Raw genomic sequence first — 57,671 nt, 5'->3', positions numbered from 1 at the left:
CAAAAACAATGGAATCAGCTTCATTTTCAAATTTCTTCTCGAATAGACCATCAAAATATTGATGTGAAGCGTGCAAGTATTAATCCTGATGCAAAAAACTTTGAAGGGACTGCATATTCGATTGCAGGCTCAACAGATTGGGAATTTATTCCAAACTATAAATTGTCTTTAACAGCATCGCATCAAGAGCGTTTACCTATGGCACAAGAGTTATACTCTAATGGTAAACATATGGCGACCAATACCTATGAGCTAGGTAGTGATAATTTAGATACAGAAAAATCAAATAATGTTGAGCTAGGTTTTCACTTTGACAATGACCGTTTAAAATATAATGTAAGTGTATTCCATAATTGGTTCGATAACTTTATTTATGCCAATACGTTAGATCGTTATCAAGATTTTCGCTTAATTCAATATACACAGTCACAAGCACGCTTCTATGGTGTAGATGGTGATATTAGTTATATGCTTTCACCTCGTTATACTGTTGGTCTGTTTGGTGACTATGTACGTGGTAAGTTAGATGATGCAGGCAATGCACCACGTATACCTGGTGGTCGTTTGGGTGCGCGTGTAAATGCAGACTTTGGCGATGGATATACAGGTTCGGCAGAGTACTACCATGTGTTTAAGCAAGATGATATTGCAAGTTATGAAACAGATGGGCAAAGCTATAATATGCTTAATTTAGGTTTTGCATACAGTGGTGCGTTACCAAAAAATACAGGGTATCGCTTATATGCTAAAGCAAACAACTTGTTAGATAGCAAAATTTACCAACATGAGTCATTTATTGCAAATGTACCTCAAATTGGCCGCAACTTTACAGTTGGTGTGGATTTTAGCTTCTAAAATTTCACGAAAATAAGCTTGAAAAAAATGATTAGAAAACCTAGCCTAAAAACATAAGGTTAGGTTTTTTAATATGCGTATTTTACAAAGAATTCATCATAAACTTCATTTTTCTAAAAAGCAGTATACATTATTGATTGCAGGTATTTTATTGGTGGGTTATGTCTCATCTGCTGTTTATCATACTGTAAAACCGATGCCTAATGGACTAGATTATACAGGGGCTTTACACCATACCGATGTACAGTTCTTATCTGATCAGACATATATAAATGAACAGGGGCAGCAAGAACAAAAGCATCAAATTTTTGATGAAATGCTAAAAATGATTAATAGTGCAAAAACAACAATTGTTCTTGATATGTTTTTGTTGAATGATGAGGTTGGTGAGTCTAAAGAGAAGCAACGAGCGCTTACGCAGGAACTGGTTGATGCTTTAGTAAGGAAACGAGCTTTACAACCAAATAGTTCAATTACGGTACTGACAGATCCGATTAACTCGATGTATGGCGGTTTTTTACCAGAACAATATGTAAAGTTACGCCGTGTAGGAGTCGATTTAATTGAAACGAATTTGATCCCGTTACGGGCTTCTAATCCTGCTTGGTCGGGGCTTTGGTATCTATGCTGTCAGAATTTAGGAAATAATAATCAAAAAGGGTGGTTGTCTAGTCCCTTTGGTCAAGAAAAGGTGACTGTACGTAGTTACCTCGATCTATTTAATTTTAAGGCAAATCATCGCAAAACCTTAGTTGTAGATACGCCAGAAGGATGGCAGGCTTTGGTAACATCGCAAAATATTCATGCGGGAAGTTCAAGACATGATAATGTTGCACTTGTTGTTAAAGGAGCTAGTGCTGTTGATGTATTAAATACAGAGCAGCCAGTTGCACAAATGTCTGGAGGCACTTTACCTGCTGTGCTTATCGGTGGTGAGAATAACAACTCTAATTTACCTCAGGTACAAGTACTGACAGAAAAAGCAATCTACGATGCAGTTCTTCATCTCATTAATAAAAGCCAAAGTGGTGATACGATTCAAATGGCAATGTTTTATTTATCTGAGCGTCAGATAATTGATGCATTGAAGGCAGCATATCAACGTGGTGTTCATTTAAATATTTTATTAGATCCGAATAAAGATGCTTTTGGACATCAAAAAGCGGGAATGCCAAACCGTCAAGTTGCAATGGAATTGCATGATGCAGGTATTAATGTACGGTGGTGTGATACGCATGGTGAGCAGTGCCATAGTAAACTCATTATTAGACAAGGTGCGACACAAAGTGAAATGATTTTAGGGTCGGCAAATTTCACAGCACGTAATTTAAAGAACTATAATTTAGAAACTGATTTAAGGGTGATTGGTTCTAATAAACTCCAAGTTTTTAAAGATGCGGAAAACTACTTTAATACTGAGTGGTCAAACCTAAATGGTCAAAAAATGAGTGTGGGCTATGAAACCTATCAAGACTCATCTAAGTTGAGGTATTGGCTATATCGTTTCTTAGAGTGGTCAGGTATTTCGACATTTTAAAGTATAAAAAAGCGGTATTTTTACCGCTTTTTTGTTGGTCTGATTTTATGCAAGTTCATCATCTTCAGGGTTTAAATGGCGTGGTGCAGAGTTTTTCTCTTTAATGATAGAAGGGTAGTGCCAAGATGCGTAGCGCACAATAAATATGGCAATTGCCAAAATGAGAATTGCACCTGAAACGATGAGCAATCCGAAATCTGCCTGATGGTCATGTTGAATAACGGAAATGAGTAATCGAGTGAGTGCGGTAATTGCAATATAAATAAGAAAACGTACTGGCATATGGTTTGTTTTAAAATAAATCCCCACCATTGCGCCAAGCTCTAAATATATGAAAAGTAATAAAATATCATCAATCGATGCATATGGTTTTTCTGTAAATATATTAATGGTTGTATGTACGGCTGACCATGCGATTAGGCAACCTATAATAAATAACGCAAGATAGTGAAATAACTCAACTGCAAAATTTCCGATTTTATCTAACTTGGTTTCTATACGATGCCGATTAGATATCTGATCGCTCATGGGTGAATTCTCTCATTTTCATCTTTCTAGCTATAGAATAAGTAAGTTTTTTAAACTTACCTAATATTAATTTAGCTATTATCTTAATGAAATCAAATATAGGCTTCATATTAAGCGCAATTTTATAAGTTATAATTAAAGAATTAATAAGATAAAAACTGTTGATGTGGATGTTAGTGTGTAGTCATGGCAAAGAAAGAAAATACCAAAAAATCATTAAGGAATAGTCGTATTCCTATTGCTTTACGTTTGTTTTTAACCGTACTGCTAACAACATTAATTATTACTACTGTCAGTTTAGGTGTCTTTCAGTGGACAATGAAACAGAACTTTGCAAAATACGTTGCTGATGTGGAAATGCAAAAGTTAGATCATTTAATTGAAAATTTAGCAGGTATTTATAGTGTTTATCATGATTGGGGTAATGCAATACAAGCACAAATTTTACAAGTTGAAGGGCATCCGGCACCAGATGACTTTGATCGGTTATCACGTACATGGCTAAGAAGACAATATGATATTGCTTTTCAGCAACGTTATTTTAAAGAAAATACAATTTTAAATATACCAACAGGACTAGAACAAAAAGCTCCGCATATAAAAAAACAGGCACTAACGGAAAATGAAATTCGACAAATGCAAGAAAATCTTCCATCGGAGTATCAGCCTTTTGAAGGATTGAAATTTCCTCTGCAGGATAACTTTATATTGTTTGGTCGCCCTAAAGATGGACCGCCCAATTTAGACGATAGTGGTGATCGAAGTATTCAAGACCAAGCCCCAAATGAGAAACAGGATTTAGTTAATAGTGAGCCATTGACTAAAAAGTTCATTCCAATGCCCGATCGATTAGGTTTGAGTTCTCGATTATCTTTATATGATGCTAAAAAAAGGTTTTTGGTTGGACAACCACCACAAGGTTCTGTGTCATATCGACCAATTTATGTAAATGATGTCATTGTTGGTTATCTTGGACTAAGACCTGTTCTCGATCAGGATGATATTTTAAGTTTAAGTTTCTTTAGTACCCAAAAAAGAGTTCTTCTTCTAATTTATGCGGTAACTTTCTTTGCTAGTTTGTTGTTGGCTTTATTGCTTGCGACTTATTTTAAAAAACCAATTCAACAGCTTTTACAAGCGACAAAAGAACTTACAAAAGGGAATTATCAGCATAAAGTAAAAGTGCAAAGAAATGATGAACTCGGTGATTTATCAAATCAAATTAATCGTTTAGCATCTATTCTAAATCAGCATGAGAATTCAAGAAGACAGTGGGTTGCAGATACTTCACACGAGCTAAAAACCCCCCTTGCAGTATTACAAGCTCAAATTGAAGCAATCCAAGACGGTATTCGTCAAGCTACGCCAACCCATTTAACAGCAATGATGAGCCAAGTTTCAAGTTTAAAAAAACTTACTCAAGATCTATCAGATTTAGCGCAAGTTGAGGCACAGCAGTTGAAGTGCTATTTTTCAGCAGTTGATCCGTGGAAAATTATTTTACAAGAGGTAGAAAACTTTTGGCCTAAGTTTGAACAGGCAAATCTACAGATTCGTACTGAGGGAATGCATACAACTTTAATGCTCGATCATGATCGTTTTAAGCAAGTGATTGTAAATTTATTAAGTAATAGTGTGCGTTATACTGAAGAATATGGAGAAATATATATACATGCTCATCAGACAGATACATATTGGAGTGTGATTGTAGATGATAGCCCATTAGGATTGACAGATGCTCAATTAAAAAGGTTAGGGGAGCGATTTTATCGTGTAGATGATTCGCGAACTCGGGCAACAGGTGGAACAGGTTTAGGACTAGCACTTTCTGCAAAAATTATACAAGCGCTTGGGGGGGAACTTTCATTTGATCACTCTCCTCTGGGTGGATTACGTTGCACTTTAACCTTTTTGAAGAAACAGTTGGATTAGGAAAAGTATAAATGAGACATATTTTTTTAGTTGAAGATGAAGTAGAACTCGCAAGTTTAGTAAAAGATTATTTAGAAGCAGCAGGTTTCGAAGTAAGTGTTTTTCATGATGGGCAAGAGGCTTATAATAGCTTCCTACACAGAAAACCTAGTTTAATGATTCTAGATTTAATGGTACCTAAAATGGATGGTTTAACCATTTGTCGTAAGGTACGTGAGCAATCAGATTTACCAATTATTATGGTAACTGCACGCACAGAAGAGATTGATCGTGTTTTAGGTTTAAATATGGGGGCTGATGATTATGTATGTAAACCATTTAGTCCTAAAGAGTTGGTTGCACGTGTTCAAGCAGTACTTCGTCGTTTAGCGCGTAAAGATGAGCCAGAAGATACTAATTTTTTTACAATTGATGCTTCACAGCAACGTATTTGGTATAAGCAAAAAGCACTTAATTTAACGCCGACAGAGTTTAGATTATTTGAACTATTTTTAGAGCATATTGGACAAGTATATTCTCGATCTCAATTGTTAGATCATCTTAATCCAGATAGTTTTGATGTTGCAGACCGAGTGATTGATAGTCATATTAAAAACTTACGCCGTAAAATTACTGACGTAACACAAGTAGATACACAGCATGAGTGGATTCAAGCTGTGTATGGTGTTGGCTACCGTTTTGAATACCCTGAACAAATGTAATTTAAGATGAACAACTGATTGAAATTTCAGGTTCGTCACTTGCAGGTGGTACTAAATCTGATTGTTTCTCAAGATGAGGCTGCTTTGTAAAAGGTTTTGCAAGCAGCTTAAATAAACGATCTACCTCTGAAAAATCATTACATTCTGCGGCTTTAATTGCATGTTGTGCCATATGGTTGCGTAAGATGTAATGAGGGTTATTTTGTTGCATCGTTTGATCAAGTAGCTCTGTATCCTGATGCTCACGAATCTGATGGTATTTATTTAAGAATTGGTCAAAACTTGTAATATCTATGCATTCATCACGGATATCTCTATATCTGTGTTCCTGTAATGCAATAAAGCTCTGTGTGTAATCGAGTTGTGCTTGTTGTAATATTCTTAAAAAATCTAAACTACACTCAAAACTGTCTTTATGAAATGTAGGTAAGCCCATCTTTTGTGCTAAGCCTTTTTTATATGCCTCTAAAAATGTTGGTTCAAATATTTCTAGACATTCTGCTAACTCGGCTTTAAATTTTTCTTTATTTCCCTCAGGGGCAAGAGGAATTAGCTGATTGAGCCATACCCATAAATTCCAATGTGCAATACTTGGTTGTTTTTCATAAGTATAGCGTCCTTGATGATCTGAATGGTTGTTAATCCAATTAGGGCGGAATCTTTCTAAGAAACCATAAGGGCCAAAATCTAATGTAGAGCCCGTAATATTTAGGTTGTCGGTATTCATCACGCCATGTGCAAATCCAACCAGTTGCCAATGTGCAACAAGGGTTGCAGTTTTTTGAATGACTGCTTTTGCAAATGAGAGAATAGGAGAGCTTTCCTTTAAACACTCAGGATAATGCCAAGAAATACAGTGTTGAGTAAAGTCTGAAAGTAAATCAGGTGCATATTGACTAATCCATTCAAAGTGGCCAAAGCGAATGTGGCTATCGGCACTGCGTAGTAACATTGCACCTGGCTCTAATTTTTCACGTTGTACGCCTTGCAGTGAGCTTGTAAAACCAACAGCATTGCTAGAGGGAACACCTAAAGCATTGAGTGCATGTCCTGCTAAATATTCTCGAATAACAGAGCGTAATACTGCGCGACCATCTCCCATACGTGAGTAAGGTGTTTCTCCTGCACCTTTTAAATGTAGGTCTATTGTTTGCCTTTTTTTATTAGATACTTGTGCAATAAGTAATCCACGTCCATCGCCAAGAGCACCTGCCCAATGCCCAAATTGGTGTCCTGCATATGCCATAGCAAGGGGTTGGAATAATGGTAATGTTTGCTGTCCACTACATAGTGCAACCCAATTTTGTTTTTCTTCGTTACTCCACTGTAATTCATCTGCGAGAGCCTCATTAAAATGACCTGCTTTTGCACCTTTTAAAGGGGCTGGCATTTGGTAGTGATACAGCTTGCTATTAAGCTGTGGGTAACGTGGATTTAGATGCATGGAGTTATCCTCTAGGTCATTTTATTACTATAACAAAAGTGTCACATTCATGCGATTTCTTGAGTTTTATACTGAATAAAAGAAAGTATATTTTCTAATGTATTTTTATAATAATCGATTAATATAGCCTTCACGTTTGTAGTGAAGAGATTGTGCGTGAGACTGAGTGAAAATATGCTAGGCTTGACATGTATAGGCATCGCATATATATTGTATATACGTTTTTTATTGGCTTTAGGGGTAAATACGCGATGACTGATCAACCCCAACGAAAAAAAGCCAGTAAAAAAGACAGTCAGCTTTTAATTCGTATTAATAGTGCTGAACGAGATCAATTTATTGATTTATGCGATGAGTTAGATACAAGTGCGGCACGCGAATTGAGAAAATTTATCCGTAGTTTTATTAAAAAACATCAGTCAACGGGTATGCATAACGAGGAGTAACTTATGTCTAAACAAGTTAAAACTTTGAAAAAAGAACTTAAAGCACGTCTTGCAAAAATTGCTAAACACGAAAGCAAAGTAAAAAAATTGCAAAAAGAACTTAAAAAACAAAAATAATTTAAATTATTTTTGTTAAGCATATAAATATATTTATATGCTGATGTAAAAAGGCTGAACTTATGAAAAGTTCAGCCTTTTTATTTATAAGAAACTATGTTGCTGAAGGTGGAGTAGTTTTGGGTAAGCTCTTTACCATAATTTCTAAACGTGCTCTATGATGTTGTAAGCGTTGCTCGATGAGCTGAAATTCAAGTTTTAACTTATCATCCATCTGATGTAGTTTTTCAGTCATACGTTGCTTTTTAGCAAGCATTTCTTGCTCTTTTAGCTTTGCCATATCATTGAGTGTATGTGTAAATGCTTCGTACTCTTGTGCAATACGGTCTTTCATATTATGAAAGTCTTCACTGACATCATGCCCATAAATAGCAAGATTTTGTTCTGCATACTTAAACTTCATGGCAAGCTCAGCTTTTTTAATATTTAAGCTTGGAATTCTTCTAAGATTTTTTGCGAGTCCAAATCTTGAACATGTCCAAATGAGCCATTTTGTTGGGTCATATTGCCACCATTTTACGCCGTTTCGATAGTCATACTGGAAAATATGATGATAGTTATGGTATCCCTCACCCCATGTAGCAATCGCCAACCAAAAGTTATCGCGTGCTGTATTTTCATCGGTATAAGGACGTTTACCAAACATATGACATAGTGAGTTAATGAAAAAGGTAACATGATGGCTAAGAACAAGACGCAATAAACCACCAAGTAGAATGACGCCCCAAATGTCACCAACCGCCCAGCCAACACCTAGTAAAATGACACTGTGTACAGCAATTACCAGTGGAACATAATATTTATGCTGAAACATCACCAGTTTGTCATTCATCAGATCTGGCGCATTTTTATAGTTGGCTTCTGCTGCTGGATAATCACGAATCATCCAACCTAAGTGTGCGTACCAAAAACCTTTTTTAATAGAGTAGGGGTCTTTTTCAATATCATCTACGTGACGATGGTGTGTTCTATGTCCTGATGCCCAATATAAAATACTATTTTGAATGGCAAATGTACCGCCAATCATTAAAATAATTTTTAATGGTAATGATGCCTCATAAGCACGATGTGCCCATAAGCGGTGATAACCTGCTGTAATACTTAAACTGCTAAAAGCCAATAAGAAGAAAAGGCTAATCCATGCTGACAATGAAAAATTATGATGGTACGCATAAAGCGGTATGGCAATCATAGACAGAATCGGTGTGCCGAGCAATGTAATTGCTGCTGTCCAATTGATCGGAGCTTTAAGCGTTTGGGACGAAGGAGTCATAAGAGACGCTCCCAAAGTAATAAGGTGGTAAGTTTCAAAGTTTACCTTTGAAAATACTGTGCGTAAAAGTTAAACGCCAAATATGAGTATATATAATAGAATACACTTGTATATTAGGGCAAATATAAATATAAAAATCTTTTAATTTAAATATTTATATTCCAAATACTATAGCGCATTTTTCATTCGTATTGGAATATCTGTAATAAGACCGTCTACACCAAATTGTTTCAATTCTTGTGCACGTTGAATATTATTAACTGTCCAAACACTCACATTTAGCCCAGCTTTATGGGTTTGAGTAATGATGTCTTGAGTTGCAAGAGTATCCATCCATCCAATGCGGTCACATTCTAAAGATAGTGCTTTTTCAATCGCTTCTTGTTGGATATTTTCTTCGATGAGCAATCCACGTTTAAAATGACATTTTTCTTGTTGTAGTACTTGAAGAATTTTTTCATCAAAACTGGTAATAGTGGCTTGTTGTTCAAAACCATTGAGTAGTTTAAGTAGGCTTTGGCACAGTCGTTTTGCTTCATTAATAGAAGTAACTGCTTTGACTTCAACTTCAATATGAGTAAAGTTTTGAATAATTTTGAGTGTTTCAGTAAGCGTTGGCGTGGGTTCAGCCTGTTGCCAATCTTTCCATTTTAAACGATGGTCATGCGATTTTAAATCAGCCAAAGTCGATGTATAAATAGACTGGGGTTGACCTGAAGTTCGTTCTAAACTTTCATCATGAATGACAACCAATGTCCCATCGTTAAGTTGTCTAACATCAAATTCAACAGCCGTAATACCAATTTCTTTTAAGTACTGAAATCCACCAAGTGTATTTTCAGGTGCTTCGTTTCTTGCACCACGATGACCAATAATTTGCATTGTTAGAGTCGTCTAAAAACAAAGATAAAAAGATTATATGAGCTTGAGATGTCAAAAAGTTTGCAATTCAGCATTGTTTTGCTAAAAATAATGATAAGGAAACTTATATATTATGCTTGATCAAGCATCATTTGGGGCAAGAAGAACTTATGCGAACTCGTGCTAAGATTTGTGGAATTACGCGTTTAGAAGATGCTCAAGCAGTAGTAAATGCAGGTGCAGATGCAATTGGCTTGGTATTTTACGAGCTAAGTCCACGATATGTTGCTATACCTCAAGCTGAAAAAATTGCAAAAATGATTCCACCTTATGTACAAATTGTGGGATTATTTGTAAATGCAGAAATTGATGAAATAAAAAATATACTTAATCATGTTACTTTAGATGTTTTGCAGTTTCATGGTCACGAAACCCCAGAGCAATGTATGTTTATTGCTCAACAATTTGGTAAGCGTTGGTATAAGGCGATTCAAGTTAAGCCTGAGCTAGACTTAATTGCTGAAATAAAGCGTTATCAAAAAGCAGGCGCAAGTGCTATTTTACTTGATGCTTGGCATCCTGAACTCAAAGGGGGGACAGGATTGCAATTTGACTGGTCTCAATTTCCTCGCTTAGATATTCCGCTGATATTGGCAGGTGGTTTAGCGCCTGATAATGTTACAGAGGCAATTGAAACTACCCAAACATTTGCAGTCGATGTAAGTGGTGGGGTAGAGCTAAGTAAAGGAATAAAAGACCATCAACTGATAGAAAAATTTATGCAAGGAGTCCATTGTGGATCAGCAAAATAAGATTGACTACACACAATATCCAGATGCAAAAGGGCATTTTGGTATTCATGGCGGACGATTTGTGTCAGAAACATTAATGGCAGCATTGGAAGATTTAGAATCTCTCTATGAGAGAATGAAAAATGATGCCCAGTTTCTTGCAGAATTCGATCGTGATTTGGCCTATTATGTTGGCCGTCCAAGTCCTCTTTATTATGCTGAGCGATGGTCGAAACATCTTGGTGGCGCACAAATTTACTTAAAGCGTGAAGACTTAAACCATACAGGTTCGCATAAAGTAAATAATACAATTGGGCAAGCACTGTTGGCCAAACTTTCAGGCAAAAAACGTATTATTGCTGAAACAGGTGCTGGGCAGCATGGTGTGGCAACAGCAACAATTGCAGCACGTTTGGGTATTGAATGCGTTGTATATATGGGTGCAGATGATGTAAAGCGTCAGGCAATGAATGTATACCGTATGCGATTACTCGGTGCAAAAGTCGTACCTGTGACCAGTGGTTCTCGTACGCTAAAAGATGCTATGAATGAAGCAATGCGTGACTGGGTAAGTAATGTAGATAGTACTTACTATGTGATTGGGACGGTTGCAGGTCCACATCCATACCCACAGTTGGTACGTGACTTCCAGTCAATTATTGGACGTGAAGCCCGTCAGCAAATTCAAGACCAAGCAGGTCGTTTACCTGATGCGTTAGTGGCATGTGTGGGTGGTGGATCAAATGCAATGGGCTTGTTTTATCCATTTTTAAACGATACCGATGTTGCAATGTACGGTGTTGAAGCCGCAGGTTTAGGTGTTGAAACGGGTAAACACTCGGCACCGCTTAATGCAGGTCATGTGGGTGTTCTACATGGTAATAGAACTTATTTAATGAGTGATGCTCAAGGACAGATTATTGAAACACATAGTATCTCTGCTGGATTAGATTATCCGGGTGTGGGCCCTGAGCATAGTTTCTTAAAAGATATGAAACGTGTTCAATATGTTCCAATTACAGATGATGAAGCATTACAAGGTTTTCGTGATTTGACGAAGATTGAAGGGATTATTCCTGCGTTAGAAAGTGCACATGCGATGGCATATGTTTCTAAACTTGCGCCAACCATGTCTAAAGATCAAATACTTATTGCAACGGTTTCAGGTCGTGGCGATAAAGATTTAATGACCGTTGCGCGTTTAGATGGTATAGAAATGGTTGATATGTAAAATATAGATTTATAAAAAAGGCGCATAATATGCGCCTTTTTTTGCTTAGTCTTTGAAGTTATTAAATTGCAATGGAATACCAAATTGCTCTTCACGTAAGAAAGTCATTAATTTTTGTAGAGTATCGCGTTTTTTGTCGCTTACACGAATTTTATCCCCTTGAATAGAGGATTGAACTTTAATGCCACTTTCTTTAATGGCTTTATTTACTTTTTTAGCAGTGTCGGAATCCAAACCATCTTTCAGTTTAATGACTTGAACAAAGTATTTACCTGAAGCAGATGCCTTTTGTGGATCCATTGCTTGAATATCAATTTTACGTTTAAAAAAATGGTTTTCGAGCATGCTATAAACTTGTTCACATTGAAAGTCATTTTCTGTAGAGATTTTAATCTCTTTTGACTTCTCATTGAGTTCTACAGTTACATCTTGACCACGAAAATCAAAACGTGTTGCGATCTCTTTCTGTGTATTTTGTACAGCGTGGTTGACTTCAAAAGTCTCAAGTTCGGAAACAATATCAAAAGAAGGCATATCTAGCACCTTTACAAGTGGATGAAATATCTGAGATGCTAAGAGGGTTTTCGTGATTTGCCAAGTGTTGTTTATATAAAAGGAGTACACAATGATCCGTAAACAAGAAATTACAACATTTGAGTTCCCAGATAACGCTGTTATTTGGGATGTTAGAGATGAAAATGCTTATGCAGAAGCACATCTAAAAGGTGCAATCAATCAACCGATTGACCATATCAATGAAAGTGCATTGGCAGAAGTTGCATCAGATCAACCGATTTATATTTTATGTGGTGGTGGTAGTAAAGCGCCCAGAGCTGCTGAGAAGCTAGAAGGCTTTGATAGTGGCAGAGAATACGTAGTGCTCATGGGTGGTACACGTGCAGCAAAAGCAGCGGGATTACCTATAGAATAAAAAAGCGCCTTAGGGCGCTTTTTTATTCTGATAGTAAGGTTTTTTAGGTTTAACTTTTTTTATGAATCTCTGGGGATTGAGTTTGTCTAAAATACTGATGGGCACAGGGCAAAGCTCATTAAGCACTTGAGCTGCTACAATTTCACTACATAGAGGTGCAAACAAGAAACCCTTAGAGCCTAATCCTGAACAGGTATATATATTTGTTTCTGCTTTACATTTTCCAAGGAGCGGAAAGTAATCGGCACTTTGCGCACGTATAGATGCTCGACCCTCCCAATTTTCTATATTTTCTAATGTGCTGGCATATTCAGGATAAATTTTTTGTATGAGTGCAAGGTTATGCGCATGATCTTCTAGAAGAACATCATTATCATCTCTTTGTGGATGAAAAGATGCACCTAAGATAAGCTGCTTTGCATTAAGTTGCATGGCATAGCCACCATAGCTAAATGCAAGGTTATGTGGCAATGGACGACTCTCATTCTTAAGCCAACTGACTTGTCCACGAATAGGTTTAAGTTTTGGTAAGTTCGAAATAAGCAGGTGGCTATCTTTAGCTGTGCATACAATGATGAGGTCGGCAGAAAATTTTTGTTGTGATATGTCTGTAAGGTAAGTCTGTTCTGCATCTTCTTCAATATGTGTGATTTCAGTCTTGATAAGCTGAATAAGAGGATGGCTTAAGATTTCTTCTGCTAGTACTTGGGGATTAACAACACCTGCATTCTTTAATTGTATAGATGTATATTCCGATTTCAGAAAAGAAGAAGTAGTATGACTGATTTCACTTTCAGGGTAATCGTTTACAAGTTTTTCAAGTTCCCCATTTTTTTTAATATCGGTTTGTTGGACAGTAATACTATTGAATGCTTTGAACTGTCGATAATATGAGCATGCATATTGCCAACTTAGACTCATTAAATGTTCATGGTTTTGTGTGGCAGGACACAGTTTGGGATTGAGTAATGCAAGTGGATTGCCTGAAGCCCCTGAAATTGCATCTGTACGGTCATAAATTTTAATATGGTGTCCACGCTTTGCAAATGCCCAAGCATGGCTTAAACCCGCAATTCCTGCGCCAATAATAGCAATATTAAGTGGCGTGCTAAGGTGTTTTGTATGATCAGCTTCTAAAGTTGGCCAAATTGCTTTGAGCATTTCTCGTTTATGGCCAAAACCCTTTGGTCTTGAAATTTCGATGCCATGTGCTTTAAGCCCACGTTTAATCATTCCTGCGACACTAAATGATGCAAAAGTTGTGCTAGGTGCAGAGAGCCTAACAATATGTTCAAGGACATTTTTTTGCCATAGCTCAGGGTTACAAAATGGCGCAAACCCATCTAAAAACCAAGCATTTACAACGCCTGTTTTAGGAATGATAGGAAAAACATCTTCAGCATCACCTAGCCATAAATCTATACTAAAGCGTGCATTCGGAAAATTCAGCCTATGACAACCTGAAATGGGTGTAGGGTATTGTGAAATTAACTGTTCTGCCAAAGGTTTAAGCTCAGGCCATGCTTTTAAGGCACGCACTAAATCTTCTTTTGAAAGAGGAAATTTCTCAACGGTCACAACATGCAAGTGGCTTTGATTGTGGGGTTGTACATCTTGCCAAAGTTGCCACAATGCTAAAATATTTAAGCCCGTACCAAAGCCTGTTTCACCTACACAAAAGTATTCATAACTATTGAGCTGTGAGAGTCTAGTTGATAAATCATTTCCGTTTAAAAAGACATGGCGTGTTTCTAGTAAGCCATTGTCTTTAGAAAAGTAGACATCTCCAAACTGTGTTGAAACTGGAATATCAATACCATCGACCTGTTGCCATGTAAGCTCGGCCGTTTGAATTTTACCAAACAATCTTTAACCCTTTATTTACCACTGACGACGACGTTTTGTATAAATGTATCCAGCAAGTACAAATCCTAAAATGACACCAATTGCAAGTGTTGCTGCACCGTACATAAATAGTTGTGCTGTGCGTTCACTTTGAAGAACTTGTACTTGAACGCCCAAATTATCATTTTTAAGTTGTAGTGCTTGGTTCTGTGATAAAGCATCTAAATTCGCTTTTTCGAGTTGTTGCATTCGAACTTCTTGGTTTTTTACCAATGCTTTCATTTTTAAATCATCTTCTGCTTTTTGTTGTGCAAGCTGAGCAGGCGAGTTTGGTTCGACCAACGGCGCACTTCCATTTGTTTTTATTACTTGCGGTGTTGGCGTTGTTGAACTATTGGGGGCAGGTTTAGTTGAATTTGCAACAGGCTGTGTCTGAGGTATTGGCGTTGTTTGTGAAGTTGGTTCAACTGCCCATGCAGATGCTGATAACAGCATAAGTAAGCCAAGTATACGAGATACAACACGTTGCATAATCTTCTATCCTTTAGGAAAAGCTTTAATAAATGGCTTCACATCAATATGACTATATACACCTGCTGCAAGATAAGGCTCATCTGATAGCCATTCATCTAAGGCTGCTCGTGTATCAAAGTCAGCAATTATGATACTTCCATAAAAACCTGCTTCTGGATTTCCTTGTTCTTTTGGCATAGGGCCTGCAGTAATTAAACGACCTTCAGCATCTAGTTGCTCAAGGCGTGCCAAATGAGCAGGACGAGCAGCAAGTCTTGCCGCTAAAGTTCCTTCTTTATCTGTGCAAGTAATAATAAATAAAGCCATAGTTTACTCTTGTTTTATATAAAAAAATATTCTTGTTATTCAGAAGCTTTAAAATGTTTTCTTAGAATAACAAATTGGATAATAATAAATGAGAACATGATGATCATGTCACCAAATAATGTAAATTCTCCCCAGTATTTTCCATGCATAAATAAAAATGCAAAGAATACATGTAGAAATGACATCAGCATGAACATACCTACCCATGCAATGTTTAAATTAAGCCAGCCTTTTGGAGTAAGTTCGAGTACTGTGCCAAACATTTTTTTAATAAGAGGGCTTTTATCTTTGGTAAAAATAGGTGAGAGCAAGAAAGCTATAGCAAAAAGAAAGTTTAAGAGAGCAGCTTTAAGTTTAATATAAAAGTCATCGTGTAGTAGTAGTGTAATACCACCAAAAACAACAGTCATAAATAAAATTAACCATTGTTGTTTGTCTAAACGAAACTTTTGAAAGACAAAGATAGCACCATAAACAACAATCATTGAAATAATAAGTGCTGCAGTTGCAACAAGAGTATTATTGTTATCTACACCGCCAGAAGAACCAATAAGGTTTAAGATCGGATGATGATTATTTGTAGGATCAACTGTTTTATAAAAATAGAAAAAGATGATAAGAGGGATAAAGTCCAAAAGTGCTTTCATGTTAAAGTGTTTAATCCTATCTCGCGAATGGTTCATTATAAAATATGCAGGGTATAGATTTACATACACATAGCAATATTTCTGATGGTGCGTTAACACCTGAGGATTTAGTGCAAAAAGCATTTGAGTCAGGTATCCATACTTTAGCATTAACTGACCATGATTCAATGGATGGCTTAAAAAGAGCTGAAATTGTTGCCAATGAAAAGCAGATAAGACTTATTTCTGGGGTGGAGATATCAAGCCAGTGGTCAAGACCATCGACAAAAAAAAGTTATGGTGTGCATATTGTTGGCTTAAACATGAAAGATCGTGACGGTTTAGAGCAAGTATTGGTTGAACAAAAGCAAGTGAGGGCACAACGTGCGATAGAAATTTGTCAGAAGCTTGAAAAGATACTCAAGCAGGATTTTTATCCTGATGTACTTGCAAAAGTAGATGGGGTAGCTGACAGAGTGACACGTAGCCATATTGCACAAGTCTTGCTTGAAAAACGTGTAGTAACCCGTTTACAGCAAGCTTTTGACCGCTTTTTAAAGACAGGCAAACCTGCGTTTGTTTCTTTTGAATGGTTATCTCTTGAAAAAACGATTCAAGCTATTCAAAATGCGCAAGGCATTGCTGTTCTTGCTCATCCGACGAAATATGATTTATCAGCGACAAATACGCGTTATTTAATTGAAATTTTTGCAAAATATGGTGGAGATGCAGTTGAGTTGCCACCGCCATCTGAGACTGCATCTACCCGTCAAATGATTGATCGTTTAATTGCGGAGCATGGGCTAAAAGTGTCTATTGGTAGTGATTTTCATGGTGAACATATGCCATGGTTACATTTAGGGCGTGTGCCTGCTGTAAAAGAAGGACAGCAGGGCGTATGGGAAAGCTTTATTTAGTAATTTTAAGATAAATTATGGTTCTTTATTGCAATTGCAGGTGGAAGCGGTTTACCAAGTGAGCTGAGAAGTTCACGCTCTATGAGACGTACAATAGAGTCGAGCGGTAAATCATTATTTTGTGTACCAAATGGTTCTTCAAGTTCAGCACTCAGTTTATCTAAGCCTAAAAACATATAGGCAATTAAGCCAACAAGAAAAGGTGTCCAAAGCCCAAGCGTAGAACCTAGACTAAAAGGCAGTAAAAAGCAAAAGCAATAGACAGCACGATTGAGTAAGACAGAATACGCATAAGGTAGTGGTGTGCTTGCAATACGGTCACAACCTGCTTGTACTGCGCCTAGCTCAATCGTATGGTTATTGACTTGAGTATATAAAATGTCTGTAATTTCTTTTTCTTTATATGCTTGTAGTAACTCCCATTGAATTAAACTGAGCATGTACTGTGGAGCATTGAGTTGATCATTTAAGTGCTGCACAGACTGCTCATCTAACTCGACAGTATCTATAAACTGTTCTAGGTTGGCAGTTTGATGGCGTAAGCGATCACGCAGTGTACTTGTAAACACCATAACATGGTTTAAGACTCGCTCACGGCGCGCATTTGAAAGGATTTTACTATCTCTATCAATATGTCTAGAGCTTGCAATAAGTGCACCCCATAATTTTCGACCCTCCCACCAACGCGCATAGCATGTATTATTTCTAAAACCTAAAAAAATAGAAAGAATAACGCCAAAAATGGTAAAGCCAATTGCAGGAACTTGGGGGATCGTAACAATTTGATGATAAGTAAGAAAACCAATCACTGTGGAAATGATTGTTAGTGCAATAAGCTCAGGCAAGACCCTAGGTAAAATTGTGCCTTGCCATGCGAATAAAATTTGAAAAATATTACTTTTATCACGAATAATCATAATTGCTATATCTTATTACTTTAATGAAGCCATAGATAATTAAGGGACTTCACAATTTATACAAAGTGGTTTTCTGCAAAAGAGAATGAACCTGTTGGAGAAATAATGCAATGATCAATGAGTTTAACTTCAATCAGTTCACAGGCCTGCTTAATTTTTTCGGTAAGGGTATGATCTGCTGATGAAGGTGTTGCTTGCCCAAAAGGATGTGTATGACAAATAATAATTTGAGAAGCGTGTTGTTGGATAATATGGCGTATCATTTGATTAATAGAAATAGTGCATGTATTTATTGAGCCAAAAAATAATTTTTTAAAATTAAGTTTACATAAATCTGTATCTAAGCATAGCACTGCGAAGACCTCTTGCTTCTCACCTTGTAATTGGTAGCGTAAGAAATCAATCACTTTCTTTGAACTGTCGAAAGCATTTTGCTGTTGCAGATAAGCATTGTCGACATAGCGCCTACCAAGTTCTTTTACTGCCATCAATTGTGCATATTTGGTTTCACCTATGCCATGAAAGGCCGTTAATTCATCAAGAGAACAGTCGAAAATAGGAGTAAGACCACCAAAGTGCAAAATTAGACGGCGTGATAGCTCGACAGCAGAATATTGTTTTGAACCTGATCTTAGAAAAATAGCTAGTAGTTCTGCATCTGATAGGCTTTTTGCACCTTGTTGAATGAGGCGTTCTCGTGGGCGTTCTTGAATAGGCCAAGACTTAATGGAAAAATGGTCTTCTTTCATGTAGAGATTTAAGTTTGGGAGAATATAGGTTTAGTGCTATTGTGAGCATCACTGCAAGGTAAAGAGTGTTCTATTTGTGAGTTCGAATGTCAATATAAATTTAAATAAAAACATTATCTTGGCGGTAACAGGAGGGATTGCAGCATATAAAAGTGCAGTTTTAGTCCGTCGCCTAAAAGACTATGGCTTTAATGTACGTGTTGTCATGACAAAAGGAGCGCAAGCTTTTATTACGCCGCTAACTTTTCAAGCCTTATCATCAAATCCTGTGCATACCACATTGTTAGACCCTGAAGCAGAAGCAGGTATGGGGCATATTGAGTTGGCACGCTGGGCAGACTTAATTTTAGTTGCACCTGCGAGTTGTGATGTCCTTGCAAAATTTGCGCAGGGTTTGGCAGACGATTTACTAAGTACACTATACCTTGCAACAAAATCACCTGTGTGGGTAGCACCTGCAATGAATCAGCAAATGTGGGCAGCAAAAGCAACTCAGCGCAATTTACAAACGCTGACAGCTGATGGTGTACATGTCATTATTCCAGACTCAGGTGAACAAGCATGCGGTGATGTTGGACGGGGGCGTATGCCTGAGCCTGAGGTATTGGCAGCGCAAGTATTTGAGTTTTTTAAAACACAAGAACGTATGCAAACGAAGCAGTTCGGTTTACTTGCAGGCAAAAAAGTCACGATTACCGCAGGGCCAACACGTGAGGCAATAGATCCTGTACGTTATATTTCTAACCACAGCACAGGAAAAATGGGCTTTGCTTTAGCAAGTGCATGCTATGCGGCTGGGGCTGATGTTACGCTCATTTCAGGGCCTGTAAGCCTTACTACGCCGTATGGCGTTGCACGCTGTAATGTAACTTCTGCCCAAGAAATGCTTGATGAAAGTATGCAAATGCTTGCAAATGGTTGTGATATTTTTATTGCAACAGCAGCGGTGGCAGATTATAGAGTGGCTGAAATTGCACCACATAAGATTAAGAAAACGGGTGATGAGTTAGAAATAGCACTAGTTAAAAATCCTGATATTGTGGCAACAATTGCACAGCAAGAAAAAAGACCCTTTATGGTCGGTTTTGCAGCTGAAACGCAAAATGTCGAAGAATATGCAAATGGAAAACTTATTGCTAAAAAATTAGATATGATTGCCTGTAATGATGTTTCAAGACAAGACATCGGTTTTGGGGCAGATGAAAATGCAATGACGGTATTTTTTGCCAAGAAATATGGGTTTGACCAACGTGATTTAGAAAAAGCATCAAAACTTAAAATTGGTGAACAGTTGGTTAAAGCAATATCTGATGCTTTAAATGCTAAAAATTAAAAAAGGGAGCATCTTCCCTTTTTTAATTTAATAGGAGCTTTTAGCGAGTCTTTTATTATTTAGATAAAGCCTAGAGAGCAATAAGGCACATGCAACACTCAGTCCAATAATTAAGCTAATCCAAATGGCTTGTGGTCCCATGGAAGCATAGCGTATCCAGTAAATACTTAGCGGAAGGGTAATAGCCCAATAGGCAAGCATTGTTGCCCACATTGGTGCTTGAGTGTCTTGCATGCCTCTTAAACAGCCTGCTGCGCTGACTTGCCATGCATCCATCAGTTGGTAAGCAATACAAAACTGTAATAGATAAGTTGCAATTTGAGCAACATGCGGATCTTGAGTATAAAACTCAATAATAGCATGACGAAATAGTGCAATAAATGCCATGGTTAAGCATGCCATTACAGTTGCAGTCATTAGACCAACTTTTTGAACTTTGTGCATCGCTTCCCAATTTTTTTCACCGTAATAGGTACCTACGCGTATGGTGAGTGCAATAGATAAAGACATTGGTAGCATAAAGAGCTGTGAAGTGATAGAAATCGCAATTTGATGTGCAGCAACCACGGTATCGCCTAAAGTACTTAAAATAATGGCTGCTGTTGAAAAAACACTTACTTCAAAGAAAATTGCTAAACCAATAGGAAAGCCTAAAAGTAGTAACTTTTTAGCAAGTTGAGTATTTAATTTTTCAAAACCTGAAAGTAACTGATCTTTCTTATAAATTTTGGCTTTAGATATATAAAAAATTAAACTAAAAAGCATGAGCCATTGTAGCGTTGCTGTGGCAAAGCCACATCCTGCACTTCCCATACGTGGAATAGGACCATAGCCATACATAAATAAGTAGTTTAGTGGAATGAGTACAAGTAAAGACAGTAAACTAATGACAGTAACAGGTCTGGGATTGCCAATCGCCTCAGAGTAACAGCGTAGAGAGGTATAAAGGCAAACTGCAGGCATACCTAGACCAATGGCATGTAAAAATAAAGCAGCTTTGGGTTGTAAGTCGGTAGGAACTTTAAAAATTGGCAGTAAATACGGCATAAACTGCAATAATATTAAAGCGAATACACCCAGTATAGCTGCCATCCATAATGACTGGCGTACAATGTGCCCAACCTGAGTACGGTTATGTGCACCAACTGCTTCAGCAACTAAAGGCGTTGTTGCAAGTAAAATACCTGTAAATAAAAGCATTATAGGTATCCAAATGCCGACACCTACAGCAATGGCAGCCAAATCTACAGCAGAAAATCGTCCAGCCATAATTGTATCTATGAGTCCTAAACCTGCTTGTGCAAATTGGGTAATAAGTATAGGAATCATAAGTGACAATAAGCGTTTAAGCTCAATGCGTGAAGAAACAACAGTTGCCATAAAAAACTACTCGGAGAATTTGTGCTATAAAAATGAATAAGACAGTGTTGCCATATGTATTTAGAAACGTCCTTTTTTACTGCATTTTTTAGAAACTAGAGTTATTGAAATTTGATCAGATAGTACAATAAATAAAAGCAGAAAAATACTTAAAATCACTATTTAAGTGCATTGCAATTTTAAGCTTTATTTCAAAGTCGTGTTAAAATTAGCATCTTCGGTTCGATGTTAAAGTTGAGTAGTTTCTTGAGTGATTTAGTGCCACAAAGTATACCCTTATCATTATATGTTCATATGCCTTGGTGTGTACGAAAATGTCCATATTGTGACTTTAATTCACATACTGTACCGGGTGGTAAGCAACTTTCATTAGAACTTGAAAATGAATATTTATATGCACTAGTTGAAGATTTTAAAACTCAGATAGATTTGGCTCAGGGGCGTAAAATTTCGAGTGTATTTATTGGCGGTGGAACCCCTTCACTTATTTCAGCTAAAGGTTATCAGTGGTTATTTCACCAACTAGCACAGCACATCGAATTTATTGAAGATTGTGAAATTACACTAGAAGCAAATCCAGGCACACTTGAACATCAGCCTTTTGAAGACTATTTACAAGCAGGTATTAACCGTTTATCTATTGGTGTGCAAACATTTAATACCGAGCATTTAAAAAAGTTAGGGCGTATTCATAGTGCAGATAATGCAATGTCTGCAATACAACAGGCAAAAAATTCAGGTTTTCAAAGAGTTAATGTTGATCTGATGCATGGGCTTCCTCAGCAGACTTTAGAGCAAGCTCTACATGATTTAAACATGGCAGTTGAATGTGGTGCTACACATATTTCTTGGTATCAACTGACGATTGAACCCAATACCGTATTTTTTAGAACGAAACCTGTTTTACCGTCAGATAATATTTTGTCTGATATTCAAGAGCAAGGTGAACAGTACTTAATTGATGCAGGGTTTATCAATTATGAGATTTCCGCATGGCGTAAAGAAAAGCCATCTACGCATAATTTAAACTACTGGCAGTTTGGCGACTATTTAGCAATTGGCGCAGGTGCGCACGGTAAAGTGACCAAAGAAGATGGTGTTTATCGTTTTCAGAAAACACGTTTGCCAAAAGACTACTTGGAAAACACTCCTGCACCTATGGTGAATTTTGAAAAAGTTATCGAAGATGACTTACCATTTGAATTTATGATGAATGCATTGCGTTTAAAAGAGGGTACACCTACGCAGTATTACTCTCAGAGAACAGGTTTAGATATTGATCATATTAAATCAGCATTATTGCATTTACGTCAGCAAGGGTTATTGCTAGAAAATGAAAAACAACTGGCATGTACTGAACACGGTTATCGTTTTCTAAATACTGTTTTAGAAAAATTTCTCTAGTAAATAATAGTGATTTAAAAATAAGCTCTAATATATATTTATATTTTAGGGCAAAATCTTAGGTGAATTATTGAGTTATCATAATTTATTTTGCATAAAATTATTCAGTTTAGATCATTTGAATGTAAACTAAATAAAGGAACTAGCCATAAATTACACAGCATTTCGGAGTTATGAATGACTGCTCAATCCGTGATTTTGCCACTTCCATCAGATCATGCGCGTTTTATTGCAATACGCTTAAAAACTTTATCTGTGGACGAGCTGAAACATCAAATCAAAAGTCTTATTTCTGAAAGAAATCGCCTGATTACGCAACATCCAAATGATCAAATAAAAATAGGTGTCGCATTCGGACCTGAAATGTGGACAAAACTATACGAGAATTCGCCTAATAACTTCAAACAGCTTGAAGCACAACAGGGCAACTTTGAAATGCCTGTTGTACCGGCAGATGTTTTTATACATGTCGCAAGTCAACGTACAGATATCTGCTTTGCATTGAGTCAGGCTTTCTTTCGTGGTGTAGAGGAGAAGGTAGAAGTTTTAGAGGAAAGACCGTGTTTCCGCTATTTAGATGGTCGTGATTTAACAGGTTTTATAGATGGTACAGAAAACCCTCAGTTTAAAGAAGATCGTGCAGAAACGACTTTGTTATCTGAAGACAACGGTGTCTTTGCAGACGGCACATTTCTTTTTGCTCAGCGTTATGTGCATGATTTAGACAAGTGGAATAAGCTAAAAGTCGATGCACAAGAACGTGTAATTGGGCGCACAAAGTTAGAGTCGATAGAACTTAATGATGATATAAAACCTGAAAATGCACATGTTGCTAGAACAGTTGTAGAAGATGATGAGGGTGAAGAGTTAGAGATTCTGCGCCATAGTTTGCCATATGGTGATGGTCATGGCGAAAAAGGGCTTTATTTTGTTGCATATACAAAAGAACTTAGCCGTATAGATGCTATGTTAAAGCGTATGTTTGGTACAAGTGGTGATGGTATACATGATCGCTTATTACATTTTGTAACGCCTGTAGACGGGGCATATTATTTTGCACCATCGGAAGAGTTACTAGAAACTGTATTGGACTAAATAGAACTCCCCATAAACTCTTATATATTTATGGGGAATATTCTTTATAAAAAATCTTTTAAATTTGGCTTTATACCATTCCAGATATAAAAAGATTCAATAGCTTGACCGACTAGCATACCAAAGCCATCAGTATAAGGAATACCACGTTTTTTTGCTTCATCTAAAAAATGAGAGGGTTTGCCATATGCCATTTCATATGCATGATCAAATGTAAGTTCTTTGGGAAGTGAAAATTGATCACCTGAAAGCGATGCTGATGTTGCATTAATAATAATATCGAAATGACCAGTTAGTTTTTCTAATGCAAGCGTACTGAGTTGAGTATGGTTAGCCATATGAGGAGTAAGATCATTTACAAGTTGTGTTGCACGAGCATGTGTGCGGTTGGCAATAACAATTTCCTTTACACCTGCTTGTGAAAGAGGATAAATAACCCCTCTTGTTGCACCACCTGCGCCTAAAATAAGAATTTTAGTTTGAGATAGTGACCAACCCATTGCTTCTATTGCATTAACAAGGCCTTGACCATCTGTATTGTCGCCATATAGTTTGCCATCTTCTTTCCATAGCGTATTGACTGCTTTTGCAATCTTTGCCCGTTCGGTAAGTACATCACAAGATTTGAATGCATCTTCTTTAAATGGAACAGTCACATTTAAGCCATTGCCATTCTCATTAAAAAAAGCATTGATACTTGTTTCAAACTGATCAATAGCAGCTAGTCTTTTATGATAAGTTAAATCAATGCCTGTCTTTTGAGCAAATGCTTCATGTAATTCTGGTGAGCGTGAGTGTTCAATTGGGTTGCCAATGACTGCAAATTTTTTACATGGTTGCATGAAACGTCTCTATATTTATCTATAATGATGATTGCACGTATTGGCAATATACAAGAAATATCATGGTGAAATATAGCTTTGTATTGTTCCTCATATAAGTGTGTTTACAGAAAAACATATGAAGATATTAGAAAAAAAAGTAAAATAAAATTAGTTTTTTCTCAAAAACACTAAAATAGTTATAGCAAATAAGAATGTAGAACAATACAGGTATGTATGTGGTTCTGAAAAGATATAACAACAATGACTATTCCCATGAGGAGTCTAACTATGTCAATAAATCCTATAGAGTTGCTGAAAGAAAAAGTTACACCAGCAATTGTTAATCAACAGCAATTAGCGATTGATGCAGATAAAAAAGCATCACTGCTCGCACAGTTTTATCCAATTTTATTGTCCGTTTTTCATAAATTTCCTGAACGTATTCAGTCAGGAACTAGTCTAGAGAATAATGGCTTAAATACTATTTTTGGTAATCAAGCATCTGCTATTCGTCAACTTATTGAAGGTTTTTCAGCGCATCACAGTTTACCTGAAAATGCAGTAACTTCTTTATTTAACCAAGCAATTCCACTCAGTGTAAAAGCTTTAAAAGATGAGGCAGGGGATGGGAAAATTGGTGCATATCTAGCAACTCATATTAAAGATATTGCAACTAGTTTTCCTGCATGGGGTGCAGGCTTGGTATCTGCACTTGGTTTAAGTAGTGCATTAGGTGCTCAGGCAGCTTCACAGCATATTTACAGTAAGGAGCCTGAAAAAAAAGCAGGTTTTTTTGGTAAGATACTACCTATTATTGCATTAATTATTCTTGCTTTATTGGTTATTTTCTTTTGGAAGTCATGCCAGCATAAAGCAGATACACCTATTCCGAAAAATGCAGATACGCCTGTGCCACAAGCAGCTTCAGATGTATCTTCTGAGCAAACAAATACAGCACAAGCTGAAATTAATCTTGTTTCAGGGACAGGAAATCATGTTCAAGCATGTCATGCAAACTTAGGTAATCAAACATTAGCTGAATCTGTAAAAGTTGCATTAAGCAAAGTATTTGGTACAAATGTGAAATGTGATGTTACGACAGATCAAGGTTATGCAACGTCATTGCCTGGATCTGAAAAAATTTCTGAAATCTTGGAATATATTAAAGCAGTGCCGAATGCAAGCATTGATTGGAAAGGTAATCAGTTAATTGTAAATGCACCAGATGCAAAAGCAGCAGCTGAATTGGTTACAAAGATTAAAGCAATAGCACCTGACTTGGAAGTTTCAGCGGCAGCACCTTTAAATGAAGAGCAATCGGTAAATAATAGTATTGATCAAAGTAAACAAGCGCTTTCATCTTTAGGAGCAAATGCACGACCTGAAGATATTGCACATGCTCTAAATCTACAAATTATTAATTTCCCAACGGCATCTAAAGTTCTACCTCAGAAAAATAAAGAAATTTTAGATGAAGCGGCAAAATTAATTAAGAGTGTTCCAAATGTAAAATTAATTGTTGAAGGCTATACAGATTCAACAGGTAATCCAGAATCAAATAAAGTATTGTCTAAACGCCGTGCACAATCTGTTTTAGATTATTTGGTTGAGCAAGGTGTAAATAGAGATCAACTTACAGCTGTAGGATATGGTGCTGAAAATCCAATTGCTGACAATGTGACTGAACAAGGTAAATTCCGTAATCGTCGTATTGAATTTAAAGTTGTGAATACATCGAATGGTGCGACGACTATAGTTGATGGGCAGCATCCTGTAACAACACAATAAATTGTGATCTATAAATAAAAAAGCAGTCTACTTGATAGGCTGCTTTTTTTATTTATATACGTGTGTCATTTGACTTACATATGATGAAGGCTTAAGAGGGGTTACAAATATCGCGAATTTTTTCAACGAGGCAAGATGATAACGTGAAAAAGAGTGAAATACCGAGAAGGACACTTGTCACAATAGATATACTGTCAGAAAATATATTGTTGTAGTTAATGGTTACACTAATAGAGCTAAACATAAGGATGGACAGAAGACTAATAATAAATAGCCATTTGTATTCGAAAAACAATTTAAACATAAAGTATGAGCCTGCTATTTTCTTTACTGGGTTGATTAAAGAAACAACAAGTATTGTAAAGGGTAATGATCAATATAATATGAAATGGTTCTTAAGAGATGAGGTTTTTTACTTATAAACGTAACGAGATGTATTTTTATACAAAAGAGCATTTGCTCTTTTGTATATTAGTAATCAATTATAGTTCGGCTAGCCAATCTCTTGGCTTCAAATAATAGTCTGTAAGTCGCTTTTCAATCGTATCATCTTCCCATTCAGGGCGATATGACCAACTTACAAGATTGGGTAGGCTAACTAAAATAGACTCTATACGCCCACCTGTTTGTAATCCAAAGATTGTACCTCTGTCATATACAAGATTGAATTCAACGTAACGTCCACGGCGGTAGAGTTGAAAATCTCTTTGAGCTTGGCTATACGGCTTATTTTTATTTCTTTCAAAAATAGGAATTATTGCATCAAGGTATCCATTACCCACAGCTTGCATGTATTCAAAACATTTTTCGAAACCCCAATGATTTAAGTCATCGAAAAATAATCCTCCAACACCACGTTGTTCATCACGATGCTTTAAATAGAAATAGTCATCACACCATTGTTTATGTTCTTTATATACGTCATGGCCGAAAGGTTGGCAAAGATCAAATGCATTTTGATGCCAGCCTTTAATATCTTCATCATTTGGGTAAAATGGTGTTAAGTCGAAGCCTCCACCAAACCACCAGATAGGATCTTTTCCTTCAGGTTCGGCAATAAATAAGCGAATATTGGCATGTGATGTAGGTACATTTGGGTTTTTAGGGTGAATTACTAATGAAACCCCTAGCGCTTGAGCCTTTGCACCTGCAATTTCAGGGTGTCGTGCAGTCGCTGATGCAGGAAGTTGGCGAATATTGATATGAGAGAACATTACACCTCCTTTTTCAATAACTTCACCATTCTGTAATACTCTAGATCTACCACCACCGCCTTCAGGGCGTTCCCAATCATCAATAATAAATTTTTCGTGACCGCCGCCTATTGTTTCTTGTTGTTCGAGTGCTGTACAAATGCGTTCTTGTAAATCGAGTAAAAATTTTTTAACACGTTCGATATCTATTGTTGATGGGTTTTGCATGAAAGCCTCATACATAAAATAAAAGTAATGTTATAAAAACATAAAACCATAAAAAAAGTAAGGGATTTTGTATGGAGAAAATCCCTAAATATGATTGATTTTTTATTTAGAAAAGTCATCTTCTTTATATAGGTGTGACATACGACTGACTTTGGTCTTTAGATAGGAAGCATTGAATGGATTTAGCCCAACTGTCAGCGGAACGCGATCTACAATATTAATATCTAAATCTTCTAATGCTTTAACTTTCAATGGATTATTAGTAATTAATTTAATTTCTTTAACATGAAAGTGATCGAGAATGATTTTACACATATCATAGCGACGTGCATCGGCAGGTAAGTTTAGTAGCAAGTTTGCATCTACAGTGTCATGTCCTTGATCTTGTAATGCATAGGCACGAATTTTATTGGTTAAGCCAATACCACGACCTTCTTGACGTAAATATAAAATAATGCCTTGTCCTACTTCATTGATAAGTTCTTGAGTAGCTTTTAACTGTGGTCCACAGTCACATTTGAGTGATGCAAAGGCATCTCCTGTTAAACATTCAGAATGAATACGAACTAAAACTGGTGCGTTGGTTGGAAATTCTAAACCTTTTGAAAGAGCAATATGCTCTTCTTTGGTTTCAGGGTCTTGAAATACACTAATGTTAAAATCACCAAAGGCAGTGGGTAATTTTGAAGTTGCGACAAATTTGATCGGCACAATTTAGCTCATTTATATAAAAAGAAATAGTAAAATTATAGCTTAATGATCTGCCGTAAGTTGTTTAAATATACAAAATTTAAGCCAAACTATTTATTTTTGTGGAAACATGCAGATAAGGGTTGATCATTCATAGCATTTTTTTAGATAATTCAATGCTTGTCTGAAACAAACAATGTAAAACTACAGATCTTTGACGTGGCACATTGAAAATAAGTACCGATAGGTTAAAATTATCGGTTTAACGCACTATCACTCAGCTTCGGATTAGCCAGGCTCTAGAAGGCTCTGCCACATATGTTGTATACAAAAATACCAACTCAGCGTCCTGTTACGCCATTGTTAGATGAAATTGATCATCCAAAGCAATTACGTCAACTCGATTCAAACCAACTTTTACAAGTGGCAGATGAGTTGCGTCAATACATTTTGTATGCTGCAGGTGTAAGTGGCGGTCACTTTGGTGCAAACCTTGGTGTTGTGGAATTAACAGTAGCATTGCATTATTGCTTTAATACACCACGTGATCGTTTAATCTGGGATGTAGGGCATCAAGCCTATCCGCATAAGATTTTAACAGGACGACGCGAGCAAATTACAACAATCCGTGCGAAGAATGGCTTAGCGGCTTTTCCTGCAAGAGAAGAGTCGGAGTTCGATACATTTGGTGTTGGGCATTCGTCTACTGCAATTTCAGCAGGCTTAGGAATGTCTTTAGCACGTCGTTATCAAAAAGACCCATGTGAAGTTGTTGCAATTGTAGGTGATGGTGCAATGACAGCAGGTATGGCATTTGAAGCAATGAATGATGCAGTTGCACATCAAGCAGATTTAATGGTCGTACTCAATGACAATGATATGTCTATTTCTTGTAGTACAGGTGGTTTTGCAAAACACTTGGCAGCGATTTGGGAAAAAGGGCATTTCGTTAATATTACTGAAAAGGGTGATGCTGTTATAGAGCCTCATCCAAACTGGTCTTATACATCACGCCTGCATAAATCTGCAACCAATGAAGCAGATAATTTATTTAAAGCGATTGGTTTTGAATATTATGGGCCATTTGATGGGCATGATATTAACCAGCTTGTACATGTTTTTGAATCTCTCAAAAAACGCAGTGGGCCACGTTTAATTCATATTTATACAAAAAAAGGTAAGGGCTTTTCTCCTGCCGAAAAAGATCCCATTAAATACCACGCAATTGCAAAAAAACCATCTATTGTTCCTCAAACATTAAGTTCTAAAAAATCTGCACCAAAATACTCTACAATTTTTGGTCAGTGGTTATGTGATGAGGCAGAGAAAGATTCCCGCTTATTGGCAATTACACCTGCAATGTGTGAAGGCTCAGGAATGGTAGAGTTTGCACAAAAATACCCAGATCGTTTCTTTGATGTTGCAATTGCAGAACAACATGCTGTAACGCTTGCAGCAGGCATGGCATGTGAAGGTTTAAAACCTGTGGTTGCAATTTACTCGACATTTTTACAAAGAGGGTATGACCAACTTGTTCATGATGTTGCACTACAAAACCTAGATGTTACTTTTGGTATTGATCGGGCTGGGCTAGTTGGCGAAGATGGGCCAACGCATGCGGGTGCATATGATTATGCATATATGCGTACAATTCCGAATTTGGTATTAATGGCACCTAAAGATGAAAATGAATGTCGTCAAATGCTGCATACAGCATATCAGTATTCAGGTCCTGCTGCGGTACGTTACCCACGTGGTGTAGGTGAAGGGGTTGATGTTACCCAAGAGCTCATGGCACTTGAAATAGGTAAGTCTGAGATTGTACTGCCAGTAGATGCTCAATATGATGAGCATATTACAATTTTAGCTTTTGGCAGCCGTGTTGCACCAGCAATACAAGCTGCAAAAAAACTAATACAGCAATTAGATGTTGGCATTTGTGTTGTGAATATGCGCTTTATTAAGCCACTCGATACGCAAATGATTCATGAGTTGAATATCAAAACAACAATGTTTGTGACTGTTGAAGAACATGCCGTTATGGCGGGTGCAGGCAGTAGTGTGAATGAGTACTTGGCACAAGCACAAATTTTAAAACCTATATTAAATATTGGTTTACCAGATGAATTTTTACCACAAGCAGATCATAAACAAATGTTGCATGATTGTGGTTTAGATGCAGAGGGTATCGCTACTTCAATTATACAAGCATGGAAAAAAAGCTTGGTACTTTGTTAAACAGGTTTAATTATTTTTAATAAATTCTATTAAAAAGCATGTCTATTTGTTAGAATAGCCATGCTTTTATGCATTATTCTTTGTCAAAATCTTCAATATTTTAGTGTGGGTGTTCAATGGAACCTATGGTGGTGATGGCTGCGCGTGCAGCACAATTAGTTGGTCAAGAGCTTTTAAAGGCACATAAAAATCGTCATAAGTTGGACCTACAAGTTGAAGAAAAAGGTATAGATGGCCCTGTAACACGTGTAGATCGTTACTTAGAGCAACTTGCAATTGATACATTACGTAAAAGTTATAAAAATCATAGCTTCTTAGGCGAAGAATTTGGCCTACAAGAAGGTACAGGTCACGATGCTGACTGGTGTTGGATTATTGACCCTTTAGATGGCACATTAAACTTTGTAAATGGCCTACCTCATTTTTGTATTTCTATCGCAGTACAGCATAAAGGTGTTACACAGCATGGTGTTATTTATGACCCTGTGCGTGATGAGCTATTTTCTGCGAGTCGTGGTCGCGGTGCAATGATGAACCAACGCCGTATTCGTGTGAATACGCGTGATAGTTTAGACAATACATTTATCTCTGTAGGGCATGCTTACCGTGCAAAACGTAACGGTGAAATTGTGTCATATGCAAAACAACATTTTGATGCAATGCTTGCAATTACAGAAGCCGGTTCTCAATTCCGTCGTGGTGGATCGGCTGCACTTGATCTTGCATATGTTGCGGCAGGTCGTTTTGATGGTTTCTTTGAGCTAGGCTTAAAACCTTGGGATATCGCTGCGGGTGAGCTAATTGTAAAAGAAGCGGGTGGTATTGTTGTTGATGGTCGTGGTGGTTCAGAGTCTATGGAAAATGGGCAAGTAATTGCATGTTCAATGAAAATGCTAAAACCATTTATGCAAGCAGTAATTCCTGCTTGGGCAAATGCAATTAAATAATTGGTAGAAAAATAGAGAAGAGTGATAAGCATCACTCTTTTTTGTTTTTTATTTCAGTAATATGAAAATAGATAAAGAATTTTATAAAAAGAAGGTGACTTTTTAAATTAACCTGATATAATTGTGAAAACGCACTTCATTTCCGTTCATTACCTGAACATTTCTCTCTTATTATTGTGTATGCGCGTACGGTCCATAGAGGACGAATTCTCGCGCCCCAATCGCTAAAAGCGATTCTTCAGGTTACTACCGTAATCATGCGTGCGTAATATTCACATCGTTATATTTCGGATTGCTGCTGAATTAAAGATTTCAGCTTTTGTTGCCGTGCCGCTTTTGCCGATGTTATTTTTTATTATTAAATGGAGCACCCTATTGGGGTGGAATTCTCTATGAGCAAAACTTTTGCCGATTTTTCATTACATGAGTCTCTTACACAAGCATTAGAGGCATTAAATTTTACAAACCCGACACCGGTTCAAGAGCAAGCAATTCCAGCAGCATTAGAAGGGAAAGATTTATTAGTTTCTAGCCAAACAGGTTCTGGTAAAACAGCGGCATTCTTATTGCCGACATTAAATACACTTGCTGAAAGTGATGTATTTGTTCCTTTTAAAGAACGTATGCGTGCAGTTACACAACCAAATATTCTTGTGTTATGTCCAACACGTGAACTTGCTCAGCAAGTAAGTCAAGACGCGATCGCTTTTGTTCGCCACATGAAAGGTGTTCGTATTGCTGCAGTTATGGGTGGTATGCCTTTTGGTAAGCAAATTCAACAGCTTAAAGGTGCTCAAGTTGTTGTGGCAACACCAGGTCGTTTACTTGACTTGGTTAACCGTCGCCAAATTAAATTAGATAAAGTTGATGCTTTAATTGTTGATGAAGCTGACCGCATGCTTGACCTTGGCTTCTCTGAAGACTTAGAAGCAATTAGTGATTTTGCTGCGAACCGTAAGCAAACATTAATGTTCTCTGCAACATTTGCAGGTCGTATTATCAGCTTGGCTGAGCGTATGATGAATGACCCACAGCGTATTGCAATTGAAACTGGTCATTCAACTAACACAGATATTACACAAACACTTCATTGGACTGATGGTTTTGAGCATAAGAAAAAATTGCTTACACATTGGTTAAGTGATGAAAAATTAGATCAAGCTGTTGTATTTGCAAGCACACAAGAAGACACTGATATGTTGGCTGAAGAGCTAGCTGAAGCTGGTCACTCTGTTGTTGCATTACATGGTGCAATGCCACAAACAGTACGTAACCGTCGTTTACGTAGTATTCGTGAAGGTCGTGCACGTATCTTGGTTGCAACTGATGTTGCTGCACGTGGTCTAGATGTTCCGACAATCTCTCATGTAATTAACTTTGGTTTACCAATGAAACATGAAGATTATGTACACCGTGTAGGTCGTACTGGTCGTGCGGGGCGTACTGGTCAAGCAATTACACTTGCAACTTATCGTGAGCGTGGCAAGATCCGTGCATTAGAAGATTATTTAGAAGCGCGTTTAAGTGTTTCTGAAATTGAAGGTCTAGAGCCATCTCCACCTCCTGCACGTTCAGGTCGCGATGGTGGTCGTGGTAATGGTAAGCGTGATGGTCGTCGTGGTGGCGGTGGCTTCGGTGGCGGTCGTCGTTTTGAAGGCGAAGGTCGATTCAAACGTAACAATGACCGTGATGGTGGTGATCGTCGTCGTTTTGATGATAAACCGCGTAAAGAAAGTAGCTTTGAAGACCGTCCACGTCGCGAATTTAATTCAGATCGTCCAAAGCGCGAATTTGGTTCTGACCGTCCACGTCGCGAATTTAACTCAGATCGTCCAAAGCGTGAGTTTGGTTCAGATCGTCCAAAGCGTGAATTTAACTCAGATAGCCCACGTCGTGAATTTAATTCAGATCGTCCAAAGCGTGAGTTTGGTTCAGACCGTCCAAAACGCGAGTTTAACTCTGATCGTCCACGTCGTGAATTTAATTCAGACCGTCCAAAGCGCGAGTTTAGCTCTGATCGTCCGCGTCGTGAAGGTTTTAACGATAAGCCACGTTTCGACATGAATGATGACAATCGTGGTAATCGTGCAGATTACAAACCACGTTCATTCCGTGGAAACAGTGAGCGCGGTTCAGATGATCGTGGACGTTCATCAGATCGCCGTCGTAAATTTAATGACTAATTAAATATTTATAAAAAAAGCCAGTATTTATACTGGCTTTTTTTATATGAGTGAATAAGTTGAGAGTAATACGTTAATTTACTTAAATTATTCAACGATTTTTAAGCTTGGTTTTTTCTTTTGAGGCTCAGATTTTTCCTCTACTTCTTTCGGTTTATGTGTCAGGTCTAAATTAATATTCTCATATTCATTTGGATCGAAGAAAAGTCCTTGACCATTTTCTTTAGCATAGATGCCAATTAGTGCATAAAAAGGCACAAATATATTTTTAGAAACACCGCCAAATCGTGCAGAGAAGGTAATTGCATCATTACTCATATAAAGCTGATGTACCGCATGTGGTGCAGTATTAAGTACAATTTGCCCATCTTTAACGAATTGTAATGGTACATCAGTATTGGGTTGTGTTGCATCTACAAGAAGGTATGGTGTGAGATTGTTATCACAAATCCATTCATAGATACCACGTGCTAAATATGGACGAGTTGGTGTGAGTTGAGGCTCTTTTTCAGACATGTGATTGACTCTCAAATTTTTTTAAAAGATGATTGTAGCGGTTTTTCTCTTGTAAAGTCATCGATTTAATAAAACTAGTACGATTAAAAATGCGCTGACAATATAGAAAAATCGCCCGACATTGTTGTGTAGGTAAACTTATTCCCATGCTATTTAATCGTAATAGCATTGGTGCAATCATGCAATCGAGTATTGAAAATGTCTCAGACATAAAAAAGGGAAAATGTTGAAATAGTGGAGTAAGAGAGATAAGCGTATTGCGAAGCTCTACTTGAGCATGCTTTTTATCTTTTTCATTTAAGCTGTCAGGGTGTAATAGCATTATATCTGCAAGTTTAAACCAGTCTTTTTCAAACCTCCAAAGATATTGACGTTGTTCAGCACGTTGAATTGGGTTATCCATAAATAGTTTGTTTTGTCGATAGCGATCATCTAAATATTCTGAAATGATCATAGGATTAAATAATTTTAAACCTTGATCTAGTAAAATTGGGAGAGTGTTATAGGGGTTAAGGGATGCAAGATCTTCATCTTCATAGTCTGTTAGCACCAATTGGTGTTTAATTTCTTTTTCTGTAAGAATAAAGCGAATCCAATGAGAACGGAAGTCATCGGCATGACTGAGTAAAGTGATTCCTTGGTTTTCAGAGATTTCTAATGCCATGAAAAAGATGTAGCTTTAAATGAATAAACTAGCATACTAAAAATATGTTTCAAACGCACGAAGAAGTTTGAATGAAGTATATTAAGAGATAAAAGGCATATTTGATATGGCATAAAAAAACCTCGGAAAATCCGAGGTTTTTTGTCCAATTCGTAAACGAATTAACGTTTAGAGAATTGAGGACGCTTACGAGCTTTACGTAAGCCAAGTTTCTTACGTTCAACTTCACGAGCATCACGAGTAACGAAACCAGCTTGACGAAGAGCAGATTTTAAAGATTCGTCAGAAGCGATAAGTGCGCGAGTGATACCGTGACGGATCGCACCAGCTTGACCACCGATACCACCACCTTTAACAGTGATGTAAAGGTCATATTTCTCAGTTGCTTCTAAAAGCTCTAATGGTTGACGAACAACCATACGTGCTGTTTCACGACCGAAATACTGTTCGATTGAACGGTTGTTAATAACGATTTTCCCTGTACCAGCAGATAGGAAAACACGTGAAGTTGCGGTCTTACGGCGACCTGTACCATAGTTTGTAGCCATGTGCTGTATCCCTTAGATGTCCAAAACTTGTGGCTGTTGAGCAGTATGAGGATGCTCGCTACCAGCGTACACTTTCATCTTCTTGATCATTGCATAACCAAGAGGGCCTTTTGGCAACATGCCTTTAACAGCGCGTTGGAAGATTTCTTCAGGTTTGTGAGCAACTAATTTTTCGAAATTAGTTTCTTTTAAACCGCCTGGGAATTCAGTGTGGCGATAGTATTTCTTGTTTAAAGACTTCTTACCAGTTACTTGAACTTGTTCAGCGTTAATTACAACGATGTAATCGCCTGTGTCAACGTGAGGAGTATAAGAAGTTTTGTGCTTACCGCGTAAACGACGAGCGATTTCAGTCGCTAAACGACCAAGAGTTTTGCCAGAAGCATCAACAACGAACCAGTCGTGTTGCGTTTCAGCAGGCTTTGCGCTGAGAGTTTTCATCTACTACATACCTATTATAGTTGGTTTGAACGTGAAAGTGTCCAAACGAAAAAGAGTCGCGATTCTATATGAAACAGTCTAGATCGACAACATCATCAATATAAAATTGAGCGCATATTCTACCCGAAGTAAAGTTTTTTAGAAAGTTATTTGAACAAAAAACTTGGGTTTTATTTATATAAATTCATAGACCAATTCATTGAAAATAATATCTTCGTATAATATGGTAAATGTATATCAATATTGGGAGTTCGAAGCAGGTGAATAATCATCTAAAACCATTGTATGTCACGAGTGGTGAGCCTGCGGGAATAGGCCCTGATATTTGCCTTACGTTAGCAAAACGTATAGATGAGCGACCAGTGGTTGTATTTGCAGATATTTTCTTGTTAGAAGCGCGTGCTAAAAAACTTAATATAAATGTCAAACTGACTTTATATGTGGGTCAAACGAGCCCATCTGAAGAAAATGAACTATATGTTGAACATATTGCACTCACAGAGCCTGTGGTTGATGGACAGTTAAATCCCAAGAATGCGGCATATGTCATAGAGCAACTGAAACGCTCAGCATTATACGCACTAGAGAAAAAGAGTGTTGGTGTTGCAACAGCCCCAGTTCAAAAATCTGTGATTAATGATGCAGGTATTGTATTTAGCGGGCATACGGAATACTACCAAAAAATAGCAGGTGTTGAACGTGTTGTGATGATGCTTGCAACCAAACAACTTAGAGTGGCATTGGTGACTACACATTTACCTTTAAAAGATGTTGCAAGTGCCATTACAGCCACGCGTTTAACGCAAATTATTGATATTTTAATTCAAGATCTAAAAGAAAAATTCAAAATTGATGCACCTCGTATTTTGGTTTGTGGTTTAAATCCACATGCAGGAGAGGGAGGATATTTGGGTACAGAAGAAATTGAAGTAATTGATCCTGTATTAAAAAGCTATCAAGAAAAAGGTGAAAAAATTAGCTTAACTTTGCCAGCGGATACATTATTTACACCATCACACTTAAAAAATGCAGATGCTGTTTTGGCAATGTACCATGATCAAGGCTTACCTGTGTTAAAATCACAAGGTTTTGGTGAAGCGATTAATATTACGTTAGGGCTTCCTTTTATTCGTACTTCTGTTGACCATGGCACTGCACTGACATTGGCAGGTACAGGTCTGGCAAAAGCATCGAGTTTACATGTGGCTGTAGACCTTGCTTTACAGTTAGCATCTTCAAAATAATTTGTCGGAATGAGTGTATGTATCAAATTAATGCCTTAAACCCAAAAGAAGAGGGGCATAAGGCACGTAAGCGTTTTGGGCAAAACTTCTTACATGATCAACGTGTAATTGCTAAAATTGTTCGTGCCGTGAACCCACGAACAGGCGATAACCTTGTAGAAATTGGTCCTGGTTTAGCGGCGCTTACCTCGCCACTTATTGGTGAGTGTGATGCACTGACTGTTGTTGAATTAGACAGAGATTTGGCTGCTGGATTGCCTGAGCGTGTTCCATATCCTGAACGCTTAACAATAGTAGAAGCAGATGCTTTGAAATATGATTTTAATCAACTTTTAAAAGATGATAAGCCGTTACGTATTGTAGGTAACCTTCCATATAATATTTCTACACCACTACTTTTCCACCTCTTGGAGTTTGGTGGTAAAGTTAAAGATATGCACTTTATGCTGCAAAAGGAAGTGGTTGATCGTATTACAGCAAAACCAAATACAAAAGAGTATGGTCGTTTGTCTGTGATGATTCAGTATTATTGTTCAGCAACCTTTTTATTTGAAGTGCCTGCGGGTTCATTTAACCCACCGCCAAAAGTAACAAGTGCTGTATTTCGTTTAGAGCCTTACGCTCAGAAACCTATTATTGCAAAAGATGAGAAAGCGCTTTCAAGACTAGTGAGTCATGTATTTACGCAACGTCGTAAAACTTTGCGAAATAGTTTAAAAGGCATGCTAAGTGATGATGCTTTTGAAAAAGTGGGTATTAATCCTATGGCACGTCCTGAAACTTTGACGCTTGCAGAGTTTGTTGCATTGTCTGATCAGACGGTGGCATAGAATGAGTAAAGCGAAGCGTTTTCATTATGTTATTGGTGATATTCAAGGGTGTTTTAGTGCATTAAAGAATTTATTGCAAACGATTCAATTTGATGAAAAAAAAGATTTCATTTGGTTTGCAGGTGATCTTGTTGCACGTGGTGAAAACTCTCTAGAGACGCTTCGTTTTATAAAAAAAATGGTTGAAACAGGCTGTGCAGCAACAGTATTAGGTAACCATGACTTAACATTAATTGCATGTGCACGTGGTATTAAAAAAGCAAAAAGCAAAGACTATATTGATGATATCTTAGAAGCAGATGATTGTGCTGAGTTGATTGATTGGTTGAGGCAGCAACCTTTGTATTTGGTGTTGAATAATAAGTCAGTAATGACACATGCAGGTATTCCACATATTTGGGATATAGAACAAGTAGAAAAATATGCGGTTGAGGTTGAAAAGATCTTAAAGGATAAAAATTGGAAAAATGTAGATGCTTTCTTAAAGGAAATGTATTCAAATCAGCCAGATACATGGTCTGATGAATTAACAGGTTATTCACGTTTAAGAGTGATTGTAAACTACCTTACCCGAATGCGTTTGATTGGGGTAGATGGGCAGTTAGAGTTTCATTTTAAAGAAGGTTTAACAGACCCAATGCCTAAAGGTTTTTTCCCATGGTTTGATATTCAAGGGAAAGTGGAAAAAACGCATCAAATTTTCTTTGGTCATTGGGCTGCATTAGAGGGTAAGACCCATCACAAAATGGTTCATAATGTAGATGGTGGTTGTGTATGGGGTGGGCAGATGATTGCTTATCGTTTAGAAGATCAGAAAAAATTTAAAGTGGATAACCCTCTACAATAAAAAAGAGGAGCAAGCTCCTCTTTTTTATTAATGGTGTTCAAGTTCAAAAGCTTCCAATGGACGTTTAAACTGCTGTGCAGCCTGACCTAAGATTTCATCAATAGGTAAGTGCAATTGTTTAATGGTCTGCTCAAGCTTATTGGGTGCAATGATGACTTTAAGCAGTAAATCACCACTGTCGTTGTAGTCTTCAGATTGTATAACATTTAAGTTATAGAGTGCTGTACGTAGCTTACCGTAAGCGGGCTTTAGAATGAGTTCAAAGCTTTGAATTTGTCCTAAAAGGCTTTCTTGCACAGCTTGTTTTAACAAGTCTAAGCCTTGTTGTGTATGTGCAGAGACATAGACACGCTCTGGTATATTTGGTGAAGCATAAATAATTTTTGCCTCTTCACCAGATTGGTCAATTTTGTTATATACCCTAAGAATAGGTACATCTGCACCAATCTCTTTTAATACATCTTCTACAGCATCAATTTGCTCCATCATGTCAGGACTACTGCTGTCAATAACATGGAGTAAAAGTGTAGCTTCTAGCGTTTCTTCTAATGTTGCTTTAAACGATTCAACCAGTGAATGGGGAAGATCTCTTACAAATCCAACAGTATCTGCAAGAACCAATGAGCCAATACCATCCCAGTTTAAACGGCGTAGTGTTGGGTCTAAGGTTGCAAAGAGTTGGTCGGCTGCATAAACCTCGCTGTTTGCAAGAATATTAAATAGTGTCGACTTTCCTGCATTGGTATAACCCACTAATGATACAGTGGGGATAGCCGCTTTTTGTCGAGCAGCTCGACCTTGAATACGAGTTTGTTTTACTTTTTCAAGTTTATCTTTAAGCTGTCCCATTCTTACACGTAACAGTCGTCTATCGGTTTCAAGTTGTGATTCACCCGGACCACGTAAACCAATACCACCTTTTTGACGTTCTAAGTGAGTCCAACCACGTACTAAACGGGTAGAGAGGTGCTCAAGTTGAGCGAGTTCAACTTGTAATTTACCTTCATGGGTACGTGCACGCTGTGCAAAGATATCTAGAATAAGTCCTGTGCGGTCAATGACACGGCATTTCAAGATTTTTTCTAGGTTGCGTTCCTGTCCTGGCGAAAGTGAATGATCGAAAATGACAAGCTCAGCTTCTCGCTCTTCAACAAGTGCTGCCAATTCTTCAGCTTTACCTGAGCCAATAAATAGCTTGGGGTCGGGCCTTTGACGTTGGGCAGTCACATTTTCTAGAATGTCAGCGCCTGCTGACTTGGCAAGTAACTGAAATTCCTCGGCATCAAGATCTCTAAGCATTTGTACTGTTACATGGACGAGTATGGCGCGCTCACCGCCTTGATGACGATCAAAATATTCCACTTATATAATTACCTACGAAATGAGTTTAATGACAATGTTTTTGACATCTTAATGTAACATTAGCATCATTCAGAACGTACTTACAAGACTGATGAAAAAAACTTACATACCAGTAGAAATGAACCAAAATATAAGATTGAACAGCCTGCAATAATTCTAAGTTGATAAAATGCTTGTTTAGGTTTAGTTTTAAACTCTGCTTGATTGATTGTATTCATTGCCCATGTCTCCTGAATTTTATAGGATAATTTTATTTCAATTGGTAAAATAAATAAAATTGTAAAATATAATAGCTTTATTCGATTTATTAGATGACAGGACTAAGTTTTTTACAGTGTAGACCATCTGTACTTTATAATGGCTTAGATTTTATGAATAGTTAACGATGATTATGGAACAAAAGATTAATACAGTAATAAAGTCTAGTCAGTCACGTTTAGGGCAAGCATTCCATTATGCAAAAAAGATAGGTAGTGGTGTATCGGCAATCGGTGAGGGATTTTATGTTGTTTATAAAAATCAGCTTTATAAGTCACCGAATAACCCAGAAAATACACAGTATGTGCAATGGTTCTGTCGCAGAATGTGCAAGGTATTTAATGTTGATGTGCAAGTACATGGTGAACAACAGCATCATGCAGCATTATGGGCAAGTAATCATGTTTCTTGGTTAGATATTCCTGTTTTAGGCTCAAGTGCACGTGTATTTTTTCTTGCAAAAGCAGAGATTGAACAATGGCCAATTTTTGGAAAGTTGGCGAAAAGTGGAGGAACACTTTTTATTAAGAGAGGCTCTGGAGATTCATCTAAAATTAAAGAGCAAATTACCGATTTCTTAAAAAATGATGTTCCTGTTTTATTCTTTCCTGAAGCAACAACATCAGATGGTACACATATTCAGCGTATTCATGGTCGTATTTTAGGTGCAGCAGTTGATGCGCAGAAACCTATTCAAGTTGCTCTTATTTGTTATGTGAATCAGGATGGAACACTAGACAAAACGACACCTTATGTTGGTAAAATTTCACTTGCAGAGCATCTCAAAAAAGTTGTTGAAATGCCTAAAGTTACTGCACATGTGATGTTTTTACCTGAAATTGATGTAGCAGGCCATACTGTTGAAACGCTTACAAAGAAAGTGCAGGTTGTGATGAAAGAAGGGCTTTTACATTTACATCAACAAGTATTGAAAAAGTAAATTAGTGTTACATCATGCCTTCTATTGGCAGCCATGAAATCATTTGAAGCCCATCATGCTGCCACCAAGACATTTTAGGTTCTTTGGTAAATATGATTGAACCTGTTGGTATTTGCTTTGTCCATGTAATTTTATTATCAGGTGTAAGTTTTAGTTGATAGCTATAGGCATCAATATTTTGTGATAGGGTTTCATGAATTTCATTTGCAAGTGTTGGGCTATTGAGTAATACCCCTATTTCAGAGTTTAATTTGGCAGATCGAGGGTCTAAATTAAATGAGCCAATAAAGACTTGATCATCAACCGCCATCATCTTTGCATGTAGGCTAGAACGGCTTAAGCTTTTTAAACTAATTTTTGCTTCTCGAGATAGGCTTCTTGTATATGGTTTAAGGTCTTTATAGTTTAGAACAGGAAGAAATTCATACAATTGAACACCATTTTTGAGTAGTTCTTGTCTATATTTAGAGTAAAAGGCATGAACAAGCCAGACGTCATTGGCTTTAAACGAATTTGTGAGTACACGTACTTGTACACCTTCTTTAGACATTTTGCTTAGCATATCTGTTCCCTTTTGTTCAGGAACAAAGTAAGCAGATACAATATCTAAATGTTTTTTCGGTTGTTTAAGGTAGTGACTGAGTTGAGTTTGTAAATATTCATTGGGTTGTGCTGTACCATGAATTTTACTTGGCGCATCGCTTACAACTTCTGCTTTTACCCAATCAAAATTTAATTCATTATGCAGCCAATAGTTGAAGTCATCAGAATGGTTGGCAAGGTTTAAATAATTTTGTACAGAAACCTCTTTGTAGTAATTGGTAAGTTGACTTTTTAAACTGTCATATCTGAGGCTATGTTGTTGGGGGTTAACTAATTGCCGAACAGGATAGGCATATGAATCATTCCAATATTCATCAAAAGTATTTGAAATATTATCGACAGCTTGCCCAATAAGCATGACATCAATATCTGAAAATTGATAAGTATCACTTGTAAAATAATATTGATTACTCATGTTCCGCCCACCAATTAAAGCAATTTGGTTATCTACGACGAAACTTTTAATATGCATACGGCGATTAATTCTTTTTAAATCAAAAAGCATATCTAAAGGTCTGAAGTTACGGTATTTATATGGGTTGTAAAGTTTGACCTGAATATTTACGTGCTGATCTAGGGCTAGGAAAATACCCTCCATTTTTTTTGCATTATTGTCATCTATGAGTAAGCGAACTTTAACACCGCGGTCAGCAGCTTTGATAATATCGTATAATGCAAGTGCACCTATTTTATCATTGTCCCAAATATAGTATTGAATATCTAAAGTTTTCTGTGCTTTATTGATGAGGCTTAAACGTGCAGCAATTGCTTCTAATGGGTCAAATAAAACATGATAGCCAGTTAGACTGGGGTTTGCTTGACGTAGTGGTGTTATAAGTTTTGCCAATGCTGTATTTGATGTGTCAAAGTTCCGACTATATGTGGGCTGCGTTGCTTTGAGTGGTGGTAAAGTACTACATGCATTTAAACCAAATAAGATACTTAAACCCATTATCATTGTTCTAGTATGATGTAATTTGGCTAGGCAGATATGGGGTAAGTATTTTTTTATTTGTTTGCGCATGATATCAGTAAGTAGTTATTAATCAGTGGGTCTGTTCATTATAGCGAAAAGCACTTAAAGTGAACTGGTCTGAGAGTATATATGTGGAATTCTAATTCAATTCATGATTTTTTGAATATTATTTTTGTGATTGTTGCAATATGGGCAATTATTCAGTCTTGGAGAAGCCAAGCAAAAACAGAAACGATTCATCCGTTTAAGGCCTTTATACATTTATCAGTTTTTTATCAATCATATTTACTTTTTCCACTCCTATTATGGGTGTTTTCAGCTTTTTATTTGGGGCGTATTTCAATTGTAACGGCTTTAATATCTATAGTGGTTATTGGTATATTAATTTATGCACGTTTTATTGAGCCAAACTGGCTGTGTGTTAAGCATACAACGTATACTTTTAATGATGATAACAATAAGTATGAAAAAAAGCCTTTTAAAATAGCATTGATTGCAGATCTACATATAGGGTTGTTTTCAGGTCATGAAGCACAACTCCTTAAAATCGTTAAAATTATTAATACTGAAAAACCTGACATTGTTGTTGTTGCAGGAGATTGGACGTATGAGCCTGAAAGTAGTTTAAAGCAAGAACTAAATATCCTCAAAAGTATTAAAGTACCTGTTTACTCTGTCTGTGGTAATCATGATGAAGAATACCCAGGACCTCCTATTCAACAGCTATTAAGTGATGCATTAGTTCATAATGAAATCATGGATATTGAAGGTAAAGTAATTGAGTTCGATAATTTTAGACTTATTGGGGTAGGTGATTTATGGGCTGGTAAGACAGATATGAGTTTCATGCCTGATTTACCACAAGAAAAACCATGGATTATTCTTTCACATAATCCTGATACTGTTGATATGGTTCCTAAATTGTCAATTAAGCCATTAATGCTTTCTGGGCATACACATGGGGGACAAGTAGAACTACCATGGTTTACAAGTTATATGATGAGAAAAATATCTATTTTAGGACATAAACGTGGCTTATATCGACACAAACATGCCGATGTGTATGTGACTGTTGGAACAGGCATGGTAGGGGTGCCATTTCGGTTTCGTGTAAGACCAACGGTCGATATTATTAAACTTGTATAAAAAAAGGTCTAACTTCAGAAAGAAGAAAGACCATATAATAAAACTTATTGACTGGAGATTTATTCAATAAGCCGTTTCACTCAAGGCTGAGTTATAGCACAGTAACTGTGCTATATAATTTATCCTAACATAGGAATAGGTGAGCTGATTCTTTGTGCAATGTTTTGTTGCATTAAAAGTTGCTTAATGTGCTTCATCCCAGTTATTGCCTAAGCCAACTTCTACATCTAATGGTACAGAAAGTGTGAGTACAGATGACATCACTTCTTTAATCTGTGGAATAAGTTGATCGATGTATGCAGGGTCTGCTTCAAATACAAGTTCATCATGTACTTGTAAAAGTAGCGTTGCTTGTTCTTTAGGAATTTTTTTGTTCACTTCAATCATTGCAAGTTTAATGATATCGGCAGCACTTCCTTGTAATGGTGCATTAATAGCAGCACGTTCAGCTCCTTTTCGAACCATGACATTTCTCGCATTAATATCTGGTGTATAGAGTCTACGACCAAGTACTGTTTCAACAAAGCCTTGCTCTAAAGCGATTTGTCTTGTACTTTGCATATATTCATAAATACCTGGGTAGCGGTGGAAATATTGTTTTATATATGCACGTGACTCTTCACGCGTAAACCCAAGTTGGCGTGTTAATCCAAATTCTGACATGCCATAGAGGAGTCCAAAGTTAACAGCCTTAGCTTGGCGACGCTGATCAGATGTAACTTCATCTAGAGCAATACCTAAAACTTCCGCTGCGGTACGCCTATGAATATCTTGTCCATTTTTGAAGGCATCAATAAGTGCTTCATCTTGTGAAAAATGAGCCATTAGACGTAATTCTATTTGTGAATAATCGGCAGCAAGAATGACTTTTCCTTGCGGTGCAATAAATGCTTTACGGATTTGTCGACCAATTTCTCCACGAATTGGAATATTCTGTAAGTTAGGATCTGAAGATGAAAGTCGACCAGTTGCTGTATTTGCTTGGTGATAGCTTGTGTGAACACGCATCGTATTGTTGTTGGCTTGCTCAACTAAACGATCTGTATAGGTGCTTTTTAGTTTGGCTAAACCTCTATGCTCTAATATAATTTCTGCGATTGGGTGCTCTAATTTTTCTAGAACACTTTCACTTGTACTATATTGCCCTGAAGCTGTTTTTTTCCCACCTTTTACGCCAAGTTTATCGAATATGATTTCTCCAACTTGTTTTGGCGAGGAAATATTAAAGCTCTCTCCAGCAATTTCCATTGCTTTTTCTTCTAGAGATTGCATGGTAATTGAGAATTCACCACTTAATTTACTCAGAAAATCGGGATCAAGTTGAATGCCCATTTCTTCCATTTGAGTAAGTATCGAAGCAACAGGCATTTCTATATTGTGTAAAATATGAAGAAGTTCATGAGAGTCTTTTAACTTTTCACTGAGTACTTCATATAAACGCCATGTTACGTGTGCATCTTCAGCTGCATAGTGTCCAGCAATACTTAATTCGATTTGATTAAATGTTTTTTGCTTTGCACCTTTCCCTGCAATTTGCTCAAAAGTTATATTTAGGTGGCTTAAATATAAACGAGCGACATCATCCATACCATGTCGTGTTGCTGTTGCATTTAATACATAAGATGCAAGCATGGTATCAAAATACCACCCTTGTAAATGGATGCCATGATTAGAAAATATATGAGCATCATATTTTAGGTGATGACCAATTTTTTTAATGTTTGGGTTTTCAATAATCGGTTTAATTTCTTGTAATACTTGATTGCGGTCCAATTGTATTGGTACATTGTCATAGTCATGTGCAAAAGGAACGTAATAAGCATCTTTTGAGTCAAATGCGATAGAGAAACCAACCATTTCCGCAAAACGATAATCTAGATGAGTCGTTTCTGTATCAATTGCGAACTTCTCAGCATTTTGCATGCGAGTGAGTAGGGTGTTCCAATCATCTTGGGTCAATACAGTATGATAGGTCGATTGTCCTAGTTGATCATCTTGGCTTGTTATAGTTGCTTGATCTGTATTGGTCTGAGTTGCAACTGAATCTTGTTTTACAATTGCTTGAGTATTTTGTTTATAGGTTTTGCTATTTGGATTATTGGGGTGGTCTAAAGACTGCAATTGATTACGAAACTCTAATTCGGTATAGAGTTTACGTAACTCATTGGTGTTAGGGTTCTTTAGCTCTAAGTCATTCCATTCTAATGATAAATCTAAATCGCAAACAATGCTTGCAAGCTGATGATCAATAGCAATTGTATCTACATGCTCTTTTAGGTTTTTCCCTACACGACCTTTAATATTATCTACATTTTCTAAAATACGTCCTAAGCATTCATATTCATTAAGTAGTTTTGCAGCCGTTTTTGCACCAACACCAGGTACACCCAAAATTCCATCAGATGCATCACCCATAAGTGTTAAATAGTCGATAATTTGATGTGGCCATACACCAAATTTTTCAAATACGCCGTCTACATCAAGAACACGTTCTTTAAAACTGTCTTCAAGTTTGACACGTTCATTGACGAGCTGAGCCATATCTTTATCTCCTGTAGAGATAAGAACATGATGACCTTCTTTTTCAGCACGTTTAGTCAGGGTTCCAATGACATCATCGGCTTCTGCACCTGCAAGAGAATATAAAGGGATGCCTAAAGCACGAATGAGTGCATGTAAGTATGGAATTTGCTCTGATAAGTCATCAGGCATTGCAGGGCGATCACCTTTATAAATCGGAGAAAGTTGATGACGAAATGTTGGTTCAGGAGTATCAAAAATGACAGCCATATGCGTTGGTTCAATGCGGCGTATTAGTTTTTGAATCGCAGCAATCGCTCCTCGAATTGCATTGGTGTGCAGTCCTGTCGATGTCGTAAGAGGAGGAATAGCATGATATGCTCGAAATAAAAAATAAGACCCATCAACCAAAACAAAAGGTGGCATCATAACTTCCTTAATAAAATCTAATTATATTTTACGTGAAAAAGTTTAATGATGCAGGGGTATCTTGAATTAATACTTACAGGTCTGCACGTAAGTTTGTGTTCGCTAAATCAGCTTCATTGACAAATCCCATTTTAGGTACAGGTATTTCAATTTGATGTTCAATAAAACTATTACGAATCCGTTCTAAAATTTCATCTTTTACTTGAACATAGTGAGACTGATGACACCAAACAGTAAAGGTGAGCTCAATTGATGATTCTCCAAATTCTGTTACAGCAACATGTGGTTTAGGATCATCTAAAATAAGCGTATGATACTGTGCAGTTTGAGTGAGCACCTTTCTGACTTTTGATAAGTCTTCATGAAATGTGACAGGCAGTCTAACTGGGATACGACGAATAGGGTATTTAGAGAGGTTATATACAGGTGTTCGAATGAGCTGTTCATTAGGCACACGAATATAAGTATTATCCATGGTTAGTAATTTTACTGAAAGTAAATCAATAGAAATTACTTCACCTTCAATTATTTGCCCACGTATTAAAGACATCTGAATGACATCACCAATTTCAAATGAACCTTCACCAATCAAGAATAAACCACTAATTAAGTTTGTTGCGGATGTTTGTGATGCAAAACCTAATGCAACAGTTAAAATACCGGCTGCACCTAAAAATATACTGACTTTGAAGCCTGCTTCTTTTAAGGCAGCAATGATAAAGAAAATAAAGATTGTATAAAAAATACCGCGACGCCAAACCATTCTTTGATGAGCATTAAATCGCAAGCCAATGGTGCGAATAAATGTATTAGATACTAAGCGTGCTGAGATGAATCCAATAAGCCCAAGAATTACAGCAATAAACAGTTCACTAATTCTATCTAGATTAATTGCAGTAAAAATTGCTTTGAGACTTAATATAATATCCTGAGGGATTTGTGTCTTATCCATGAGATATCCTAGAAAAATGAGTCGAACATATTAAATAAGACACCACCAGGCGATCTTGGTGCATGCATATAAGTTACCTCGCCTGCACGAGGAGGGGTTCTATTTTCTATTTTGATACGTGGTGGACGGTCTGATGAGTCATGGATAACTTTTATATGGGAGGTCCATAGCCGATTCGTACTTTCACTAAAAAAGAGGGGGAGTGCAACAATTGGTATATTCATACGATCTAGACGTAATTGTTCATGGCTTGCATTGTGAAAAACAATAGGAGTTACAGCTCGAAACGCTTTAGGCTGAAGTCTTTCTAACTCCGTTCGACCATTGACTTCAGTTGCATAACAAAGTTCCCCCGTTCTTGTATCTGGACCAAACCAAGTTTCTTTGGGCTGAATGACAGGAATATCAAACAAAGGTTCCTTATGTCCCTCAGCAAAACCCACAATCCATATAGGAGTACTGATGTAAAGAAGTCCTTTTTGACCTGCTGGAATATAAATTGGTTCCACTGGGCGAATAACGACAGAATGATCAGCTAAGCGTGGCATGAGTTGAAATTTATTTTGTGTTTTTCTAAACATATAACGTTCTATATGTATAGGTTCAGGTAACGAAAAACTTGGGGCTATAATCTCCCCCCAAGTTTGTTCATCATCTTGTTGACGAATAGGGCGGTGATATTCCATACGCCATTCTTGTGCATGACGAGTAATTCTCAGGAGTAATGATCCCAACTGCCATGTTCGTGCTTGGTTAACCTCAAATTGGAATTCTCCCCACCAGTGAATGTCGGGGGAAGTTATTTCCGCTTCATCTAAAATGGCTGTCACAAGATTTCCTTTTAAGTTTTTGAAGCCCATTTATTTGATCATAAAAAATAATTTTAGAGGGGTAAATATTCTTGCATAACATGAGTCAAAACAAACGGATGCTTAAATTTAATAATACTGCATGTTGTAGATATAGGTATTCTCTCAGTTATCTAGATAAACCCCAAATGTATTATCTTTTACATTATAGGGCTTAGCTGAGATATTTTAATTGCATAATACACTTAAATTTTTTCTTGTTCTTTTTCTTGTTCAAGTTGTTTTACGAGAGGTTCAAAAATATTGTTGTTACTTTTGTTTAGTTTACAGAGTGCTTTATGTGCATCTAGTACAGTCGCTAGCATTGATTTTTGGCTTGCACTTTCATGGGGTAGCGCTTTTGTACAAACTTTTGTTTCCTCATTGCATGTTAAAATTGCAAACACCTGACCTAACCCCATGCTATTAGCTAAAGTTGTAATGTCTGGGTTTGTAGATAGCATAACACTTTGAATATTATGCATTTGTTTTAGTTTTAACCCTAGTTTTGCTAAAATACCAAGAACAGTACTATCAATAAATGTAGTTTGGGTTAAATCTACAACTGCACTGACGATATTAGTAGACTGTGTTTCAATCTTACCCAATAATTTGTCTAGACTTATACAAGATTGCGCACGCACTTCACCAATAATTTTAAAAAAGTGTGTGCCGTTCAGACTTGCATATTCAACATGACCAGTTGACATATATATGCCATTTCTTGAGAAGGATTGGTCAATTATCCCATAGCATATAAGGATACTCAATAGGGAGGTCTACTAAAGTAAAATTCTATAAATATAGACTACTGATTTGTAATAAATTTATTTCTTCCTGCGCAATGTCAAAATAGCAATATCATCTGCTACATGCTCAGGTGCTTCAAAAGTTTGGTTTTGTAAATGTTGAATAAGTTGTTGAAGTTGATCATTTAATCCACCCTCAAATGGTTCTAATGCACCATCAGAACAGACCATAAACCTTGCATTTTTAGATAAAGTACACTCGAACTCTTCAACTTCTAAATCTTCAGTTAAGCCTAATGGAAAACTACTTGTATTTAAAATAATGGGTGATTCATTTTCATTAAATAAAATGGCAGGTGGATAATGTCCTGCACTAGACCAGCGTAACTGATGTGTTTCAAAATTTAGAATACCTGTAATCATTGTAATATGTTTCTCAATATTCTCTTGAACAAGCATTCCATTCAGTTTTTTAATTAATGATCTAGGCTTTTTAGAGCGACCATGGAATGCTGCCATCCATGATGTTAAAAGACTACTTGCAACACCATGTCCTGATACATCAGCAAGATAAAACATGATTTCTTGATCATTAATTTTCCAGTAATCATACCAATCACCAGATAGATAGGCAGATGGTTGGAAAAATGACTCTATTTTATAGTTTGGAACATCAATGTTATCGGGAAGAAGTTTCTTTTGTAAAACAGCTGCAGAAGGTAGGTCTCTACTATCTTGATTTCTTTTATATTGAGCATCAATCTTACTCAATTGTTTTAATGGATCTTTAGGTATTTTATGCCATACCCAACCTGCTAATGCTCCAGCCTGCCATGCTTCTGCTAAAGCAGAGCCCTCATGTTCATAAGCAAGAACAATTGTAGGAAAACTCCATTTATATGTTAAAAAGTCTTGTACATCTGCAATGGCAAGAATATTCTCATCATACTGAGAAATCTCATCTATATGAATCATCTGTATATTAGGCAATGCCTGAATTACATTCTCTAGATGTGATACAGCGCGAGTAGGTTGAATAAAGTACATAATAAATAAAGATTATATGCCTAAATGATAAAAATGAAAGAAAGGTGTAACATCACATAGTATATGTTACACCTATCACTCTTACTATATATGAAACTTATATTAACTACTGCGCTGAATTTGTACTTGAATCGCTATCGTCACTTACAAAAGAAACATCTTGATCAGCTTTGCCTTGTTTCTCTGCAATAACAAATTTCTTACGTTGTAAATATAAATCACGAATTGCCGCATACTTATCACCTTGTAAGGTGCTATCTAAATCTAATAAACCACTTCTAGTATTAATTACGCCCAGTGCAGCATCAGACCAAAATAATTGATCTGAGTCTTTAAAAATATATTGTTGTAACTTTGCTTCACTATCTGCAATGAGTCCAATACCATCTCGTAAAGTACTTGGGCCAAAAAATGGCAACATTAAATAAGGACCAGATGGTACGCCATAATAGCCTAGAGTAGTTCCTAAACTTTCTTCATTATTATCTAAATTAAGTCGTCTAGCTGGATCTGCAAGACCTAAAGTGGTTAAAGAGTTAAATGCAAAACGGCCTAAGGTTTTTAGTGCAACTATAGGTTTCCACTGAATTGTTTGATTAACAGCATTCCAAGGCTCATTTAGATTACTTCTAAATTGAGAATATGATCCACGTACAGTTTCAGGTATTTTTAGACTATATTGCACAGCAATAGGGCGTAAAAAATGTGTATCTAGAAAATCATTAAATACATAAACTTTTCTATTAAGGCTTTGGAATGGATCTTTAACACTGTCAGGTTGATTAGCACTTGCATCAACTCTCAAATCCTTAGAAAAATGATGCAAATGATTTTTAAAACCGAGTAGATTGTTTTCTGATGAATATATATTGCTATGATCTTTAGTCAAAACCTCTGACTGTTCAGTATTTGTTTGTGCATATAAAGCTGAAGATACTGTTATAGATATAAGTAAGGACGCCCATAATTTATAATGCATGTAAATTCCTAAAAAAGACGCTATTAATATGCATATAGTGTATAACAAGCAAAACAACATGTGGGTAAAAACATAAGAGGGTTTAAAAATAAGCGAAAAACTCATATTTCGTTTAGATTTTATTCTATTGATAAATAAATATGAAATAAACTGGATTAGGGGGTTGCGTTTGGGAAGTATTGGTCTATAATGCGTATCCATCGGCGGTGATGTTGAGAGAAACTTCTTAATAAACAATAACTTAGTTGATTGGTTTGAGATTTAGTTCTTAGATTGATTGAAGTTTAGTTTGATTAAGTAGTTTAAAAAAACTTTCAGATTACAGTTGACTTTCTTTTAAAAGAGAGTAATATAGCCGACCTAGCTTGCTGATGACGAATCAGTGATGCGAATCATTAATAGAATTGAAGAACAACTTGTGTGGATTTTTACTGAGTGATCACTGAATATATTTAAGATTCATTGATCAAAAGTAGAAATTTACTCGAAGATTTATTTGAGAGCGAATATTTTTGCTAGTGATTAATGAGCCAGATTGATTCCCTTAAGGAATTAATGATTTTAACTGAAGAGTTTGATCATGGCTCAGATTGAACGCTGGCGGCAGGCTTAACACATGCAAGTCGAGCGGGGGAAGGTAGCTTGCTACTGGACCTAGCGGCGGACGGGTGAGTAATACTTAGGAATCTGCCTATTAGTGGGGGACAACGTTCCGAAAGGAGCGCTAATACCGCATACGCCCTACGGGGGAAAGCAGGGGATCTTCGGACCTTGCGCTAATAGATGAGCCTAAGTCGGATTAGCTAGTTGGTAGGGTAAAGGCCTACCAAGGCGACGATCTGTAGCGGGTTTGAGAGGATGATCCGCCACACTGGGACTGAGACACGGCCCAGACTCCTACGGGAGGCAGCAGTGGGGAATATTGGACAATGGGCGCAAGCCTGATCCAGCCATGCCGCGTGTGTGAAGAAGGCCTTATGGTTGTAAAGCACTTTAAGCGAGGAGGAGGCTTACCTAGTTAATACCTAGGATAAGTGGACGTTACTCGCAGAATAAGCACCGGCTAACTCTGTGCCAGCAGCCGCGGTAATACAGAGGGTGCAAGCGTTAATCGGAATTACTGGGCGTAAAGCGCGCGTAGGTGGCCATTTAAGTCAAATGTGAAATCCCCGAGCTTAACTTGGGAATTGCATTCGATACTGGGTGGCTAGAGTATAGGAGAGGAAGGTAGAATTCCAGGTGTAGCGGTGAAATGCGTAGAGATCTGGAGGAATACCGATGGCGAAGGCAGCCTTCTGGCCTAATACTGACACTGAGGTGCGAAAGCATGGGGAGCAAACAGGATTAGATACCCTGGTAGTCCATGCCGTAAACGATGTCTACTAGCCGTTGGGTCCTTTGAGGACTTAGTGGCGCAGCTAACGCGATAAGTAGACCGCCTGGGGAGTACGGTCGCAAGACTAAAACTCAAATGAATTGACGGGGGCCCGCACAAGCGGTGGAGCATGTGGTTTAATTCGATGCAACGCGAAGAACCTTACCTGGCCTTGACATACTAAGAACTTTCTAGAGATAGATTGGTGCCTTCGGGAACTTAGATACAGGTGCTGCATGGCTGTCGTCAGCTCGTGTCGTGAGATGTTGGGTTAAGTCCCGCAACGAGCGCAACCCTTTTCCTTACTTGCCAGCATTTCGGATGGGAACTTTAAGGATACTGCCAGTGACAAACTGGAGGAAGGCGGGGACGACGTCAAGTCATCATGGCCCTTACGGCCAGGGCTACACACGTGCTACAATGGTCGGTACAGAGGGTTGCTACACAGCGATGTGATGCTAATCTCAAAAAGCCGATCGTAGTCCGGATTGGAGTCTGCAACTCGACTCCATGAAGTCGGAATCGCTAGTAATCGCGGATCAGAATGCCGCGGTGAATACGTTCCCGGGCCTTGTACACACCGCCCGTCACACCATGGGAGTTTGTTGCACCAGAAGTAGATAGTCTAACCCTCGGGAGGACGTTTACCACGGTGTGGCCAATGACTGGGGTGAAGTCGTAACAAGGTAGCCGTAGGGGAACCTGCGGCTGGATCACCTCCTTAACGAAAAGGTGAGACTTGGTAAGAATCCACAACAAGTTGTTCTTCGGTATATTATCTGAGGGTCTGTAGCTCAGTTGGTTAGAGCACACGCTTGATAAGCGTGGGGTCACAAGTTCAAGTCTTGTCAGACCCACCAAAGACTAGAAGATAATGTACAATTCGAAATGATTTTAAGCTGGGGACTTAGCTTAGTTGGTAGAGCGCCTGCTTTGCACGCAGGAGGTCAGGAGTTCGACTCTCCTAGTCTCCACCATGATTTTAATCAGATTGATATTTCAATTTAATTAAAGTTAAGCTAATAAATAAGCAAACAGCTTATTTGCTTATAGAGCTTAATAGAAAGATTGTATATAATATGCGACCTTGATATTAACCTCTGTGAGTAATCACAGTACATGACCTGACGAAGGCATGTTAAATCATTAACAGATTATTCAATTTGAGTCTGAAATAAAATTGTTCACTCATACATTTTGAAGCGTTTTAATTGAAATTTTAACTAATTTAGATTGAGACAAATTGAAATGAGATGAGAACTAGCAAATTAACTGAATCAAGCGTTTTGGTATGAGATTGAAGCTGTACACCTTGAAGTTCGCGTAAGCGACTGTTTGGGGTTGTATAGTCAAGTAATTAAGTGCATGTGGTGGATGCCTTGGCAGTCAGAGGCGATGAAAGACGTAATAGCCTGCGATAAGCTCCGGGGAGGCGGCAAATATCCTATGATCCGGAGATTTCTGAATGGGGGAACCCACTTACCATAAGGTAGGTATCAATAACTGAATACATAGGTTGTTGAGGCGAACGAGGGGAAGTGAAACATCTCAGTACCCTTAGGAAAAGAAATCAATTGAGATTCCGTCAGTAGCGGCGAGCGAACGCGGATCAGCCCATTAAGTTATCTAAGTTTTAGTGGAACACTCTGGGAAGTGTGACTATAAAGGGTGATAGTCCCGTACACGAAAGGGCTTAGATAATGATATCGAGTAGGGCGAGGCACGTGAAACCTTGTCTGAATATGGGGGGACCATCCTCCAAGGCTAAATACTCCTGACTGACCGATAGTGAACCAGTACCGTGAGGGAAAGGCGAAAAGAACCCCTGTGAGGGGAGTGAAATAGATCCTGAAACCGCATGCATACAAGCAGTGGGAGCATACTTTGTTATGTGACTGCGTACCTTTTGTATAATGGGTCAGCGACTTATATTCAGTAGCGAGGTTAACCGTATAGGGGAGCCGTAGAGAAATCGGGTCTTAATAGGGCGTTTAGTTGCTGGGTATAGACCCGAAACCAGGCGATCTATCCATGAGCAGGTTGAAGGTTGGGTAACACTAACTGGAGGACCGAACCCACTGTCGTTGAAAAGCCAGGGGATGACTTGTGGATAGGGGTGAAAGGCTAATCAAGCCTGGTGATAGCTGGTTCTCCCCGAAAGCTATTTAGGTAGCGCCTCGGACGAATACCATAGGGGGTAGAGCACTGTTTCGGCTAGGGGGTCATCCCGACTTACCAAACCGATGCAAACTCCGAATACCTATGAGTACTATCCGGGAGACAGACTGCGGGTGCTAACGTCCGTAGTCAAGAGGAAAACAATCCAGACCGCCAGCTAAGGCCCCAAAATCATAGTTAAGTGGGAAACGATGTGGGAAGGCATAGACAGCTAGGAGGTTGGCTTAGAAGCAGCCACCCTTTAAAGAAAGCGTAATAGCTCACTAGTCGAGTCGGCCTGCGCGGAAGATGTAACGGGGCTAAAACTATGTGCCGAAGCTGCGGATTTACGCATTAGCGTAAGTGGTAGGGGAGCGTTCTGTAAGCCGATGAAGGTGTGTTGAGAAGCATGCTGGAGGTATCAGAAGTGCGAATGCTGACGTGAGTAACGATAAAACGGGTGAAAAACCCGTTCGCCGAAAGACCAAGGGTTCCAGTCCAACGTTAATCGGGGCTGGGTGAGTCGACCCCTAAGGCGAGGCCGAAAGGCGTAGTCGATGGGAAAATGGTTAATATTCCATTACTTCTGTGTAATGCGATGAGAGGACGGAGAAGGTTAAGTCAGCCTGGCGTTGGTTGTCCAGGTGAAAGACAGTAGGCATGCATCTTAGGCAAATCCGGGGTGCTCTATGCTGAGAGTCGATAGCAAGTAGGTTTACCTACGAAGTGGCTGATACCATACTTCCAAGAAAAGTCTCTAAGCTTCAGTTACACAGGAATCGTACCCGAAACCGACACAGGTGGTCAGGTCGAGTAGACCAAGGCGCTTGAGAGAACTCTGCTGAAGGAACTAGGCAAAATGGTACCGTAACTTCGGGAGAAGGTACGCTGCTGATGGTGATGGAACTTGCTTCCTGAGCTGTCGGCAGCCTCAGAAACCAGGCCGCTGCAACTGTTTATTAAAAACATAGCACTCTGCAAACACGAAAGTGGACGTATAGGGTGTGATGCCTGCCCGGTGCTGGAAGGTTAATTGATGGGGTTAGCGTAAGCGAAGCTCTTGATCGAAGCCCCAGTAAACGGCGGCCGTAACTATAACGGTCCTAAGGTAGCGAAATTCCTTGTCGGGTAAGTTCCGACCTGCACGAATGGCATAATGATGGCGGCGCTGTCTCCAGCAGAGGCTCAGTGAAATCGAAATCGCGGTGAAGATGCCGTGTACCCGTGGCTAGACGGAAAGACCCCGTGAACCTTTACTGCAGCTTGACATTGAACTTTGACCTTACTTGTGTAGGATAGGTGGGAGGCTTTGAAGTAGTAACGCCAGTTACTATGGAGCCATCCTTGAAATACCACCCTGGTAATGTTGAGGTTCTAACTCTGACCCATAATCTGGGTCGAGGACCATGTCTGGTGGGTAGTTTGACTGGGGCGGTCTCCTCCTAAAGAGTAACGGAGGAGTACGAAGGTGCGCTCAGCGTGGTCGGAAATCACGCGTAGAGTATAAAGGCAAAAGCGCGCTTAACTGCGAGACCAACAAGTCGAGCAGGTACGAAAGTAGGTCTTAGTGATCCGGTGGTTCTGTATGGAAGGGCCATCGCTCAACGGATAAAAGGTACTCTGGGGATAACAGGCTGATACCGCCCAAGAGTTCATATCGACGGCGGTGTTTGGCACCTCGATGTCGGCTCATCTCATCCTGGGGCTGAAGCAGGTCCCAAGGGTATGGCTGTTCGCCATTTAAAGAGGTACGCGAGCTGGGTTTAGAACGTCGTGAGACAGTTCGGTCCCTATCTACCATGGGCGTTGGAAATTTGAGAGGATCTGCTCCTAGTACGAGAGGACCAGAGTGGACGAACCTCTGGTGTACCGGTTGTGACGCCAGTCGCATCGCCGGGTAGCTATGTTCGGAAGGGATAACCGCTGAAAGCATCTAAGCGGGAAGCCTACCTCAAGATTAGATTTCCCTGTGATTTTATGTCACCTAAAGAGCCGTTCAAGACTAGGACGTTGATAGGTTGGATGTGGAAGTGTAGTGATACATGAAGCTGACCAATACTAATTGCTCGTGAGGCTTGACTATACAACACCCAAACAGTTGTATTTCTCTTCAAATAGCTTGATTTAGTAATAAACCTAGTTACAATACAGACCAATTGAATAACCTGTTAAGCCAAATTTGGTTGAACATAGGCAATAATATAAGACCTAACCGTTCTCCATAACAGTTATGCTGGCGACAATAGCGAGAGTGAACCACCTGATCCCTTCCCGAACTCAGAAGTGAAACCTCTTAGCGCTGATGGTAGTGTGGGGTTACCCATGTGAGAGTAAGTCATCGCCAGCATCTAATTCTAAAGCCTCCCATTAGGGAGGCTTTTTTTATGCAGAAATAA

General features: G+C 37.9%; 49 protein-coding genes, 2 tRNA genes and 3 rRNA genes (1 of these 54 running past the window's edge). 26 read left to right on the top strand and 28 right to left on the bottom strand.

The features are described 5' to 3' along the window. Together znuD and AC1MPL_RS00520 are read left to right on the top strand one after the other, a co-directional pair. Positions 1-855: the final stretch of a zinc piracy TonB-dependent receptor ZnuD gene (znuD, locus tag AC1MPL_RS00525; protein ID WP_479763382.1), read on the top strand. 1,197 nt of this gene lie to the left of the window's left edge; only the last 855 of its 2,052 coding nucleotides appear in the window; its start codon lies beyond the left edge, outside the window; it ends in the stop codon at positions 853-855. A 73-nt stretch (positions 856-928) separates the two neighbouring features. Beyond that, on the top strand, positions 929-2,392 hold the full coding sequence (locus tag AC1MPL_RS00520; RefSeq protein ID WP_479763380.1) for a phospholipase D-like domain-containing protein: 1,464 nt from the start codon (positions 929-931) through the stop codon (positions 2,390-2,392). 45 nt (positions 2,393-2,437) lie between these two features. On the opposite strand, the gene AC1MPL_RS00515 is transcribed toward AC1MPL_RS00520, so the two are convergent. Next, the gene (locus tag AC1MPL_RS00515) at positions 2,438-2,920 is read right to left on the bottom strand and encodes a phosphate-starvation-inducible protein PsiE (protein ID WP_479763378.1); all 483 of its coding nucleotides are present in this window, start codon (positions 2,918-2,920) and stop codon (positions 2,438-2,440) included. 186 nt (positions 2,921-3,106) lie between these two features. Between AC1MPL_RS00515 and baeS the strand changes: the two genes are divergently transcribed. Both baeS and AC1MPL_RS00505 read left to right on the top strand, forming a co-directional pair. Further along, positions 3,107-4,852 (top strand): sensor histidine kinase efflux regulator BaeS, encoded by a 1,746-nt coding sequence (gene baeS / locus AC1MPL_RS00510; protein ID WP_479763377.1) that lies wholly within the window; start codon positions 3,107-3,109, stop codon positions 4,850-4,852. An 11-nt stretch (positions 4,853-4,863) separates the two neighbouring features. Continuing rightward, entirely contained in the window at positions 4,864-5,553 is a 690-nt protein-coding gene (locus AC1MPL_RS00505) for a response regulator (protein ID WP_479763375.1), read from the top strand. A 1-nt stretch (position 5,554) separates the two neighbouring features. Here AC1MPL_RS00505 and AC1MPL_RS00500 read toward each other — a convergent pair whose 3' ends face one another. After that, positions 5,555-6,997, bottom strand: a complete 1,443-nt coding sequence (locus AC1MPL_RS00500) for a protein adenylyltransferase SelO (protein ID WP_479763373.1) — start codon at positions 6,995-6,997, stop codon at positions 5,555-5,557. 251 nt (positions 6,998-7,248) lie between these two features. Between AC1MPL_RS00500 and AC1MPL_RS00495 the strand changes: the two genes are divergently transcribed. Then, complete coding sequence (locus tag AC1MPL_RS00495; RefSeq protein WP_479763371.1) at positions 7,249-7,443, top strand: hypothetical protein; 195 nt, start codon at positions 7,249-7,251, stop codon at positions 7,441-7,443. Between the two features lie 211 nt (positions 7,444-7,654). On the opposite strand, the gene AC1MPL_RS00490 is transcribed toward AC1MPL_RS00495, so the two are convergent. After that, positions 7,655-8,833 carry a fatty acid desaturase gene (locus AC1MPL_RS00490; protein WP_479763369.1) on the bottom strand — a complete coding sequence of 393 codons (1,179 nt, stop codon included), beginning with the start codon at positions 8,831-8,833 and terminating at the stop codon, positions 7,655-7,657. Positions 8,834-9,001: 168 nt separating this feature from the next. Beyond that, complete coding sequence (locus tag AC1MPL_RS00485; RefSeq protein WP_479763367.1) at positions 9,002-9,715, bottom strand: glycerophosphodiester phosphodiesterase; 714 nt, start codon at positions 9,713-9,715, stop codon at positions 9,002-9,004. 149 nt (positions 9,716-9,864) lie between these two features. Here AC1MPL_RS00485 and AC1MPL_RS00480 point away from each other — a divergent pair, with 149 nt between their 5' ends. Continuing rightward, positions 9,865-10,506 (top strand): phosphoribosylanthranilate isomerase, encoded by a 642-nt coding sequence (locus tag AC1MPL_RS00480; protein WP_479763365.1) that lies wholly within the window; start codon positions 9,865-9,867, stop codon positions 10,504-10,506. Beyond that, positions 10,490-11,716 (top strand): tryptophan synthase subunit beta, encoded by a 1,227-nt coding sequence (gene trpB, locus AC1MPL_RS00475; protein WP_479763364.1) that lies wholly within the window; start codon positions 10,490-10,492, stop codon positions 11,714-11,716. Before AC1MPL_RS00480 ends, trpB begins: the two co-directional genes overlap by 17 nt. Positions 11,717-11,761: 45 nt before the next feature. Here the strand turns inward: trpB and AC1MPL_RS00470 are convergent, their stop codons facing one another. Next, positions 11,762-12,250, bottom strand: coding sequence for a YajQ family cyclic di-GMP-binding protein (locus tag AC1MPL_RS00470; RefSeq protein ID WP_479763362.1), 489 nt, complete (start codon positions 12,248-12,250; stop codon positions 11,762-11,764). Positions 12,251-12,341: 91 nt separating this feature from the next. Between AC1MPL_RS00470 and AC1MPL_RS00465 the strand changes: the two genes are divergently transcribed. Then, positions 12,342-12,647: a rhodanese-like domain-containing protein gene (locus AC1MPL_RS00465; RefSeq protein WP_479763361.1), complete on the top strand. Its 306-nt coding sequence runs from the start codon at positions 12,342-12,344 to the stop codon at positions 12,645-12,647. Between the two features lie 9 nt (positions 12,648-12,656). Here AC1MPL_RS00465 and mnmC read toward each other — a convergent pair whose 3' ends face one another. From mnmC to AC1MPL_RS00445, 4 genes are read right to left on the bottom strand one after another with little or no spacing between them, the layout of a single operon-like run. Beyond that, positions 12,657-14,513, bottom strand: a complete 1,857-nt coding sequence (mnmC, locus tag AC1MPL_RS00460) for a bifunctional tRNA (5-methylaminomethyl-2-thiouridine)(34)-methyltransferase MnmC2/FAD-dependent 5-carboxymethylaminomethyl-2-thiouridine(34) oxidoreductase MnmC1 (protein WP_479763360.1) — start codon at positions 14,511-14,513, stop codon at positions 12,657-12,659. A 15-nt stretch (positions 14,514-14,528) separates the two neighbouring features. Further along, a complete protein-coding gene (locus tag AC1MPL_RS00455; RefSeq protein WP_479763358.1) occupies positions 14,529-15,023 on the bottom strand; it encodes an SH3 domain-containing protein in 495 nt (164 codons plus the stop codon). A gap of 6 nt (positions 15,024-15,029) precedes the next feature. Continuing rightward, entirely contained in the window at positions 15,030-15,332 is a 303-nt protein-coding gene (locus tag AC1MPL_RS00450; RefSeq protein WP_479763356.1) for a YciI family protein, read from the bottom strand. A gap of 35 nt (positions 15,333-15,367) precedes the next feature. Further along, the gene (locus AC1MPL_RS00445; RefSeq protein ID WP_023272922.1) at positions 15,368-15,979 is read right to left on the bottom strand and encodes a septation protein IspZ; all 612 of its coding nucleotides are present in this window, start codon (positions 15,977-15,979) and stop codon (positions 15,368-15,370) included. Positions 15,980-16,023: 44 nt separating this feature from the next. On the opposite strand from AC1MPL_RS00445, the gene AC1MPL_RS00440 reads away from it, so the two are divergent. Further along, positions 16,024-16,875, top strand: coding sequence for a PHP domain-containing protein (locus AC1MPL_RS00440; RefSeq protein ID WP_479763354.1), 852 nt, complete (start codon positions 16,024-16,026; stop codon positions 16,873-16,875). 5 nt (positions 16,876-16,880) lie between these two features. Here AC1MPL_RS00440 and AC1MPL_RS00435 read toward each other — a convergent pair whose 3' ends face one another. Beyond that, positions 16,881-17,792 carry a bestrophin family protein gene (locus AC1MPL_RS00435; protein WP_479763352.1) on the bottom strand — a complete coding sequence of 304 codons (912 nt, stop codon included), beginning with the start codon at positions 17,790-17,792 and terminating at the stop codon, positions 16,881-16,883. Between the two features lie 56 nt (positions 17,793-17,848). Beyond that, positions 17,849-18,541, bottom strand: a complete 693-nt coding sequence (gene radC, locus AC1MPL_RS00430) for a RadC family protein (protein ID WP_479763350.1) — start codon at positions 18,539-18,541, stop codon at positions 17,849-17,851. Between the two features lie 76 nt (positions 18,542-18,617). Between radC and coaBC the strand changes: the two genes are divergently transcribed. Then, the gene (coaBC, locus tag AC1MPL_RS00425) at positions 18,618-19,874 is read left to right on the top strand and encodes a bifunctional phosphopantothenoylcysteine decarboxylase/phosphopantothenate--cysteine ligase CoaBC (RefSeq protein ID WP_479763348.1); all 1,257 of its coding nucleotides are present in this window, start codon (positions 18,618-18,620) and stop codon (positions 19,872-19,874) included. Between the two features lie 27 nt (positions 19,875-19,901). Here the strand turns inward: coaBC and AC1MPL_RS00420 are convergent, their stop codons facing one another. After that, positions 19,902-21,254, bottom strand: coding sequence for an MATE family efflux transporter (locus tag AC1MPL_RS00420; protein ID WP_479763346.1), 1,353 nt, complete (start codon positions 21,252-21,254; stop codon positions 19,902-19,904). A gap of 246 nt (positions 21,255-21,500) precedes the next feature. On the opposite strand from AC1MPL_RS00420, the gene hemW reads away from it, so the two are divergent. Together hemW and AC1MPL_RS00410 are read left to right on the top strand one after the other, a co-directional pair. After that, entirely contained in the window at positions 21,501-22,658 is a 1,158-nt protein-coding gene (gene hemW, locus AC1MPL_RS00415) for a radical SAM family heme chaperone HemW (RefSeq protein WP_479763345.1), read from the top strand. A gap of 177 nt (positions 22,659-22,835) precedes the next feature. After that, positions 22,836-23,753, top strand: a complete 918-nt coding sequence (locus AC1MPL_RS00410) for a Dyp-type peroxidase (RefSeq protein ID WP_479763343.1) — start codon at positions 22,836-22,838, stop codon at positions 23,751-23,753. Positions 23,754-23,797: 44 nt separating this feature from the next. Here AC1MPL_RS00410 and aroE read toward each other — a convergent pair whose 3' ends face one another. Next, positions 23,798-24,595 (bottom strand): shikimate dehydrogenase, encoded by a 798-nt coding sequence (aroE, locus tag AC1MPL_RS00405; protein WP_479763341.1) that lies wholly within the window; start codon positions 24,593-24,595, stop codon positions 23,798-23,800. 270 nt (positions 24,596-24,865) lie between these two features. On the opposite strand from aroE, the gene AC1MPL_RS00400 reads away from it, so the two are divergent. Beyond that, on the top strand, positions 24,866-26,365 hold the full coding sequence (locus tag AC1MPL_RS00400; RefSeq protein WP_479763339.1) for an OmpA family protein: 1,500 nt from the start codon (positions 24,866-24,868) through the stop codon (positions 26,363-26,365). 482 nt (positions 26,366-26,847) lie between these two features. Here AC1MPL_RS00400 and hemF read toward each other — a convergent pair whose 3' ends face one another. Together hemF and ribA are read right to left on the bottom strand one after the other, a co-directional pair. Next, positions 26,848-27,786 carry an oxygen-dependent coproporphyrinogen oxidase gene (gene hemF, locus AC1MPL_RS00395; RefSeq protein WP_479763337.1) on the bottom strand — a complete coding sequence of 313 codons (939 nt, stop codon included), beginning with the start codon at positions 27,784-27,786 and terminating at the stop codon, positions 26,848-26,850. Positions 27,787-27,888: 102 nt separating this feature from the next. Further along, on the bottom strand, positions 27,889-28,497 hold the full coding sequence (ribA, locus tag AC1MPL_RS00390) for a GTP cyclohydrolase II (RefSeq protein WP_479763335.1): 609 nt from the start codon (positions 28,495-28,497) through the stop codon (positions 27,889-27,891). A 297-nt stretch (positions 28,498-28,794) separates the two neighbouring features. Here ribA and dxs point away from each other — a divergent pair, with 297 nt between their 5' ends. From dxs to AC1MPL_RS00375, 3 genes are all read left to right on the top strand, one after another. Further along, entirely contained in the window at positions 28,795-30,714 is a 1,920-nt protein-coding gene (gene dxs / locus AC1MPL_RS00385) for a 1-deoxy-D-xylulose-5-phosphate synthase (RefSeq protein WP_479763333.1), read from the top strand. A 116-nt stretch (positions 30,715-30,830) separates the two neighbouring features. Continuing rightward, on the top strand, positions 30,831-31,661 hold the full coding sequence (locus AC1MPL_RS00380; RefSeq protein WP_479763332.1) for an inositol monophosphatase family protein: 831 nt from the start codon (positions 30,831-30,833) through the stop codon (positions 31,659-31,661). A gap of 392 nt (positions 31,662-32,053) precedes the next feature. Continuing rightward, positions 32,054-33,844 (top strand): DEAD/DEAH box helicase, encoded by a 1,791-nt coding sequence (locus AC1MPL_RS00375; protein ID WP_479763330.1) that lies wholly within the window; start codon positions 32,054-32,056, stop codon positions 33,842-33,844. Positions 33,845-33,931: 87 nt separating this feature from the next. On the opposite strand, the gene AC1MPL_RS00370 is transcribed toward AC1MPL_RS00375, so the two are convergent. The 4 genes from AC1MPL_RS00370 to rplM form a co-directional block, all read right to left on the bottom strand. Then, positions 33,932-34,360 (bottom strand): ClpXP protease specificity-enhancing factor, encoded by a 429-nt coding sequence (locus tag AC1MPL_RS00370; RefSeq protein WP_479763328.1) that lies wholly within the window; start codon positions 34,358-34,360, stop codon positions 33,932-33,934. Then, positions 34,353-35,024, bottom strand: a complete 672-nt coding sequence (locus AC1MPL_RS00365) for a glutathione S-transferase N-terminal domain-containing protein (RefSeq protein ID WP_479763326.1) — start codon at positions 35,022-35,024, stop codon at positions 34,353-34,355. The genes AC1MPL_RS00370 and AC1MPL_RS00365 overlap by 8 nt, the downstream gene beginning before the upstream one ends. Positions 35,025-35,185: 161 nt before the next feature. Beyond that, positions 35,186-35,572, bottom strand: coding sequence for a 30S ribosomal protein S9 (gene rpsI / locus AC1MPL_RS00360; RefSeq protein ID WP_023272905.1), 387 nt, complete (start codon positions 35,570-35,572; stop codon positions 35,186-35,188). 12 nt (positions 35,573-35,584) lie between these two features. Continuing rightward, positions 35,585-36,013 carry a 50S ribosomal protein L13 gene (gene rplM, locus AC1MPL_RS00355; protein WP_023272904.1) on the bottom strand — a complete coding sequence of 143 codons (429 nt, stop codon included), beginning with the start codon at positions 36,011-36,013 and terminating at the stop codon, positions 35,585-35,587. A 260-nt stretch (positions 36,014-36,273) separates the two neighbouring features. On the opposite strand from rplM, the gene pdxA reads away from it, so the two are divergent. The 3 genes from pdxA to AC1MPL_RS00340 are packed head-to-tail and all read left to right on the top strand — an operon-like array spanning position 36,274 to position 38,934. Beyond that, a complete protein-coding gene (gene pdxA, locus AC1MPL_RS00350) occupies positions 36,274-37,257 on the top strand; it encodes a 4-hydroxythreonine-4-phosphate dehydrogenase PdxA (protein ID WP_479763324.1) in 984 nt (327 codons plus the stop codon). A gap of 17 nt (positions 37,258-37,274) precedes the next feature. Next, entirely contained in the window at positions 37,275-38,087 is an 813-nt protein-coding gene (gene rsmA / locus AC1MPL_RS00345) for a 16S rRNA (adenine(1518)-N(6)/adenine(1519)-N(6))-dimethyltransferase RsmA (protein ID WP_479763322.1), read from the top strand. 1 nt (position 38,088) lies between these two features. Beyond that, positions 38,089-38,934, top strand: a complete 846-nt coding sequence (locus AC1MPL_RS00340; RefSeq protein ID WP_479763321.1) for a symmetrical bis(5'-nucleosyl)-tetraphosphatase — start codon at positions 38,089-38,091, stop codon at positions 38,932-38,934. A 27-nt stretch (positions 38,935-38,961) separates the two neighbouring features. On the opposite strand, the gene hflX is transcribed toward AC1MPL_RS00340, so the two are convergent. Both hflX and AC1MPL_RS00330 read right to left on the bottom strand, forming a co-directional pair. Then, positions 38,962-40,296, bottom strand: coding sequence for a ribosome rescue GTPase HflX (gene hflX / locus AC1MPL_RS00335; protein WP_479763319.1), 1,335 nt, complete (start codon positions 40,294-40,296; stop codon positions 38,962-38,964). A gap of 80 nt (positions 40,297-40,376) precedes the next feature. Beyond that, positions 40,377-40,514, bottom strand: coding sequence for a hypothetical protein (locus AC1MPL_RS00330; protein ID WP_023272899.1), 138 nt, complete (start codon positions 40,512-40,514; stop codon positions 40,377-40,379). Positions 40,515-40,687: 173 nt separating this feature from the next. On the opposite strand from AC1MPL_RS00330, the gene AC1MPL_RS00325 reads away from it, so the two are divergent. Then, complete coding sequence (locus tag AC1MPL_RS00325) at positions 40,688-41,494, top strand: lysophospholipid acyltransferase family protein (RefSeq protein ID WP_479766116.1); 807 nt, start codon at positions 40,688-40,690, stop codon at positions 41,492-41,494. A gap of 7 nt (positions 41,495-41,501) precedes the next feature. Here AC1MPL_RS00325 and AC1MPL_RS00320 read toward each other — a convergent pair whose 3' ends face one another. Then, entirely contained in the window at positions 41,502-43,055 is a 1,554-nt protein-coding gene (locus AC1MPL_RS00320) for a phospholipase D-like domain-containing protein (protein ID WP_479766115.1), read from the bottom strand. Positions 43,056-43,202: 147 nt separating this feature from the next. On the opposite strand from AC1MPL_RS00320, the gene AC1MPL_RS00315 reads away from it, so the two are divergent. Then, complete coding sequence (locus AC1MPL_RS00315; RefSeq protein WP_479763317.1) at positions 43,203-44,219, top strand: metallophosphoesterase; 1,017 nt, start codon at positions 43,203-43,205, stop codon at positions 44,217-44,219. A gap of 183 nt (positions 44,220-44,402) precedes the next feature. Here AC1MPL_RS00315 and polA read toward each other — a convergent pair whose 3' ends face one another. The 6 genes from polA to AC1MPL_RS00285 all read right to left on the bottom strand — a co-directional run bounded on the left by polA (position 44,403) and on the right by AC1MPL_RS00285 (position 51,743). Next, positions 44,403-47,165: a DNA polymerase I gene (gene polA / locus AC1MPL_RS00310; RefSeq protein WP_479763315.1), complete on the bottom strand. Its 2,763-nt coding sequence runs from the start codon at positions 47,163-47,165 to the stop codon at positions 44,403-44,405. 76 nt (positions 47,166-47,241) lie between these two features. Next, positions 47,242-48,120: a mechanosensitive ion channel family protein gene (locus tag AC1MPL_RS00305; RefSeq protein WP_479763314.1), complete on the bottom strand. Its 879-nt coding sequence runs from the start codon at positions 48,118-48,120 to the stop codon at positions 47,242-47,244. Between the two features lie 8 nt (positions 48,121-48,128). Next, positions 48,129-48,980 carry a hypothetical protein gene (locus tag AC1MPL_RS00300; protein WP_479763312.1) on the bottom strand — a complete coding sequence of 284 codons (852 nt, stop codon included), beginning with the start codon at positions 48,978-48,980 and terminating at the stop codon, positions 48,129-48,131. Between the two features lie 194 nt (positions 48,981-49,174). Next, on the bottom strand, positions 49,175-49,678 hold the full coding sequence (locus AC1MPL_RS00295; RefSeq protein WP_479763310.1) for an STAS domain-containing protein: 504 nt from the start codon (positions 49,676-49,678) through the stop codon (positions 49,175-49,177). A gap of 117 nt (positions 49,679-49,795) precedes the next feature. After that, positions 49,796-50,764 carry an RsbU family protein phosphatase GigA gene (gigA, locus tag AC1MPL_RS00290; RefSeq protein WP_479763308.1) on the bottom strand — a complete coding sequence of 323 codons (969 nt, stop codon included), beginning with the start codon at positions 50,762-50,764 and terminating at the stop codon, positions 49,796-49,798. Positions 50,765-50,870: 106 nt separating this feature from the next. After that, positions 50,871-51,743, bottom strand: coding sequence for an MlaA family lipoprotein (locus AC1MPL_RS00285; RefSeq protein ID WP_479763306.1), 873 nt, complete (start codon positions 51,741-51,743; stop codon positions 50,871-50,873). A 562-nt stretch (positions 51,744-52,305) separates the two neighbouring features. Between AC1MPL_RS00285 and AC1MPL_RS00280 the strand changes: the two genes are divergently transcribed. From AC1MPL_RS00280 to rrf, 5 genes are all read left to right on the top strand, one after another. Continuing rightward, positions 52,306-53,842: ribosomal RNA gene (locus tag AC1MPL_RS00280) — 16S ribosomal RNA — on the top strand. A gap of 59 nt (positions 53,843-53,901) precedes the next feature. Then, positions 53,902-53,978: transfer RNA gene (locus AC1MPL_RS00275), tRNA-Ile, on the top strand. A gap of 41 nt (positions 53,979-54,019) precedes the next feature. Continuing rightward, positions 54,020-54,095 (top strand) — tRNA-Ala (locus AC1MPL_RS00270). Between the two features lie 370 nt (positions 54,096-54,465). Beyond that, positions 54,466-57,358: ribosomal RNA gene (locus AC1MPL_RS00265) — 23S ribosomal RNA — on the top strand. A gap of 149 nt (positions 57,359-57,507) precedes the next feature. Continuing rightward, a 5S ribosomal RNA gene (gene rrf, locus AC1MPL_RS00260) occupies positions 57,508-57,622 on the top strand. The 16S, 23S and 5S rRNA genes sit together here with 2 tRNA genes alongside, the layout of an rRNA operon. The last annotated feature ends 49 nt before the right edge of the window (positions 57,623-57,671 follow it).

This window comes from Acinetobacter sp. N1-1, assembly GCF_056711485.1.
This window is presented reverse-complemented; position numbering and strand designations above follow the sequence as displayed.

Excerpts from the sequence above, each read along its gene's own strand:
- AC1MPL_RS00410 (WP_479763343.1), top strand. The coding sequence starts at position 22,836 with ATGACTGCTCAATCCGTGATTTTGCCACTTCCATCAGATCATGCGCGT.
- AC1MPL_RS00365 (WP_479763326.1), bottom strand. The coding sequence starts at position 35,024 with ATGGCATTAGAAATCTCTGAAAACCAAGGAATCACTTTACTCAGTCAT.
- AC1MPL_RS00295 (WP_479763310.1), bottom strand. The coding sequence starts at position 49,678 with ATGTCAACTGGTCATGTTGAATATGCAAGTCTGAACGGCACACACTTT.
- AC1MPL_RS00340 (WP_479763321.1), top strand. The coding sequence starts at position 38,089 with ATGAGTAAAGCGAAGCGTTTTCATTATGTTATTGGTGATATTCAAGGG.
- AC1MPL_RS00320 (WP_479766115.1), bottom strand. The coding sequence starts at position 43,055 with ATGATAATGGGTTTAAGTATCTTATTTGGTTTAAATGCATGTAGTACT.
- AC1MPL_RS00515 (WP_479763378.1), bottom strand. The coding sequence starts at position 2,920 with ATGAGCGATCAGATATCTAATCGGCATCGTATAGAAACCAAGTTAGAT.
- AC1MPL_RS00400 (WP_479763339.1), top strand. The coding sequence starts at position 24,866 with ATGTCAATAAATCCTATAGAGTTGCTGAAAGAAAAAGTTACACCAGCA.
- AC1MPL_RS00325 (WP_479766116.1), top strand. The coding sequence starts at position 40,688 with ATGGAACAAAAGATTAATACAGTAATAAAGTCTAGTCAGTCACGTTTA.
- AC1MPL_RS00440 (WP_479763354.1), top strand. The coding sequence starts at position 16,024 with ATGCAGGGTATAGATTTACATACACATAGCAATATTTCTGATGGTGCG.
- radC (WP_479763350.1), bottom strand. The coding sequence starts at position 18,541 with ATGAAAGAAGACCATTTTTCCATTAAGTCTTGGCCTATTCAAGAACGC.
- polA (WP_479763315.1), bottom strand. The coding sequence starts at position 47,165 with ATGCCACCTTTTGTTTTGGTTGATGGGTCTTATTTTTTATTTCGAGCA.
- AC1MPL_RS00300 (WP_479763312.1), bottom strand. The coding sequence starts at position 48,980 with ATGGGCTTCAAAAACTTAAAAGGAAATCTTGTGACAGCCATTTTAGAT.
- AC1MPL_RS00520 (WP_479763380.1), top strand. The coding sequence starts at position 929 with ATGCGTATTTTACAAAGAATTCATCATAAACTTCATTTTTCTAAAAAG.
- AC1MPL_RS00285 (WP_479763306.1), bottom strand. The coding sequence starts at position 51,743 with ATGCATTATAAATTATGGGCGTCCTTACTTATATCTATAACAGTATCT.
- AC1MPL_RS00450 (WP_479763356.1), bottom strand. The coding sequence starts at position 15,332 with ATGGCTTTATTTATTATTACTTGCACAGATAAAGAAGGAACTTTAGCG.
- AC1MPL_RS00470 (WP_479763362.1), bottom strand. The coding sequence starts at position 12,250 with ATGCCTTCTTTTGATATTGTTTCCGAACTTGAGACTTTTGAAGTCAAC.
- AC1MPL_RS00500 (WP_479763373.1), bottom strand. The coding sequence starts at position 6,997 with ATGCATCTAAATCCACGTTACCCACAGCTTAATAGCAAGCTGTATCAC.
- AC1MPL_RS00455 (WP_479763358.1), bottom strand. The coding sequence starts at position 15,023 with ATGCAACGTGTTGTATCTCGTATACTTGGCTTACTTATGCTGTTATCA.
- AC1MPL_RS00380 (WP_479763332.1), top strand. The coding sequence starts at position 30,831 with ATGGAACCTATGGTGGTGATGGCTGCGCGTGCAGCACAATTAGTTGGT.
- aroE (WP_479763341.1), bottom strand. The coding sequence starts at position 24,595 with ATGCAACCATGTAAAAAATTTGCAGTCATTGGCAACCCAATTGAACAC.
- AC1MPL_RS00495 (WP_479763371.1), top strand. The coding sequence starts at position 7,249 with ATGACTGATCAACCCCAACGAAAAAAAGCCAGTAAAAAAGACAGTCAG.
- AC1MPL_RS00435 (WP_479763352.1), bottom strand. The coding sequence starts at position 17,792 with ATGATTATTCGTGATAAAAGTAATATTTTTCAAATTTTATTCGCATGG.
- AC1MPL_RS00485 (WP_479763367.1), bottom strand. The coding sequence starts at position 9,715 with ATGCAAATTATTGGTCATCGTGGTGCAAGAAACGAAGCACCTGAAAAT.
- rsmA (WP_479763322.1), top strand. The coding sequence starts at position 37,275 with ATGTATCAAATTAATGCCTTAAACCCAAAAGAAGAGGGGCATAAGGCA.
- AC1MPL_RS00315 (WP_479763317.1), top strand. The coding sequence starts at position 43,203 with ATGTGGAATTCTAATTCAATTCATGATTTTTTGAATATTATTTTTGTG.
- AC1MPL_RS00480 (WP_479763365.1), top strand. The coding sequence starts at position 9,865 with ATGCGAACTCGTGCTAAGATTTGTGGAATTACGCGTTTAGAAGATGCT.
- AC1MPL_RS00330 (WP_023272899.1), bottom strand. The coding sequence starts at position 40,514 with ATGAATACAATCAATCAAGCAGAGTTTAAAACTAAACCTAAACAAGCA.
- gigA (WP_479763308.1), bottom strand. The coding sequence starts at position 50,764 with ATGTACTTTATTCAACCTACTCGCGCTGTATCACATCTAGAGAATGTA.
- baeS (WP_479763377.1), top strand. The coding sequence starts at position 3,107 with ATGGCAAAGAAAGAAAATACCAAAAAATCATTAAGGAATAGTCGTATT.
- AC1MPL_RS00505 (WP_479763375.1), top strand. The coding sequence starts at position 4,864 with ATGAGACATATTTTTTTAGTTGAAGATGAAGTAGAACTCGCAAGTTTA.
- AC1MPL_RS00305 (WP_479763314.1), bottom strand. The coding sequence starts at position 48,120 with ATGGATAAGACACAAATCCCTCAGGATATTATATTAAGTCTCAAAGCA.
- AC1MPL_RS00420 (WP_479763346.1), bottom strand. The coding sequence starts at position 21,254 with ATGGCAACTGTTGTTTCTTCACGCATTGAGCTTAAACGCTTATTGTCA.
- rplM (WP_023272904.1), bottom strand. The coding sequence starts at position 36,013 with ATGAAAACTCTCAGCGCAAAGCCTGCTGAAACGCAACACGACTGGTTC.
- rpsI (WP_023272905.1), bottom strand. The coding sequence starts at position 35,572 with ATGGCTACAAACTATGGTACAGGTCGCCGTAAGACCGCAACTTCACGT.
- AC1MPL_RS00445 (WP_023272922.1), bottom strand. The coding sequence starts at position 15,979 with ATGAAAGCACTTTTGGACTTTATCCCTCTTATCATCTTTTTCTATTTT.
- AC1MPL_RS00490 (WP_479763369.1), bottom strand. The coding sequence starts at position 8,833 with ATGACTCCTTCGTCCCAAACGCTTAAAGCTCCGATCAATTGGACAGCA.
- AC1MPL_RS00375 (WP_479763330.1), top strand. The coding sequence starts at position 32,054 with ATGAGCAAAACTTTTGCCGATTTTTCATTACATGAGTCTCTTACACAA.
- AC1MPL_RS00370 (WP_479763328.1), bottom strand. The coding sequence starts at position 34,360 with ATGTCTGAAAAAGAGCCTCAACTCACACCAACTCGTCCATATTTAGCA.
- dxs (WP_479763333.1), top strand. The coding sequence starts at position 28,795 with ATGTTGTATACAAAAATACCAACTCAGCGTCCTGTTACGCCATTGTTA.
- hemF (WP_479763337.1), bottom strand. The coding sequence starts at position 27,786 with ATGCAAAACCCATCAACAATAGATATCGAACGTGTTAAAAAATTTTTA.
- AC1MPL_RS00465 (WP_479763361.1), top strand. The coding sequence starts at position 12,342 with ATGATCCGTAAACAAGAAATTACAACATTTGAGTTCCCAGATAACGCT.